Annotated in this window: 50 protein-coding genes and 1 pseudogene; 25 read left to right on the top strand and 26 right to left on the bottom strand. The window is 59.9% G+C overall.

What is annotated here, in order from left to right; all coding sequences use genetic code 11:
• The first annotated feature begins 701 nt into the window (after positions 1-701).
• Together AACY02_RS22300 and AACY02_RS22295 are read left to right on the top strand one after the other, a co-directional pair.
• The gene (locus AACY02_RS22300) at positions 702-1,085 is read left to right on the top strand and encodes a helicase (RefSeq protein WP_339433801.1); all 384 of its coding nucleotides are present in this window, start codon (positions 702-704) and stop codon (positions 1,083-1,085) included.
• Between the two features lie 192 nt (positions 1,086-1,277).
• A complete protein-coding gene (locus AACY02_RS22295; protein ID WP_339433800.1) occupies positions 1,278-3,893 on the top strand; it encodes a hypothetical protein in 2,616 nt (871 codons plus the stop codon).
• A 64-nt stretch (positions 3,894-3,957) separates the two neighbouring features.
• On the opposite strand, the gene AACY02_RS22290 is transcribed toward AACY02_RS22295, so the two are convergent.
• The 6 genes from AACY02_RS22290 to exbB form a co-directional block, all read right to left on the bottom strand.
• Positions 3,958-5,358, bottom strand: a complete 1,401-nt coding sequence (locus AACY02_RS22290) for an aminoacyl-tRNA deacylase and HDOD domain-containing protein (protein ID WP_339433799.1) — start codon at positions 5,356-5,358, stop codon at positions 3,958-3,960.
• 79 nt (positions 5,359-5,437) lie between these two features.
• Positions 5,438-7,513, bottom strand: coding sequence for an ATP-dependent DNA helicase RecG (recG, locus tag AACY02_RS22285; RefSeq protein ID WP_339433798.1), 2,076 nt, complete (start codon positions 7,511-7,513; stop codon positions 5,438-5,440).
• A 9-nt stretch (positions 7,514-7,522) separates the two neighbouring features.
• The gene (locus tag AACY02_RS22280) at positions 7,523-8,452 is read right to left on the bottom strand and encodes a hydrogen peroxide-inducible genes activator (protein WP_339433797.1); all 930 of its coding nucleotides are present in this window, start codon (positions 8,450-8,452) and stop codon (positions 7,523-7,525) included.
• Positions 8,453-8,719: 267 nt separating this feature from the next.
• Positions 8,720-9,466 carry an energy transducer TonB family protein gene (locus AACY02_RS22275; RefSeq protein WP_339433796.1) on the bottom strand — a complete coding sequence of 249 codons (747 nt, stop codon included), beginning with the start codon at positions 9,464-9,466 and terminating at the stop codon, positions 8,720-8,722.
• On the bottom strand, positions 9,463-9,891 hold the full coding sequence (gene exbD / locus AACY02_RS22270) for a TonB system transport protein ExbD (RefSeq protein WP_339433795.1): 429 nt from the start codon (positions 9,889-9,891) through the stop codon (positions 9,463-9,465). The genes AACY02_RS22275 and exbD overlap by 4 nt, the downstream gene beginning before the upstream one ends.
• Positions 9,892-9,897: 6 nt before the next feature.
• Entirely contained in the window at positions 9,898-10,851 is a 954-nt protein-coding gene (exbB, locus tag AACY02_RS22265; protein ID WP_339433794.1) for a tonB-system energizer ExbB, read from the bottom strand.
• A 188-nt stretch (positions 10,852-11,039) separates the two neighbouring features.
• Between exbB and AACY02_RS22260 the strand changes: the two genes are divergently transcribed.
• Positions 11,040-11,897: an SDR family oxidoreductase gene (locus tag AACY02_RS22260; RefSeq protein ID WP_339433793.1), complete on the top strand. Its 858-nt coding sequence runs from the start codon at positions 11,040-11,042 to the stop codon at positions 11,895-11,897.
• Positions 11,898-12,038: 141 nt separating this feature from the next.
• Here the strand turns inward: AACY02_RS22260 and AACY02_RS22255 are convergent, their stop codons facing one another.
• From AACY02_RS22255 to AACY02_RS22230, 6 genes are all read right to left on the bottom strand, one after another.
• A complete protein-coding gene (locus tag AACY02_RS22255) occupies positions 12,039-12,779 on the bottom strand; it encodes a hypothetical protein (protein ID WP_339433792.1) in 741 nt (246 codons plus the stop codon).
• Positions 12,780-12,848: 69 nt separating this feature from the next.
• Positions 12,849-13,229 (bottom strand): RidA family protein, encoded by a 381-nt coding sequence (locus AACY02_RS22250; protein WP_003229509.1) that lies wholly within the window; start codon positions 13,227-13,229, stop codon positions 12,849-12,851.
• Positions 13,230-13,253: 24 nt separating this feature from the next.
• Complete coding sequence (gene spoT / locus AACY02_RS22245) at positions 13,254-15,359, bottom strand: bifunctional GTP diphosphokinase/guanosine-3',5'-bis pyrophosphate 3'-pyrophosphohydrolase (RefSeq protein ID WP_007920338.1); 2,106 nt, start codon at positions 15,357-15,359, stop codon at positions 13,254-13,256.
• Between the two features lie 57 nt (positions 15,360-15,416).
• Positions 15,417-15,680, bottom strand: coding sequence for a DNA-directed RNA polymerase subunit omega (rpoZ, locus tag AACY02_RS22240; protein ID WP_003177259.1), 264 nt, complete (start codon positions 15,678-15,680; stop codon positions 15,417-15,419).
• A gap of 167 nt (positions 15,681-15,847) precedes the next feature.
• Entirely contained in the window at positions 15,848-16,468 is a 621-nt protein-coding gene (gmk, locus tag AACY02_RS22235) for a guanylate kinase (RefSeq protein ID WP_221730899.1), read from the bottom strand.
• 12 nt (positions 16,469-16,480) lie between these two features.
• On the bottom strand, positions 16,481-17,344 hold the full coding sequence (locus AACY02_RS22230; RefSeq protein WP_339433791.1) for a YicC/YloC family endoribonuclease: 864 nt from the start codon (positions 17,342-17,344) through the stop codon (positions 16,481-16,483).
• Positions 17,345-17,614: 270 nt separating this feature from the next.
• Here AACY02_RS22230 and rph point away from each other — a divergent pair, with 270 nt between their 5' ends.
• The 3 genes from rph (at position 17,615) to gltS (ending at position 20,346) form a co-directional block, all read left to right on the top strand.
• A complete protein-coding gene (gene rph / locus AACY02_RS22225; RefSeq protein ID WP_095187917.1) occupies positions 17,615-18,337 on the top strand; it encodes a ribonuclease PH in 723 nt (240 codons plus the stop codon).
• Between the two features lie 28 nt (positions 18,338-18,365).
• Positions 18,366-18,734: a DUF4870 domain-containing protein gene (locus tag AACY02_RS22220; protein ID WP_221730897.1), complete on the top strand. Its 369-nt coding sequence runs from the start codon at positions 18,366-18,368 to the stop codon at positions 18,732-18,734.
• Positions 18,735-19,137: 403 nt separating this feature from the next.
• Positions 19,138-20,346: a sodium/glutamate symporter gene (gene gltS / locus AACY02_RS22215; RefSeq protein ID WP_339433790.1), complete on the top strand. Its 1,209-nt coding sequence runs from the start codon at positions 19,138-19,140 to the stop codon at positions 20,344-20,346.
• Positions 20,347-20,426: 80 nt separating this feature from the next.
• Here the strand turns inward: gltS and AACY02_RS22210 are convergent, their stop codons facing one another.
• Positions 20,427-21,206: an exodeoxyribonuclease III gene (locus tag AACY02_RS22210; protein ID WP_339433789.1), complete on the bottom strand. Its 780-nt coding sequence runs from the start codon at positions 21,204-21,206 to the stop codon at positions 20,427-20,429.
• A gap of 82 nt (positions 21,207-21,288) precedes the next feature.
• Between AACY02_RS22210 and pyrE the strand changes: the two genes are divergently transcribed.
• A complete protein-coding gene (pyrE, locus tag AACY02_RS22205; RefSeq protein ID WP_041071932.1) occupies positions 21,289-21,933 on the top strand; it encodes an orotate phosphoribosyltransferase in 645 nt (214 codons plus the stop codon).
• A gap of 70 nt (positions 21,934-22,003) precedes the next feature.
• Here pyrE and argB read toward each other — a convergent pair whose 3' ends face one another.
• The 4 genes and pseudogenes from argB to coaBC form a co-directional block, all read right to left on the bottom strand.
• On the bottom strand, positions 22,004-22,909 hold the full coding sequence (gene argB, locus AACY02_RS22200) for an acetylglutamate kinase (RefSeq protein ID WP_221730894.1): 906 nt from the start codon (positions 22,907-22,909) through the stop codon (positions 22,004-22,006).
• 17 nt (positions 22,910-22,926) lie between these two features.
• A pseudogene (locus AACY02_RS22195) lies at positions 22,927-24,330 on the bottom strand (phosphomannomutase/phosphoglucomutase); the annotation flags it as partial.
• Between the two features lie 245 nt (positions 24,331-24,575).
• Complete coding sequence (gene dut, locus AACY02_RS22190; protein WP_016985816.1) at positions 24,576-25,031, bottom strand: dUTP diphosphatase; 456 nt, start codon at positions 25,029-25,031, stop codon at positions 24,576-24,578.
• Positions 25,032-25,036: 5 nt separating this feature from the next.
• Positions 25,037-26,245 (bottom strand): bifunctional phosphopantothenoylcysteine decarboxylase/phosphopantothenate--cysteine ligase CoaBC, encoded by a 1,209-nt coding sequence (gene coaBC, locus AACY02_RS22185; RefSeq protein WP_339433788.1) that lies wholly within the window; start codon positions 26,243-26,245, stop codon positions 25,037-25,039.
• Positions 26,246-26,380: 135 nt separating this feature from the next.
• Here coaBC and radC point away from each other — a divergent pair, with 135 nt between their 5' ends.
• Positions 26,381-27,055 (top strand): RadC family protein, encoded by a 675-nt coding sequence (gene radC / locus AACY02_RS22180; protein ID WP_339433787.1) that lies wholly within the window; start codon positions 26,381-26,383, stop codon positions 27,053-27,055.
• A 133-nt stretch (positions 27,056-27,188) separates the two neighbouring features.
• Here radC and AACY02_RS22175 read toward each other — a convergent pair whose 3' ends face one another.
• A complete protein-coding gene (locus tag AACY02_RS22175) occupies positions 27,189-28,775 on the bottom strand; it encodes an ABC transporter substrate-binding protein (RefSeq protein ID WP_339433786.1) in 1,587 nt (528 codons plus the stop codon).
• 448 nt (positions 28,776-29,223) lie between these two features.
• On the opposite strand from AACY02_RS22175, the gene rpmB reads away from it, so the two are divergent.
• On the top strand, positions 29,224-29,457 hold the full coding sequence (gene rpmB / locus AACY02_RS22170; protein ID WP_007920377.1) for a 50S ribosomal protein L28: 234 nt from the start codon (positions 29,224-29,226) through the stop codon (positions 29,455-29,457).
• A gap of 11 nt (positions 29,458-29,468) precedes the next feature.
• Entirely contained in the window at positions 29,469-29,624 is a 156-nt protein-coding gene (rpmG, locus tag AACY02_RS22165) for a 50S ribosomal protein L33 (protein WP_016772554.1), read from the top strand.
• A 109-nt stretch (positions 29,625-29,733) separates the two neighbouring features.
• Here rpmG and AACY02_RS22160 read toward each other — a convergent pair whose 3' ends face one another.
• Together AACY02_RS22160 and AACY02_RS22155 are read right to left on the bottom strand one after the other, a co-directional pair.
• Complete coding sequence (locus AACY02_RS22160; RefSeq protein WP_339433785.1) at positions 29,734-29,934, bottom strand: hypothetical protein; 201 nt, start codon at positions 29,932-29,934, stop codon at positions 29,734-29,736.
• 85 nt (positions 29,935-30,019) lie between these two features.
• Positions 30,020-30,382: a cupin domain-containing protein gene (locus AACY02_RS22155; protein WP_339433784.1), complete on the bottom strand. Its 363-nt coding sequence runs from the start codon at positions 30,380-30,382 to the stop codon at positions 30,020-30,022.
• Positions 30,383-30,619: 237 nt separating this feature from the next.
• Here AACY02_RS22155 and AACY02_RS22150 point away from each other — a divergent pair, with 237 nt between their 5' ends.
• Together AACY02_RS22150 and AACY02_RS22145 are read left to right on the top strand one after the other, a co-directional pair.
• Positions 30,620-32,113: an aldehyde dehydrogenase gene (locus tag AACY02_RS22150; RefSeq protein WP_339433783.1), complete on the top strand. Its 1,494-nt coding sequence runs from the start codon at positions 30,620-30,622 to the stop codon at positions 32,111-32,113.
• A gap of 185 nt (positions 32,114-32,298) precedes the next feature.
• Positions 32,299-33,444 (top strand): MFS transporter, encoded by a 1,146-nt coding sequence (locus AACY02_RS22145; RefSeq protein WP_339433782.1) that lies wholly within the window; start codon positions 32,299-32,301, stop codon positions 33,442-33,444.
• A 29-nt stretch (positions 33,445-33,473) separates the two neighbouring features.
• Here the strand turns inward: AACY02_RS22145 and AACY02_RS22140 are convergent, their stop codons facing one another.
• Complete coding sequence (locus AACY02_RS22140) at positions 33,474-35,042, bottom strand: phospholipase D family protein (protein WP_339433781.1); 1,569 nt, start codon at positions 35,040-35,042, stop codon at positions 33,474-33,476.
• Between the two features lie 331 nt (positions 35,043-35,373).
• Between AACY02_RS22140 and AACY02_RS22135 the strand changes: the two genes are divergently transcribed.
• The 4 genes from AACY02_RS22135 to AACY02_RS22120 all read left to right on the top strand — a co-directional run bounded on the left by AACY02_RS22135 (position 35,374) and on the right by AACY02_RS22120 (position 39,899).
• Entirely contained in the window at positions 35,374-36,033 is a 660-nt protein-coding gene (locus tag AACY02_RS22135; RefSeq protein WP_339433780.1) for a DUF1120 domain-containing protein, read from the top strand.
• A gap of 163 nt (positions 36,034-36,196) precedes the next feature.
• Positions 36,197-36,904: a fimbria/pilus chaperone family protein gene (locus AACY02_RS22130; protein WP_339433779.1), complete on the top strand. Its 708-nt coding sequence runs from the start codon at positions 36,197-36,199 to the stop codon at positions 36,902-36,904.
• Positions 36,904-39,345 (top strand): fimbria/pilus outer membrane usher protein, encoded by a 2,442-nt coding sequence (locus tag AACY02_RS22125; protein WP_339433778.1) that lies wholly within the window; start codon positions 36,904-36,906, stop codon positions 39,343-39,345. Before AACY02_RS22130 ends, AACY02_RS22125 begins: the two co-directional genes overlap by 1 nt.
• A gap of 14 nt (positions 39,346-39,359) precedes the next feature.
• On the top strand, positions 39,360-39,899 hold the full coding sequence (locus tag AACY02_RS22120) for a hypothetical protein (RefSeq protein ID WP_339433777.1): 540 nt from the start codon (positions 39,360-39,362) through the stop codon (positions 39,897-39,899).
• 126 nt (positions 39,900-40,025) lie between these two features.
• Here the strand turns inward: AACY02_RS22120 and AACY02_RS22115 are convergent, their stop codons facing one another.
• The gene (locus tag AACY02_RS22115) at positions 40,026-41,450 is read right to left on the bottom strand and encodes an aminotransferase-like domain-containing protein (RefSeq protein WP_339433776.1); all 1,425 of its coding nucleotides are present in this window, start codon (positions 41,448-41,450) and stop codon (positions 40,026-40,028) included.
• Positions 41,451-41,629: 179 nt separating this feature from the next.
• Between AACY02_RS22115 and AACY02_RS22110 the strand changes: the two genes are divergently transcribed.
• Complete coding sequence (locus tag AACY02_RS22110; RefSeq protein ID WP_339433775.1) at positions 41,630-41,875, top strand: DUF1127 domain-containing protein; 246 nt, start codon at positions 41,630-41,632, stop codon at positions 41,873-41,875.
• Between the two features lie 104 nt (positions 41,876-41,979).
• On the opposite strand, the gene AACY02_RS22105 is transcribed toward AACY02_RS22110, so the two are convergent.
• On the bottom strand, positions 41,980-43,290 hold the full coding sequence (locus tag AACY02_RS22105) for an NAD(P)/FAD-dependent oxidoreductase (protein ID WP_339433774.1): 1,311 nt from the start codon (positions 43,288-43,290) through the stop codon (positions 41,980-41,982).
• A gap of 147 nt (positions 43,291-43,437) precedes the next feature.
• Here AACY02_RS22105 and AACY02_RS22100 point away from each other — a divergent pair, with 147 nt between their 5' ends.
• Complete coding sequence (locus AACY02_RS22100; protein WP_221730875.1) at positions 43,438-43,791, top strand: YkgJ family cysteine cluster protein; 354 nt, start codon at positions 43,438-43,440, stop codon at positions 43,789-43,791.
• A 101-nt stretch (positions 43,792-43,892) separates the two neighbouring features.
• Here AACY02_RS22100 and AACY02_RS22095 read toward each other — a convergent pair whose 3' ends face one another.
• A complete protein-coding gene (locus tag AACY02_RS22095; protein WP_221730874.1) occupies positions 43,893-44,381 on the bottom strand; it encodes an Lrp/AsnC ligand binding domain-containing protein in 489 nt (162 codons plus the stop codon).
• 153 nt (positions 44,382-44,534) lie between these two features.
• On the opposite strand from AACY02_RS22095, the gene dadA reads away from it, so the two are divergent.
• The 6 genes from dadA (at position 44,535) to AACY02_RS22065 (ending at position 50,626) form a co-directional block, all read left to right on the top strand.
• Complete coding sequence (gene dadA / locus AACY02_RS22090; RefSeq protein WP_339433773.1) at positions 44,535-45,839, top strand: D-amino acid dehydrogenase; 1,305 nt, start codon at positions 44,535-44,537, stop codon at positions 45,837-45,839.
• Positions 45,811-46,164: a RidA family protein gene (locus AACY02_RS22085; RefSeq protein ID WP_339433772.1), complete on the top strand. Its 354-nt coding sequence runs from the start codon at positions 45,811-45,813 to the stop codon at positions 46,162-46,164. The genes dadA and AACY02_RS22085 overlap by 29 nt, the downstream gene beginning before the upstream one ends.
• Before the next feature lie 94 nt (positions 46,165-46,258).
• Complete coding sequence (gene alr / locus AACY02_RS22080) at positions 46,259-47,332, top strand: alanine racemase (RefSeq protein WP_339433771.1); 1,074 nt, start codon at positions 46,259-46,261, stop codon at positions 47,330-47,332.
• A gap of 88 nt (positions 47,333-47,420) precedes the next feature.
• A complete protein-coding gene (locus AACY02_RS22075) occupies positions 47,421-47,969 on the top strand; it encodes a cupin domain-containing protein (RefSeq protein ID WP_221730870.1) in 549 nt (182 codons plus the stop codon).
• 182 nt (positions 47,970-48,151) lie between these two features.
• Positions 48,152-48,568 carry a c-type cytochrome gene (locus AACY02_RS22070; protein ID WP_221730929.1) on the top strand — a complete coding sequence of 139 codons (417 nt, stop codon included), beginning with the start codon at positions 48,152-48,154 and terminating at the stop codon, positions 48,566-48,568.
• 135 nt (positions 48,569-48,703) lie between these two features.
• Positions 48,704-50,626, top strand: a complete 1,923-nt coding sequence (locus AACY02_RS22065; RefSeq protein WP_339433770.1) for an acetyl-CoA hydrolase/transferase C-terminal domain-containing protein — start codon at positions 48,704-48,706, stop codon at positions 50,624-50,626.
• A 125-nt stretch (positions 50,627-50,751) separates the two neighbouring features.
• Here AACY02_RS22065 and AACY02_RS22060 read toward each other — a convergent pair whose 3' ends face one another.
• Positions 50,752-51,324, bottom strand: coding sequence for a xanthine phosphoribosyltransferase (locus AACY02_RS22060; protein ID WP_003229440.1), 573 nt, complete (start codon positions 51,322-51,324; stop codon positions 50,752-50,754).
• A gap of 59 nt (positions 51,325-51,383) precedes the next feature.
• The gene (gene rep, locus AACY02_RS22055) at positions 51,384-53,393 is read right to left on the bottom strand and encodes a DNA helicase Rep (RefSeq protein WP_339433769.1); all 2,010 of its coding nucleotides are present in this window, start codon (positions 53,391-53,393) and stop codon (positions 51,384-51,386) included.
• A gap of 262 nt (positions 53,394-53,655) precedes the next feature.
• Here rep and AACY02_RS22050 point away from each other — a divergent pair, with 262 nt between their 5' ends.
• Positions 53,656-55,329, top strand: coding sequence for a putative bifunctional diguanylate cyclase/phosphodiesterase (locus AACY02_RS22050; RefSeq protein WP_339433768.1), 1,674 nt, complete (start codon positions 53,656-53,658; stop codon positions 55,327-55,329).
• The last annotated feature ends 183 nt before the right edge of the window (positions 55,330-55,512 follow it).

Here is a 55,512-nt window from a genome sequence, read left to right as displayed (position 1 = left end):
CTTGATCATCTTCACGACTTGCAGCTTGAAGCTGTCGTCGAATGTTCTGCGTTTGTCGGTCATGAAAAACTCCTCGATAGATGCATTTTCCACCTATCGGGGTGTCCGGGGAAATTAGACCACTACACTTTGATTCCAGAGATTCGTAGGGCGAAACATCTGGGTTTTCTGGGGGATTGGGTGTTGGCTTGAACATAGGAATTTCACCGAGTTATGGAGCCAGCACTACTTCGCTTGCTTCGAAGAGGTGGCAGCTGTGTATAGGTGTGCAAGACCGGACTCGGTTACCGGCAGACCCGAAGGCCTCCCACACACAGCCGCCATAACGATTCGCGAGCATAAGAAAACGCTCGGTGAATAGCTATAACCGAATGCATGACGAGTTCGAACTTGCACGTCCGAGTCACCGATTTTGCGGCGACACACAGAGCCTATCGTTAGCAACCCAACTCGCCTAGTTCATGAACAGCCCGGCGTTTTGCAGGAAATTTCCCATAGGTTTGCAGGGTGGAAGATCAGAAGATCGCAGCCTTCGGCAGCTCCTACAGAAATGTGTGTAGGCGTATGTAGGAGGTGTGTGACTTGGTAGTCATCGTGCGAGAAAACTACAGCATCCTCTTCCAACATTACCGAACAGTGGTGTTATCGTCCGAATCCCTTACACTGCCCCGGCCGTTCATTTTCCTTTTGAGGCTGTGCGCATGAAATTTCGTTTTCTTCTGTGGATGCTGGGTCTGTTGATGGGTAAGGCCAGTCGGACAAATCCTGCGTTCCAGCAGCAGTTGGGTGACAAGGAATTGGTGTTTCAGCTACAGACCCTGGACGGGAAAGTGGCGCGGCATTTCGTGGTGAAGGATCAGCGGATCACCAGCAAGTCTGGCGTGGTGGCGGAGCCGGCGTTTGCGATTGCATTTAAAGATGCCGGTTATGGCTTTGCGACGATGCAGGCAAAGAACAAGCAGTTGGCCTTTATGCAGGGCATTCAGGACAAGTCGATCCAGCTCAAAGGTAACCCGGCACTGGTGATGTGGTTCCAAGGGTTGATGAAGTATTTGAAACCAAGAAAGGCGAAGGCTAAAGCTTAGGAAGTCGCTGGCTAGAACACACCCATGCAAGCGCACTGAATAACGGTGCGCTTGTCTTGTAAGGCCATCATTGTGGCTCGCAAAGACGGCCGGACTGTCATTTCTATCAGGTGTTTCGTGCACAGTCGCGATGTTCTACTCAAGTTCCAGTTCCGGCATTAAGGGACTTAACTGACTTGATGGAGCAAGCTCATGACGCAGACACACAGTATTTCGATCCCTAGGTCTCTCGATCCGACGTTTGCTCAGGATGGTGTGTTGACCTTACCGATACCTGGTATCGTGGGCGACGAAGCGGCGGCGGTCCTGGCGCTCCCCGATGCAAAATTACTCGTTGCGATACCTTTAACGGGAGCGAATGCCCCGGTTGCCATTGCGATGCTGAATGACGACGGTTCGCTGGACGAAACCTTTGGTCCCGCGCGCAGAGGTTTTGTTGAAATAGCGTTGGAAGGTGCTCGGATCAGCTATGTATCCTGTCTCGATGCGCTTGAGGATGATGGTTGGCTGATACACCTTCAATATTCCTCGACTACCTCCAATGACATTGGCCTTGCACTGGTCCGCCTGAAAAATACCGGTGAACTGAACGAAGCGTTCGGTACCAACGGCATGCGGTTTATCTCCCATTACGGCAACCCTCATCCCGCTAGAGTGCCGCGTGAGGCAAGTCACCCGAACACCGGATCCTTACAGACTGCCCGCGTCCCATCACGATCAACGGCCCGCCAGGTGGATGGCAAAATCGTCCTGCTCCATTTAGTGTTTTTTGATGATGCACCACTGCCAGCGGGTGTTGTGATTCGTCTGCTAGCGGATGGCTCACTCGATCAATCATTCAACGGTTCGGGCTATGTGGTTGTGGATGTCGCCACATCGAATAACGTCTACGGCATCGCCATTCAAGCCGATGGCAAGGTGCTGGTCTGCGGTTCATACCAGGACGGATCGGGAGGTCGTGGAGTTTTTCTGGCGCGTCTGGACGCCAGTGGCGCGCCGGACAGTCAATTCAACAACGGTGTGGCCGTGTTGATGCCCGATGATGAAGGCGAGAGTTTTCTGCAATCGATTTCGGTACGTGAAGGCGATGGCAGGATTATCGTCGCGGGCCAAGCCCAGCGTGGTGGTCTCGACGGTGGGTTGATCGCTGCATTCACGACCAGCGGCGCGGCCAACCTTGTGTTCAATGGTGGCAAGCCGCTGTTTTCGCCGTTACTAAAAGGGTTGGCGTGGACGCATACCTCGCAGGTGGGTGGTTCGATCGCTGTTGTCGGTCAGGGTGAATCAGCCATGGTGACGGCGCGTTTCCTTGCTGATGGAAAACCGGATACGGCTTTCAACGGTACGGGTCATGCGTTGTTTGAAGACAGCGCAGGGGCTGCCTTTGCGCGAGGTGTCACCGTTATGACGGAAGGCCGGATCGTGGTGTGTATCGAGCTCTCCGTCCATTCTGATCTTCCCAACGTCCCTGGGCGTTTCGTGCGCTATGTGGCGGGCACGCCATCCTTGAATAACGATCCGACCTTCGGCGACGGTGGCATCCTCAGATTTCCATTCCCCGGATTCTCGGGATATGACGTCAGGGCGCTGCTGGCGCTGCCGCAAAACAAATTGCTGGTTGCCGTTCGCCTTTCAACGCCCGGTGCACCTACGCGGATCGTTCGTCTGCTTGAAGACGGTGCTCTCGACTCAGCTTTCGGTGGAGACGGCTCCGGCTACGTCGAGATCAGGCTGAAAGAAAATTTTTACATGAGACGGATTCTCGGGTTTACACCGCTGAGCGATGGCGGCTGGCTGGTTCGTGCTCAGTACACGGAAGAGGGCGCGAATAACTCGACGGGCCTGGTGCTGGTCAGACAGCGCGAGGACGGGCAACTGCAGACGTCTTTCGGGGAACAAGGTGTGCTCTATCTTCCCTACGCGAAGATGGGCGGCGGCGGATATACCGGGGTGGTGCAAGCGTCTGCCAGCGGTGCCCCAGGGGCTGGCGCAGCAGGGATGGTCGCTCAACAACAACTGGACGAAAAAATCGTCGTGGTCAGTAACGTTGAGGATGCTTCCGGCCGGACAAAAGGTATCGTTCTGAGGTTCGAGCCGAATGGCTCACCCGATACGACCTTCAACGGCACGGGCTTTGCGTTCGTAGAGCTTGCAGATATTTCGTCTTTGGACATCGTTGCGCAAGCGGCGGCAACCCAGGCTGACGGCGCCGTGGTGATCTGCGGCAATTATTTTGCGGTGAGTGCGCATGGCGCCTTCGTTACTCGTTTCGACGCTACGGGTAAGGTTGACACAGGTTTTGGAATCAAAGGCGCGGTGGACGTGCCCCACGATCAATGGATAAGCTTGGACGTTGCGGCAATCGTCGACGACAAGATTGTTGTGGCCGGCGGTGCGGCGGTGGAGGGCGTCTCTCAGGGCTTGATTGCGGTGCTCAATCTCAGCGGCTCCTACAATCGGGTGTTCAATGATGGTCAACCACTGATTTCGTCACCTGTGTCCCAAGGCGTCAGATGGTTGCATTGCGTGCCGCGTACGGACGGTTCAGTCATCGTTTGCGGTAACAGTGGCACTGGCGCGCTTGATGAGAATCTCAGCGCGGTCACCGCACGCTTTCTGGCGGATGGTTCTCCAGACTCCTCTTTCTTTGGTACAGGATTTACCGTTTTCAATGAAAGCGCGGGTTTCGAATACCCTCACGGCATGGCGGTAATGGACGATGGGCGCATCGTGGTGGGCGGAGTGTATTTCACCGACTCTGGGTACGATAAAGGCTGGGTGATCCGTTACCTGGACAAGTCGGCTTAAGCCGCAGGTTGGCCCATCGCGGGCAAGCGTCGCTCCAACTGGAGGTCGCTTGCCCGCTTTGCATTCAGGCTTGGCTGAACTGCGAGGCCAGTTCGCGCAGCAGCACTTCGGCTTCGAGGACTTTGCTGACGACGTCGTTGGCTTTGTCGCGAGTCAGGCCCACACGTTCAAGCAACGCATCCGGAATATCTTCATCCGGGCCGGACCCAATACCACGGCTGCGCAGCAGGCGCACAGCCAGGCAAACGAGGTTCGGGTATTCAGCATAAGCGCCGTCGTAGCTTGGGTCGTGCTGGAAGCGCAGGGCAGTGGCCAACTCATCGGGCATGTCCCAGTAGCGCATCAGCCACGAGCCGATCTGTTCGCGGCTGATACCCAGCAGGTGTTGCTCGATGTAGCTGTGGCACAGGTGCGGGTTGACCTCCAGGTGGCGGCAGATCAGTGAGAAGTGCGGCGGAAACACGTGGGCCAGCAACAGGTAGCCGAAGTTGTGCAGCAGGCCGGCCAGGTAGGTCAGGCCGGCTTCCGGGCGCTGGGCGCGCGGCATGGCGCGGGTCAGGCCTTCGATGACGGCGGCGGTGTAGATCGATTGCTGCCAGTACGGCGTGGTGTGTTGCGGGTGGTCTTTGGGCAGGCTCAGGGTCTTGCCGAGGGCCAGGCCCAGCGCCAGGTTGATCACCAGATCGAACCCGAGCACGCGAACGATCGCGTCTTCCACCGAGCGAATCTTGCCCGGCGAGGCGTAGTACGGCGACGCCGCCCAGCTCACCACTTGCGCGGCCAGCGCCGGGTCGGTTTCAACCACGCCGGTGATGTCGTCGATGGTGGCGTTGGGGTCGACGCGCAGTTTGATGATTTTTTGTGCGGTTTCGGCCAGCGGTGGAATCTCGATGGTCGCTTCCAGACGCTGCTGAATGCGCCGCGCGGTGAACGCTTGCACGGCCTGGGTGATTTCCTCGCGGTCATCGTCCGGGCGGTCGAGGTTGGGGCGGATGCTGCTCAGGGCTTCGCCGAAATTGGCGGCGCTGGCCTTGGTCAGCATGGTCTTGAAGGCTTCGCTGGTTATTTCCAGCAGCAGGCCCGGCTCGCCGGAGTTGATCAGCAGCTTCGGCTCACGCAGCAGGCTTTCTTCGTAGAGGCACGGCGAACTGGTCAGCGCCGGCAGGCCTGGCAGCAGGCTCAGACTGTGTTTGCCGAGCATCTTTTCCAGGCGCTCGGTGGACACGGCAGTCAGGCGCCGGCCAGTCAGTTCGGCGAGGCGATTGAGATCCAGCAACTGGCTCTGTGGAAACAGCACCATCAGCGCGCCGACGGTGTCGTCCAGCAACACGGCTTGTACCTTGCGCGATGCATTGAGGCCGTGGTGGTCGAGCACTTCTTCGTAGGCGATGCCCAGCTTGCCTAGCAGCAGCCGAATGACAGACGGCGCGTGCGGGGGTTCGGGGGCGAGAGCGGCTTCGGTCATGGTCTGTATCCGTTTTTGAAACAATGGCAGGAGTATAACCAGCTTGATCAGAACGATCTGTCAGAAACTGCGACGGTGCTCACACTTGGCCGTATTGCTGCCCGTGGCGCAGCCAGCGGTCGAGCAATGGGCTGACGTGAGTCGGCCAGCGTTCCAGCAAGGCTTGTGCGGCGTCGCGCACGGCAGGCAGCAGGTCGGCGTCGCGCATCAGGTCGGCGACCTTGAATTGCAGCAGGCCGGTTTGGCGGGTGCCGAGCATTTCGCCGGGGCCGCGCAGTTCGAGGTCTTTTTCGGCGATGACGAAACCGTCGTTGGTCTCGCGCATGATGCCCAGGCGCTGGCGACCGATCTGTGACAGCGGCGGATGATAGAGCAGCACGCAATGGCTGACGGCGCTGCCTCGGCCAACGCGGCCGCGCAACTGGTGGAGCTGCGCAAGGCCCAGGCGCTCGGGGTTTTCGATGATCATCAGGCTGGCGTTGGGCACGTCGACGCCGACTTCGATCACCGTGGTGGCGACCAGCAGTTGCAGGTTGCCGGCCTTGAATTCAGCCATGACGGCGGCTTTCTCGGCGGGTTTCATGCGCCCGTGAATCAGCCCGACTTTCAGTTCGCCGAGGGCAAGAGTGAGGTCTTCAAACGTGGTCTCGGCGGCCTGACAGGTCAGTTCTTCCGACTCTTCAATCAGCGTGCACACCCAGTAGGCCTGACGCCCTTCGGCGCAAGCGCCGCGAACCCGTTCGATGACTTCGACGCGGCGGGTGTCGGTGACCAGCACGGTGTTGACCGGGGTGCGCCCCGGCGGCAGTTCATCGAGGATCGAAGTGTCGAGGTCGGCGTAGGCGCTCATTGCCAGCGTCCGGGGAATCGGTGTGGCGGTCATGATCAGTTGGTGCGGGCACATGCGCCCGCCGACGCCTTTTTGCCGCAGCGCCAGCCGTTGCTGCACGCCGAATCGGTGCTGTTCGTCGATGATCACCAGCGCGAGGTTCTTGAACTGCACTTCGTCCTGGAACAACGCGTGGGTGCCGACCACCATTGGCGTGCCGCTGGCGATCTGCTCCAGCGCGGCGACGCGGTTCTTGCCTTTGAGCTTGCCGGCCAGCCATGCGACGTCGATGCCCAACGGTTCGAGCCAGCGCTTGAAGGTGATGAAGTGTTGCTCGGCGAGGATCTCGGTCGGCGCCATCAGTGCGACTTGATAACCGGCCTCCAGCGCTTGCAACGCGGCGAGGGCAGCGACCACGGTTTTGCCCGCGCCCACGTCGCCCTGAATCAGCCGCAGCATCGGTTCGTGCTGACTGAGGTCGTAGGCGATTTCGTTGCCGACGCGCTGTTGGGCACCGGTCGGGTTGAAGCCGAGGTTGGCCAGGTATTTCGGCGGCAGCTTGGTCGCTTTCGGCATGGCCGGCGCGCGCAACGAACGCATGCTTTCGCGCAGACGTTGCTGCGACAGTTGATGGGTCAGCAGTTCTTCGAAGGCGAGGCGATGCTGGGCCCAGTGATGACCGAGGGCGAGTTCGTCGACGTCGGCATCGGCCGGTGGGTTGTGCAGGTAGCGGATCGCATCGGCCAACGGTGCCAGTTGATAGTCGCGAGCGAGTTCGGTCGGCAGCCAGTCGGGCAGGGTGCTGGGCTTGAGCAGGGTCAGGGTCTGCATGCACAACTGGCGCAGACGTGCCTGGGTCAGGCCTTCGGTGAGCGGGTAGACCGGGGTCAGGGTTTCATCCACGGGCGGCGGTTCGTCGCCGGTGATGGCGCGGTATTCCGGGTGGTAGATTTCCAGCCCCGACGCACCGGGCCGGGCTTCGCCGTAGCAGCGAACCCGCGTGCCGCGCTTGAGGCCTTCTTTCTGTGCGTTGCTGAAATGGTAGAAGCGCAGGCTGAGACCGCCGGTGCCGTCCTGCAGACGCACGACAAGGCTGCGCCGGCGACCCATGACCACATCGGCGCCGCTGACGGTGCCTTCGACCACGGCGTCCTGTCCCGGCCGCAACGCGCCGATCGGCACCACACGGGTGCGATCCTGATAGCGCAGCGGCAGGTGAAACAGCACGTCCTGAAGATTCTCCAGGCCGACCTTGGCCAGTTTCTCGGCCATGGCTTCGCCGACACCCTTGAGTGCCGTCACCGACACTTGCGACAGCTCCGTCATGACGCTCGCTTAACCGGCGGTGACCGGTGCCGCTGGCTTGGCCACCGAGCACAGGCGAATGGAGTCGGCGAGGATCTCGATGGCTTTGGGCCGCGGGAAGCTCGCGCGCCACGCAATCGCCACGGTGCGGAACGGGACCGGCGCCGACAGCGGCCGCACTTCGATCACGCCCGGGGCGTAGTGGTGGCTGTCGACTGCCGACAGCGGCAGGATCGAGATGCCCAGGCCGGACGCGACCATGTGCCGAATGGTTTCCAGCGAGCTGGATTCGACCGTGGTGTGCTTGGCGCCGTCGTTGCCCTTGGTCAGGGTCGGGCAGGCTTCCAGCACTTGATCGCGGAAGCAGTGGCCTTCGCCGAGCAGCAGCAGGCTCTTGTCGTTGAGCAGGCCGGCGTCGATGGTTTCTTTTTGCGTCCACGGGTGCTGGGCTGGCATCAAGACGTAGAACGGCTCGTCGTAGAGTTGCAGGGTCAGCACGTCGGCTTCGTTGAACGGCAGGGCGATGATGATCGCGTCGAGCTCGCCGTTGCGCAGTTTGTCGCGCAGCACGTGGGTGAAGTTTTCTTCGATGTACAACGGCATCTGCGGGGCGACCCGGTGCAGTTGTGGAATCAGGTGCGGGAACAGGTACGGCCCGACGGTATAGATCGCGCCGACTTTCAGCGGCGCGGTCAGCTGGTTCTTGCCGGCCTGGGCCAGTTCGCGAATGCCTTGGGCCTGCTCAAGGACTTTCTGCGCCTGGGCGACGATGCCTTCGCCGACCGGGGTCAGGCGCACGGCGCTTTTGCTGCGCTCGAAAATCAGCACACCGAGTTCGTCTTCAAGCTTTTTCACGCCCACCGAAAGGGTCGGCTGGCTGACGTGGCAACGCTCGGCCGCGTGGCCGAAGTGCTGCTCTTGGGCGAGGGTAACGATGTAGCGTAATTCTGTGAGGGTCATAGCAAGCGTCCATGAAGATGCGGGCCAAGCATACCGGCTGCGATCGATAGACGCACGTTATCAGACTGAGGGCGGCGCGCGACACCGGGCAATGTGGGGTTTGCCGCGGGCAGATAGGCAAAAGGCACCTTTGGGTGCCTTTGTTTCGGATCCAGGGGGCGACGCATAACCCTTGTGGGAGCGGGCTTGCTCGCGAATACGGTGTGTCAGATAGGTTTATATCGACTGACACGACGCCTTCGCGAGCAAGCTTGCTCGCGCACTGGATCAGCGACGTTTCTCAAGCGAGTACACAAACGGCGCGACAATTTCGATCGAGCCATTGGTCAACATGTCGGCCGGTGGCTTGGGCAACGGTTGGGCGCGGCGGATCATTTCCAGGGTGGCCCGGTCCAGATCGGCGTTGCCGGAACGGCCCACCAGTTCGAACGACAGCACGTTGCCTTCGCCATCGACCACAAAACGCAGACGGTTGGTCCCGGTCTTGTTTCGTGCCCGGGCGCTGTCCGGGTACTTTTTGTACTTGGCCAAATGCGCGAGCAGAGAGCTTTGCCAACTGGCCTTGGCGGCCATTTGCGCGGGCGACGGGCCCGGAGCCGGCTGGGCGGATTTCTCCGTCGGTGCGGGGGGCGGTGGCGTGTCGGCCGGTTTTTCCTCGGAAGGCTTTTCCTTGGGTGGATCGGGCAGCTTCTTCTCGACCGGCTTCGGCGGTTTAGGCTTTGGCTTCGGTTTGGGCTTTTGCACCGCAATTTCGGCTTTTGGCGCTTCAGCCAGTTTCGGAATCGGCAACTCTTCAACCGGAGCCGGTGGCGGCGGCGGTGTGACGACTTTCGGCGGAGCCGGCGGTGGCGGGGCCGGGAGCGGTGCCAGCTCGACCATCATTGCCTGCGGTGGCAATTCGATGGGCGGGCGGGCCGTCCAGTTCAGTGCCAGCGCGATGGCCAGCGCATGAACGCCCAGCACCACGGCGAGGCTGGCGCCGTAACGCGTCAGCTTATGGCGCGTCGTGATCATTTCTTGACTGCACTCTCGAGGCCGACCAGACCCACCTTCAGGTAGCCGGCGGCGCGCAGGTTATCCATCACGCTCATCAGGTCACCGTAATCCACGCCTTTGTCAGCCTGGAAGAAGATGGTGGTGTCTTTTTTGCCTTTGGTCCGGGCGTCGAGAGTGGCGCCGAGGGATTCGGGCGTCACTTCGTCTTCGCCGAGGAACAGGCGCTGGTCAGCTTTTACGCTGAGGAACACCGGTTTCTCGGGCCGCGGCGCCGGTTTGGCAGTCGAGACAGGCAGGTCGACTTTGATGTCCACGGTGGCCAGCGGGGCAGCCACCATGAAGATGATCAACAGCACCAGCATCACGTCGATGAACGGCGTGACGTTGATTTCGTGGTTCTCGGCCAGATCGTCGTCTGCGCCTTCTTTCAAATGCAGGCCCATGGCCGATTACCCCACTTTCACCATGTGCGGTTGCGAGCTGCGCTCAGGCTGGTGATCGAGGTCACGGCTGACCAGCAGCAGCACCTGAGCCGACGCATCGGACACCTGCGCCTTGTAACCGGCGATGGAGCGGGCGAACACGTTATAGATGACGACCGCTGGAATCGCGGCAACCAGACCCAATGCGGTGGCCAGCAGTGCTTCAGCGATACCGGGTGCCACGACGGCGAGGTTGGTGGTCTGGGTTTTGGCGATGCCAATGAAGGAGTTCATGATGCCCCACACGGTACCGAACAGGCCGACGAACGGCGCGGTGGAACCGATCGTTGCGAGGACGCCGGTGCCGCTGCTCATGTTGCGACCACAGGCTGCAACCAGACGTTCGAGACGGAAGCTGACGCGTTCCTTGATGCCTTCTTTCTCGCGGCTGTTGACCGACAGGCGCATCTCTTCGAGTGCGTCGTGAACCAGCAGATTGGCGAGGGTGCCTTCCTTCGCCGCAGTGGCGCTGGCTTCTTTAAGGGTGGCGGATTTTTTCAGTTGAGCGATTTCACCACGCAGACGACGCTTGGCGCCCATCAGCTCAAAGCCTTTGGCGATCCAGATGGTCCAGGTGATGATCGAGGCGATGGCCAGACCGATCATCACGATTTTCACGATAATGTCGGCGTTCTGGTACATGCCCCATGGCGACAGGTCGTGGGCCATGCCCAGGGAGTTGTCGGCTTCGAGGACTTCAGGCGCTTCGGCCGGTGTGGCGTCGAGGGCTTGAGCAGGAGCAGTCGCGTCAGGTGCGGCAGCCGCGGGCGCAGTCTGCTCGGTGGCGGCTGGGGTCGCTGGCGCTTGTGTGTCGGCGAAAGCGGCAGTCGGTGCCAGCATCAGGCTGAGCAGCAGAGCTGCAACCGCCCTCCAGGCGCGAGGTCGGATGGTTGGCGAAGCGGGGATTTGATTACGTGTCATGCTGGCCGGACCTGAGATAGAAAAACGTTGTTGCTCTTCCAGGCCTCGTGAGGCCGAGAACAAAAGTGGCGTGCATTATTGCAATTAATTCTTGTTAACAAAAGTAATAGAGTAACTTTTTTTCCTTGATGGCTAGCCGCTTGTCCCGTGCCACGGCTAGTCTGTCCCTTTCCGATGGGAGTTTTTTGATGTCCGCGCCTTCTGTTTTGATTGCCGGTTGTGGTGATGTCGGCAGTCGTCTTGCCTCGCAACTGTTGACCGCAGGGTGGGAGGTTCATGGTCTGCGCCGTGATGTCTCGCGTTTGCCGGACGGTGTGATCGGTGTTGCCGGCGACTTGTTCAATGAAGACTGCCCGGCGACCTGGCCAGTGGGCGCTGTGGATTACCTGGTGTATTGCGCGGCAGCCACTGCTCACGACGAGGCCGGTTATCGCGCGGCGTACGTGCAGGGCTTGCAGAACGTGCTGAGCTGGCTGGACGACTACGGGCAGGTGCCCGAGCGGCTGATATTCGTATCCAGCAGCAGTGTTTATGGGCAGCAAGGTGGCGAATGGGTCGACGAAAACTGCGAGACAATCGCTGCGGGTTATTCAGGTCGGTTGATGCTGGAGGCCGAACAGGTGGCACTCAACAGTGGCATCCCGGCGAGCGTCTTGCGCTTGACCGGCATCTATGGACCGGGCCGTGAATGGCTGCTGACCCAAGTGCGGCGCGGTTATCGTGTGGCCGTCGAGCCGCCGCTGTATGGCAATCGCATTCATGCCGATGATGCGGCGGGGTTGCTGGCGTTTTTGCTGGAGGCGGATCGCCGTGGTGTGGCGCTGGATCCTGTCTACATCGGTGTCGATGATGCGCCGGCGCCGCTGGCCGAAGTGGTGGGCTGGTTGCGCGAGTATCTGGGGGTTACCGAATGGGCGGAGGATGCCAGCGTGCGGCGCACGGGCAGCAAGCGTTGCAGCAATGCCCGGGCGAAAGCGTTGGGCTGGACGCCAAAGTATTCAACTTATCGCGAAGGCTACGCAGCGATCCTTGAAGGTAAATGCTGACCCCCAGACACCCCTGAAAACAACTGTGGGAGCGGGCTTGCTCGCGAAGAGGGAGTGTCAGGCAACTTTAATGTCGACTGATCCACCGCTTTGGCGAGCAAGCCCGCTCCCACAGGTTTATGTGCTGTTCTCAGCGCGTGCTTACTGCTTCTCGAGCAACCACTTGCGCTCACCCGGGGTGAACTGCGGTTGTTCGTCCGCCAGGGCGGTATTCACCGCTTGGAGGATCTCCAGCTCATTACCCTTGCGCACGAATAGCCAGTTGTTGCCTTGGCCATTGTGTTGCAGCCACATGCTGTCGTTGCCATTGCTCATCGACGCGCAGTCACCTGCCAGGCACAAGGCGTAGCGGTCGGCGCCAGGCAGGCCCGAGACCTGGCCGTCAGCCTGGAACTGCACCGTGCTGCCTTCGCCCTGGCCACTGACGATTTTCCAGCTGCCGCCCATGTAGGCTGAGTACAGCGCACGTTCGAAGCTGGCACCGATCGGCGCGCCTTCCGGCACGGGAATCTGTGCGCGGTCGAAAACCTGTTCCGGTTCGTTTTCGCTCGCGGCCTGCTCCAGTTGGCTGCCGTCGCGTTTCAGCTCACTGGCGGAGCTGCCATAGAAGTCGACTTTCCAGGCGCCGGACTGTTCGCCCAGCAGCCGTCCTTCGACATTCTCAAAACCGTTGGTGTAGCGGGCCTGACTGGCCTTGGTGTTGACGTCCCATTCCAGGTTCGGGCCGTAAGCCTGAAGCGCTTCGCGCAGGGGGCCGCCCTTGGCTGCGGCATCGATCGCCACCTGATTGATCCAGGTACCGCTGATGTCACGGTCGGCAGGGTTGCTGGCGCAGCCGCCGAGGAGGATGGCGAGCAGCGAGAGAGCTAGCGCTTTGCGCATGGTGGAATCCTTTCAAAACCTTTTCTTGCTGAGCAGTCGGCGCGGCGTTTGAAGGTCGCGCCGTGCGCATCACTCGATGACCAGAATGGCATCCATTTCAACCTGCGAGCCTTTCGGCAGGGCAGCAACGCCGATGGCGGCGCGGGCTGGGTATGGCTGGTCGAAGTACTTGCCCATGATCTCGTTGACCTTGGCGAAGTGGCTCAGGTCGGTGAGGAAGATGTTCAGCTTGACGATGTCCTTGAACGAACCGCCGGCGGCTTCGGCAACGGCTTTGAGGTTCTCGAACACCTGAACGGTCTGGGCTTCGAAGCCTTCAACCAGTTCCATGGTTTTTGGGTCCAGAGGAATCTGGCCCGACATGTAGACCGTGTTGCCAGCCTTGATCGCCTGGGAGTAAGTGCCGATGGCGGCCGGGGCCTTGTCGCTGGTGATAACAGTCTTGGTCATGTATGACTCCTTGTAATGGTTGAGTTATGCACGCATGCGGGTGATGCGGATCACCCCGGTCAAGGCGCGCAGTTTCTTGATCACGCGGGCCAGGTGCACACGGTCGTGGACGCTGACCACCAACTGGACGACGCTGATGCGACCATCGCGTTCGTCCATGCTGATTTTCTCGATATTGCCGTCGGCCGCGTTGACGCTGCTGGCGAGCAGGGCGATCAGGCCGCGCTGGTGTTCCAGTTCGACGCGCAGTTCGACGTTGAATTCGCCGGTGACATCCTTGGCCCACGAGAGCTGGATGCATTTTTCCGGGTTGTGCCTGATTTCGCTGATGTTGCGGCAGTTGTCCAGGTGCACGACCATGCCTTTGCCCGCCGACAGGTGCCCGACAATCGGGTCGCCCGGGATCGGCGTGCAGCATTTGGCGTAGCTGAGCACCAGGCCTTCGGTGCCGCGAATCGCCAGCGGGCCTTCCGGACTAGGCAGTTGTTCGCCTTCGCCGAGCAGGCGGCGGGCGACCACATAGGCCATGCGGTTGCCCAGGCCAATGTCTTCAAGCAGGTCTTCGATCAGTTCGAGGCGGTACTCGGTGAGCATCGCCTTGACGCGTTCGGCCGGGATCTTCTCCAGCGAACTGTCGAAACCGTTGAGGACTTTGTTCAGCAGGCGTTCGCCGAGGCTGATGGATTCGGAGCGGCGTTGCAGTTTCAACGCGTGACGAATGTGCGTGCGCGCCTTGCCGGTGACCACGAAGTTGAGCCACGCCGGGTTCGGACGCGCGCCGGGAGCGCTGACGATCTCGACCGTGGAGCCGCTTTGCAGCGGTTCGGACAGCGGTGCGAGACGGCGGTTGATCCGGCAAGCGATGCAGCTGTTGCCGACGTCGGTGTGCACTGCGTAAGCGAAGTCGACCGCCGTGGAGCCTTTGGGCAGCTCCATGATTCGGCCTTTTGGCGTGAACACGTAGACCTCGTCCGGGAACAGGTCGATCTTCACGCTCTCGATGAATTCCAGCGAGTTGCCGGCACGTTGCTGCATTTCCAGCACGCCTTTGACCCACTGACGGGCGCGGGCGTGAGTGCCTTTCGGTTGTTCGTCACCGCTGGATTTGTACAGCCAATGGGCGGCGATGCCGTTGTTGGCCATCTCTTCCATTTCGCGGGTACGGATCTGAATCTCGATCGGTACGCCGTGCATGCCGAACAGCGTGGTGTGCAGCGACTGGTAGCCATTGGCCTTGGGGATCGCGATGTAATCCTTGAAACGACCCGGCAACGGTTTGTACAAATTATGTACAGCGCCTAGCACGCGGTAGCAGGTATCGACCTTGTCGACGATGATCCGGAACGCATAGACGTCCATGATTTCGTTGAAGGCCCGACGCTTGCCGCGCATTTTCTTGTAGATGCCGTAGAGGTGTTTCTGGCGACCGCTGACTTCGCCCTGGATGCCATCGATAGCGAGGCAATGACCAAGGGACTCTTCGATCTTGTTGACGATTTCCTTGCGGTTGCCCCGGGCGCGTTTGACCGCCTGGTAGATCCGCGCGGAACGCATCGGGTGCATGGCTTTGAAACCAAGGTCTTCGAATTCGATGCGGATCGCATGCATGCCCAGCCGGTTGGCGATGGGCGCGTAGATTTCCAGGGTTTCCTTGGCGATGCGGCGGCGTTTTTCCCCGGACAGCACTTCCAGCGTGCGCATGTTGTGCAGGCGGTCGGCGAGTTTGACCAGGATCACGCGAATGTCGCGCGCCATGGCCATGGCCATTTTCTGGAAGTTTTCCGCTTGGGCTTCGGCCTTGGTCTCGAAATTCATCTGGGTCAGTTTGCTGACCCCGTCGACCAGTTCGGCCACGGTTTCACCGAACTGCGCTTGCAGCGCTTCTTTGGCGATACCGGTGTCTTCGATCACGTCATGCAGCATCGCGGCCATCAAACTCTGATGGTCCATGTGCATGTCGGCAAGAATGTTCGCCACCGCAAGAGGATGCGTGACGTACGCCTCGCCGCTACGACGGCGCTGGCCGTCATGGGCTTGTTCGGCGTAGAAATACGCTCGGCGGACCAGGTTGACCTGGTCATTGCCGAGGTAGGTCGATAAGCGATCGGCGAGGGCGTCTATGCTCGGCATGATGACTCCTGCCGTAAGCTGTGACCCCGCGCCGTGCTACGTCGACCAGGCATAGGCTTAGACGGCCTCGTTGGACTCGTCCTCGAACGCTGCGAACAGCGGTTCGTCTTCAACGATTTCAGCGTTGGCGATGAACTCGTAGCTCATCAGGCCTTCAGCGATTTCACGCAGGGCTACAACGGTAGGCTTGTCGTTTTCCCACTGGACCAGAGGCTCTTTGCCGCCGGTGGCCAGTTGACGGGCACGCTTGGTAGAGAGCATGACCAGCTCAAAGCGGTTTTCCACGTGTTCTAGGCAGTCTTCAACGGTTACGCGGGCCATGGTATTCCTCGGAGCGAATGCAATATGCGCGCTGCCCGGTTGGGCGAGCGGACTGAACAGTTTAAAAAATCACCAGCGATTAGGGAAGCGCTGATTTTTTGACCAAGCCCTTCAACGCGCTGCAAGTGCCAATGTAAAGCCCTTGCAGCGGTTTTGGGAAGTGCTGTTTAGCCGAGCAATTCGGCCAGCAATTTACCGTTACGCTGCTGCTGACGCTTCTGGATCAACTGATTGGCACGGAAAATCGCCTTCAGATCGTCCAGAGCATGGGCAAAATCGTCGTTGATGATCAGGTAGTCGTAGTCGACGTAGTGGCTCATCTCGCTAACGGCTTCGCGCATGCGGCCGTCAATGATTTCGTCGCTGTCCTGACCACGATTGGTCAAGCGCTGGTGCAGGGCCTGCAGCGATGGCGGCAAAATGAAGATCGAACGTGCCTGCGGCATCAACTTGCGCACTTGCTCGGCGCCTTGCCAGTCGATTTCCAGAATCAGGTCGTGGCCTTCATCCAGTGTCTGTTGCAGGTGACTTTGCGAGGTGCCGTAGAGATTGCCGAAGACTTCGGCGCGCTCGAGAAAATCACCGTGCTCGATCATCTTCACGAACTCGTTGCGTTCGACGAAGTGGTAGTTCACGCCATTCACTTCACCCGGGCGCATGGCGCGAGTGGTGTGGGAGATTGATACGCGAATCTCCGGATTGGCATCGGTCAACGCCTTGACCAGGCTGCTCTTGCCCGCACCCGAGGGCGCGGAAATGATGTAAAGGGTGCCAGTGCTGTGGGTCATGTCGGGGTAGCCTTACTCAATATTCTGCACTTGTTCGCGCATCTGCTCGATCAACACCTTGAGGTTGACGGCGGCTTGGGTGCTGCGCGGGTCGAAGGCCTTGGAGCCCAGTGTGTTGGCTTCGCGGTTGAGTTCCTGCATCAGGAAGTCCAGGCGACGCCCGGCCGCCCCGCCGGACTTGAGGACCCGGCGAACTTCGATGATGTGAGTGCTCAGGCGATCCAGTTCTTCGGCCACGTCGCTTTTTTGCGCGAGCATGACCATTTCCTGTTCGAGGCGCTGCGGATCCATCTCGGCTTTCATGTCGGTGAAGCGATCGAGGACCTTCTGGCGCTGGGTGGCAAGCATCTGCGGCACGAGTTCACGCAGGGTCACGACGTCCTCTTCAATGGACGTCAGGCGCTCGTTGATCAGTCGCGCCAGTTCCGCGCCTTCACGCTCGCGGCCGGCCTTGAGCTCTTTCAAGCCTTGATTGAACAGCGCCAGCGCATCGGCGTTCAGGGCTTGCGGATCCGTCGCGTCAGCAACCAAAACGCCCGGCCAGGCCAGCACTTCCAGAGGATTGAGTGCGGCAGGGTTCTTGATCAGGCCCGCCACGGTTTCGGCGGCGGCGACCAGTTGCGCGGCGCGTTCGCGATCGACTTGCAGCGGTTTGCCGGTGCTTTCTTCGGTGAAGCGCAGGGTGCATTCCAGTTTGCCCCGCGACAGGCCTTGGCGCAGCGCCTCACGCACGGCGCCTTCGAGGTCGCGAAAGGACTCAGGCAAACGCAGGTGCGGTTCCAGATAGCGGCTGTTGACCGAGCGCAATTCCCAGCTCAGGGTCCCCTGGACGCCGGCTTTTTCGACGCGGGCGAAGGCGGTCATGCTGTGCACCATGGCGGTGACCTCGCAATGCAGATCGGCGCGGAACGTGAGCTCCGCAGGCGCGATATCAATGAATTTAAGCCGACTGGCAGCAAAGGCGCAGGATTGTAGCGCAGTGCGGCGAAGGCGCCCAAACACACGGTGTGACAAAGGGCTGCAGCCCGTCGGTAATGCGTGTTTCAGGGCCTTCGATCGTCGGCCCGATTTTTTAACCCGTGCCCAGTGGCGGTGCACCGCTCTATAATGCTCGGCAGTTTTCCGTCCCCAGTACAGGTATCTCCTATGAAACGTCCAAGTGGTCGCGCTGCCGATCAGCTCCGCTCGATCCGCATTACCCGCAACTACACCAAACACGCCGAGGGATCGGTACTGGTCGAATTCGGTGATACCAAAGTCATCTGTACCGTGAGTGTTGAAAACGGTGTGCCGCGTTTTCTCAAAGGTCAGGGCCAGGGTTGGTTGACCGCCGAATACGGCATGCTGCCGCGTGCCACTGGCGAGCGTAACCAGCGAGAAGCCAGCCGTGGCAAGCAGGGCGGCCGCACACTGGAAATCCAGCGCTTGATCGGCCGTTCCCTGCGCGCTGCGCTGGACATGTCCAAGCTGGGCGACGTGACGCTGTACGTCGACTGCGACGTGATCCAGGCTGACGGCGGCACCCGCACTGCTTCCATCACGGGCGCCATGGTTGCGCTGGTCGATGCACTGAAAGTGATCAAGAAGCGTGGCGGCCTGAAGGGCGGCGACCCGCTCAAGCAGATGATCGGCGCTGTGTCTGTGGGCATGTATCAGGGCGAGCCAGTGCTGGATCTTGACTATCTTGAAGATTCCGCGGCCGAGACGGACCTCAATGTAGTGATGACCAGCTCCGGTGGCTTCATCGAGGTGCAAGGTACTGCTGAAGGCGCGCCGTTCCAGCCTGAAGACCTGAACGCCATGCTGGAACTGGCCAAGAAAGGCATGAACGAAATCTTCGAACTGCAAAAGGCTGCACTGGCCGACTGAGCAGGTTCGAACCCGCAAGGAGAACGCGATGAGTGACGAGCAAGAGTTGCTGCCCAAACCGAGCCAGGAGGTTCGCCAATGGGCCATGTTTTGTCACTTGTCCGCCTTGCTGGGGTTCTGGATTCCGTTTGGGAGCCTGATTGGGCCGCTGATCTTGTGGCAGATGAAGCGCGAGACGGATCCGTTCATCGATGCCCAAGGCAAGGAAGCGCTTAATTTCCAGATTACCGTCGCGATTGCCTCGGCGATCTGCCTGTTGCTGATGTTGCTGGTGATCGGCTTCTTCCTGTTTGGTTTGTTGGCCATTGGTGCGCTGGTACTGACGATCATTGGGGGCGTGAAGGCCAATGAGGGCTTCCCGTACCGCTATCCGTTCACTTGGCGATTGATCAAATAACGATCAATGCGCACCCCTCGTGTGAGCGACGGATGACGTTCGCAATGCGTTAAAACAAATGCCCTGACTTGTCAGGGCATTTGTATTTTTGCAACTGAATTAACGTCTCTGGTGTGTAGGAAAAGTCTGTCTGCGATCAGCGGTAGTATGGATTTATATATAACTATCGTTTCTACACTTCTAGTCACAACTGCACTGGTTTAGTGTCGTTCATGTACTTGGCAATAAGACTGGCCGATTGTTAAAGTTGCCGCACGTCATACTTCGTCAGAAATATTTCGATATATTCAAGCCATCGAAGGTCCTTGAATCAAAAGCAATCAGTGTTGAGACAATCAGCCGATTCAATAGGCGTGCCCAGGTAAAAAGTTCGCCTCTGAATATATAACCAAGAATAATCCCAATGATTCAGCTCGATTTTTATGGAACGCTCGTGGCCGCCTCTTTAGTGTTGCTGCTGGGGTGCGGACTTGTTACTCGTGTTGGTTTTTTGCGCAACTACAATATTCCCGAACCCGTAGCCGGTGGCCTGGTAGTTGCCTTGGCGCTTCTGTTGATGCGCACGCTTGATATTGAAGTGCGCTTTGACACTTCGCTGCAAACGCCCTTGATGCTGGCGTTTTTTGCCACCATTGGCCTGAGTGCGGATTTCGCCAGCCTGAAGAGGGGCGGTCGCGTCGTTGGGATATTTCTACTCGCGGTTGCCGGGCTTCTGGTCGTGCAGAACGCCATGGGAATCGCAATGGCCACAATGCTCGGACTCGATCCGCTGATGGGCCTGCTGACAGGTTCCATCACCCTGGCGGGCGGTCACGGTACTGGAGCCGCGTGGGGAACGGTATTCAGTGAGAAGTACGGTCTGGCTTCCGCCTCGGAGTTGGCGATTGCCGCTGCGACTTTTGGCTTGGTGCTGGGTGGTTTGATTGGAGGCCCGGTTGCTCGTCTGCTGATCAAGCGTGTGCAAGTGCCCGGTTGCAAAAGTCAGGACGCGCCTCGGCTGCCCAAAGGCTTTGAGCAGCCAAACAAGGAGCGCTCGATTACGCCGTTTTCATTTATCGAAACGCTCGCGCTGATCGCGGTCAGTCTGTTGGCTGGCAATCTGTTGAATGGCTGGTTGCAAGGGACCGCATTCGAGTTGCCGACATTTGTTTGTGTCCTGTTCGTGGGGGTGGTTTTGCGCAACGGGCTGTCGGCGCTTGGCCTGTATGAGGTATTCGAGCGTGAGGTCTCGGTCCTGGGCAATGTCAGCCTGTCGCTGTTTTTGGCTATTGCCCTGATGTCGCTCAAGTTGTGGGATCTGGCGGCGCTGGCGTTGCCGATCTTCATCATCCTGGCGGTACAAGCCTTGGTCATGGCGCTATTTGCGATTTTCGTAACGTTCCGAATGATGGGCAGCAATTACGATGCGGCCGTGCTGGCGTCAGGGCATTGCGGTTTTGGTCTCGGTGCGACGCCAACGGCCATTGCCAACATGCAGGCGGTAACGCAGCGCTACGGACCTTCGCAGATAGCGTTTTTGGTGGTGCCCATGGTGGGGGCGTTCTTCATCGACATCATCAATGTCATCGTGATCAAGCTGTACCTGGTCTTGCCGTTTTTTGCCGTGATTTGAGGTTCGGACTGCTTGAATCCGAGACATAAAAAATGCCCGTACCTTGCGATACGGGCATTTTTTCAACTGTGAATCGACGCTTAGATGGTCAGCGTCCAATCGTAGTCGACGATCAGCGGTGCATGCTGCGAGAACCGTGGCTGACGCGGCAGGCGTGCACTGCGAACAAAGCGCCGTAGGCCTGGGGTCAGGATCTGGTAATCGAAGCGCCAGCCCAGATTGAGCATCTCGGCCTGTTCGTTGTCCGGCCACCAGCTGTACTGGTCGCCTTCACGGCTGACTTCACGCAGGGCATCGACATAGCCCATGTTGCCGACAATCTCGTCCATCCAGGCGCGCTCTGGCGCCAGGAAGCCCGGGGATTGCTGGCTGTCGCGCCAGTTCTTGATGTCTAGCTTCTGCTGCGCAACATACAGCGAGCCACAATAAATGTACTCGCGACGTTTGCGCCGCTGTTTGTCCAGGTACTTGCCGAAGTCGTCCATGAGCTTGAACTTCTGGTTCAAGTCCTCATCGCCGTTCATCCCCGAAGGAAGCAGCAAGGTGGAAATACTGACTTTGTCGAAATCTGCTTGCAGGTAGCGCCCGTAGCGGTCGGCCGTCTCGAAACCGAGACCGCTGATGACAGCCTTCGGTTGCAACCGCGAATACAAAGCCACGCCACCTTGGGCAGGGACTTCAGCATCGCAGGCATAAAGGAAGTAGCCATCCAGTTGGAAGGCTGGGTCATCCAGTTCAAAGGCGGAGGCACGGGTGTCCTGCAGGCAGATGACGTCGGCATTCTGTGCTTGCAGCCAACTGAGCAAACCACGCTCGACTGCAGCCTGAATACCATTGACGTTCACACTGATGATCCGCATAAATGGCCCCAAAAATCGCGTGCGTGTATGATACACGGCGTCAAGCTAATTAGCTAAATCCGTGGTATTTGGGGTTTTTTTCATGCAAGCGTATCAGCGCGATTTCATTCGTTTTGCCATCGATCGCGGCGTTTTGCGCTTCGGTGAGTTCACCCTGAAGTCCGGGCGCACCAGTCCTTACTTCTTCAACGCCGGCCTGTTCAACACGGGCTCGGCCTTGGCCCAGCTAGGGCGCTTCTATGCCGCAGCCATTGCCGAAAGCGGTATTTCCTTCGACGTTTTGTTTGGCCCCGCCTACAAAGGCATCCCGCTGGCGGCGACCACTGCTGTCGCACTGGCCGAGCATCACGACCGTGACCTGCCATGGTGCTTCAACCGCAAAGAAGCCAAGGCCCACGGCGAAGGCGGCAGTCTGGTCGGCGCTCCGCTGACGGGCGACGTGCTGATCATCGACGACGTGATCACCGCTGGCACCGCGATCCGCGAAGTGATGCAGATCATCGCTTCCCAGGACGGCGCCAAGGCCGCCGGCGTGCTGATCGCCCTGAACCGTCAGGAGCGTGGCAACGGTGAGTTGTCGGCAATCCAGGAAGTGGAGCGCGATTTCGGCATTCCGGTGATCAGCATTGTTTCGTTGAACCAGGTGCTGGAGTTCCTCGCTGACGATCCGCAGCTCAAGCAGCATTTGCCAGCCGTGGAAGCGTACCGCGCCCAGTTCGGCGTCTGATCGCTGAAAGCAGGCAAAAAAAGACCCCGCTCAGTCTGGCTGAGCGGGGTCTTTTCGTTTGCGCGACTGCTTACGGACGCTTGCGATTGCTGATCAGCGTACCCACACCGGTGTCGGTGAAGATTTCCAGCAGGATCGCGTTCGGTACGCGACCGTCGATGATCAGCGAGCTGCCCACGCCACCCTGAACCGCTTCCAGTGCACAGCGGATCTTCGGCAGCATGCCGCCGTAGATGGTGCCATCGGCGATCAGGTCGTCGACCTGTTGGGTGCTCAGGCCGGTCAATACCTGGCCAGACTTATCCATCAGGCCGGCGATGTTGGTCAACAGCATCAGTTTCTCGGCCTTCAGCGCTTCGGCGACTTTGCCGGCCACCAGATCTGCGTTGATGTTGTACGACTCGCCGTTTTCACCCACGCCGATTGGTGCGATCACCGGGATGAAGTTGCCTTTGACCAGCAGGTTCAGCAGTTCGGTGTTGATCCCGACCACTTCGCCCACCTGACCGATGTCGATGATTTCCGGCTGGGTCATCTCCGGGGTCTGGCGGGTGACGGTCAGCTTCTTCGCGCGAATCAGCCCGGCGTCTTTACCGGTCAGGCCGATGGCGCTGCCGCCATGACGGTTGATCAGGTTGACGATGCTTTTGTTGACTTGGCCGCCGAGGACCATTTCCACCACGTCCATGGTCGCGGCGTCGGTGACGCGCATGCCATCGACGAAATGGCTTTCGATCGACAGGCGCTTGAGCAGATCACCGATCTGCGGGCCGCCGCCGTGCACGACCACCGGGTTGATGCCCACGGCTTTCATCAAGACGATGTCGCGGGCAAAGCCGGTTTTCAGCTCCTCGCTTTCCATCGCGTTGCCGCCGTATTTGATCACCAGGGTCTTGCCGACATAACGTCGGATGTAAGGCAGCGCTTCGGACAGGACCTGGGCGGTGTGGGCGGCGGCTTCGCGTTCGAGGGTCATTCAGGGCTCCGGGTGGATCAGAACGGTAGTTGGAGATCAGGTGCAACGCGTTTCAGTTGGGCGTGGAACACATCTTTGATGCGCTGCAATTCAGCCTCGTCATCGGCCTCGAAGCGCAGCACCAGCACCGGTGTGGTGTTGGACGCGCGCACCAGGCCCCAGCCTTTGGCGTAATCGACCCGCACGCCGTCGATGGTGGTCAGGTCAGCGCCTGCGCCCCACTGTGCGTCGTGCAGAGCATCAATGATGCTGAATTTGCTCTCTTCGGTCACATGGATATTGATTTCAGGCGTAGAAATATCGTTCGGGAAGGTCGCAAACAGCTCTTCGGCGGTGGATTTTTCCTTGCTGAGGATTTCCAGCAGCCGTGCGGCGCTGTAAATGCCGTCATCGAAACCGAACCAGCGCTCCTTGAAGAAGATGTGTCCACTCATCTCACCGGCCAATAGAGCGCCGGATTGTTTCATTTTCTTTTTGATCAATGAATGACCGGTCTTCCACATGAGCGGTCGACCGCCGTATTCCTTGATCAGCGGTACGAGGCGGCGGGTGCATTTGACGTCGAAGATGATTTGCGCGTCAGGGTTGCGTGCCACCACGTCACGGGCGAACAGCATCAGCAAGCGATCGGGATAAACGATGCTGCCGGTGTTGGTCACCACGCCGACACGGTCACCGTCGCCGTCGAAGGCCAGACCGATGTCGGCGTTGGTTTCCTTGACCTTGGCGATCAGGTCGACGAGGTTCTCAGGCTTGCCCGGATCCGGGTGATGGTTGGGGAAATTGCCGTCGACTTCACAGAACAGCGGGATGACTTCGCAGTTCAGCGCTTCGATCAGTTGCGGAGCGATCACGCCGGCCGCGCCGTTGCCGCAGTCGACCACGACCTTCATGCGGCGGGCCAGTTTGATGTCCTGGACGATTTCGGTGTTGTAACGGTCGAGGATTTCGACCTCGGTGACGCTACCCGGGCCGCTGCTCAGATTGTTGGTCTTGAGGCGTTCGTGCAAGGCCTGGATCTGTTCGTTGGCGAGGGTGTCGCCGGCGATCACGATCTTGAAGCCGTTGTAGTTCGACGGGTTGTGGCTGCCGGTGAGCATCACCCCGGATTTGCCGGCCAGGACGTTGGCGGCATAGTAAAGCGCGGGGGTCGGCACCAGGCCAACATCACTGACGTGGCAGCCGCTTTCGGCGATACCGCGGATCAGTTCTGCAACCAGCTCCGGACCGGACAGGCGGCCATCGCGACCGACGCAAACGTTCGGCTCGCCTTGGGCCAGGCTCTGCGAACCGATAGCGCGGCCGATCCAGTAAGCGGTTTCGGCATTGAGGAATTGCGGTACGGTGCCGCGAATGTCATAGGCGCGAAAGATGCTGTCGGGTAGTTTCGGGGCAAGCTTGGCGGGGGTGCTCATCTGCGGAAGTGCTCCATCTCGAAAGTGGCAGGACAGACCGACGATTCACTCGGCGGCAGGCTCAAACTGAAGGGTATGACGGCGTTTTTCACAGAGAGTTCGTGGTGTGAAAGGGCCATGACACCTCGGCGGGCGTGGCTTTCGGCCGGCAAAACCTTGATTTACGCTGTTAAAACCTGTCGTTGAAAATGCACAAATTCCCCCTGTAGGAGCCGCCTGCGGCAGCTCCTGCAGAGGCGTATCAGTGCTGGTTACTTGGTGCCGGTGTGGCCAAACCCGCCAGTGCCGCGCTCGGTTTCGACGAACTCTTCAACCATTTCGAAATGCGCCTGCACCACCGGCACCAGCACCAGTTGCGCCAGACGTTCGCCGACGGTCATGGTGAAGTCGGTCTGGCCACGGTTCCAGCAGGACACCATCAGCGGGCCCTGGTAATCGGAGTCGATCAGCCCGACCAGGTTGCCGAGAACGATGCCGTGCTTATGGCCCATGCCCGAGCGCGGCAGGATCAGCGCGGCGAGATTGGGATCACCGATGTAAACCGACAGACCGGTAGGGATCAGCACGGTTTCACCCGGTTTGATCACGATGTCCTGTTCCAGCATGGCGCGCAGGTCGAGGCCGGCGGAGCCCGGGGTGGCGTATTGCGGCAGCGGGAATTCGGTACCGATGCGTGGGTCGAGAATCTTGGCTTGCAAAGCGTGCATGTAAATTAAACCTGGTTCAGACGTTCGGCGATAAAAGTGACCAGTTGGCGAGCGATCTTGCTCTTGCTGGTCTGGGCGAAAACCGTGGCGTGCAGCTCACGGTCAATCACGCTGCAGGCGTTTTCTTCGCTGTTGAAACCGATGCTCGGGTTGGCGACGTCGTTGGCGACGATCAGGTCGAGGTTCTTGTCCTTCAGCTTGCGTGCAGCGTAGTCGAGCAGGTGTTCGGTTTCGGCGGCGAAGCCGACACTGAACGGACGATCGGGGCGGGTCGCGATGGTGGCGAGGATATCCGGGTTACGCACCATTTGCAGGACGAAGCCGTCACCGCTCGTAGGATCTTTCTTGAGTTTTTGCGGGGCGACGACTTCCGGACGGTAGTCGGCCACCGCTGCAGAGGCGATGAACACGTCGCAAGGGATTGCGGCTTCGCACGCGGCGAGCATGTCGCGGGCGCTGACCACGTCGATGCGCGTGACGCGATCCGGGGTCGGCAGATGCACCGGGCCGCTGATCAGCGTGACGCGGGCGCCGGCTTCCACCGCCGCTTCGGCCAGGGCAAAGCCCATTTTTCCGGAGCTGTGGTTGGTGATGTAGCGCACCGGGTCGATGTTTTCCTGAGTCGGACCGGCGGTGATCACCACATGTTTGCCGGTCAGCGCCTGGCGCTGGAAGCAGTCCGCGGCGCATTGGGCCAGATCGGTGGCTTCCATCATGCGGCCCATGCCGACATCGCCGCAGGCCTGGCTTCCGGAGGCCGGGCCGAAAGTCTTCAGGCCACGGCTCTCCAGCCGTTGCAGGTTGGCCTGGGTCGCCGGGTCGCGCCACATCGCTTGATTCATTGCCGGAGCGACAGCCACGACGGCGTCGGTGGCCAGCACCAACGTGGTCAGCAAATCATTGGCAATACCTTGAGCCAGGCGCGCGATCAGGTCGGCGGTGGCCGGGGCGATCAACACCAGATCAGCCCATTTCGCCAGCTCGATGTGGCCCATCGCCGCTTCGGCGGCCGGGTCGAGCAAATCCAGATGAACCGGGTGCCCGGACAAGGCTTGCATGGTCAGCGGGGTGATGAACTCGGCGCCGCCGTGGGTCATGACTACGCGCACTTCGGCGCCCTGGTCGATCAGGCGACGAACCAGATCAGCGCTCTTGTAGGCCGCAATACCGCCGCCGACGCCCAGAACGATGCGTTTCCGATACAGCCGCTGCATAGGTCTGCCTTTCATATCGTGGGTGACATACGTGGCGAAACCCCCTCCCCAGGGTGAATTCGCCCGCAAAAAAGATGGGCTACGATATCACAGCGACCGCTATGGAACAGCGGCGCCCACAGACAAGGAAGCGCTATGAGTATTCGTGATTGGCCTGCGGCGGAACGGCCGCGGGAAAGGTTGTTGGAGCATGGGGCGGCGAATCTTTCGGACGCTGAGTTGTTGGCCATTTTTCTGCGGACCGGATTGCCCGGAATAAGCGCGGTGGATCTGGCACGACAACTGTTGACTCGGTTCGGCAGCCTGCGTTTGCTGCTTGAGGCCGATCAGGAAGCATTCAGCAAACAATTAGGCCTGGGGCCTGCGAAGTTTGCTCAGTTGCAAGCGGCTCAAGAAATGAGCAAGCGTCATCTGGCCGAGCGATCACGGCAGAAACCGGCACTGGAAAACCCTCAAATCGTTCGTGATTACCTCAAATCCATGTTGCGCCACGAGCCTCACGAAGTGTTTGGTTGTCTGTTTCTCGACTCCAAACATCAAGTGCTGACATTCGAGGCGCTGTTTCGCGGCTCGATCGACAACACCAGCGTGCATCCCCGGGAAGTGGTGAAACGGGCCCTAGCAAACAATGCTGCGGCCGTGATCCTGTGCCACAACCACCCGTCAGGAAACTCTGATCCCAGTCAGGCGGATCGGCTGCTGACCAAGCGCTTGCAAAAGGCATTGGAGCTGATTGATGTGCGGGTGCTGGATCACTTCATCGTCGGCGACGGGGAGCCGTTGTCGATGGCGGAGAGTGGCTGGATGTAAATCTGGCGGGGCGATGCAAGCCCCTGTGTGCGGGCTTGCTCGCGAAGGGGGTGTATCAGTCAATAAATGTGTTGGCTGATCCGGCGCCTTCGCGAGCAAGCACGCTCCCACAGTGGGGGTGTGCTGTGTCAGGCTACTTGAACGTAACCCTGGAGTAGTCCTGCCGTCCAAACGGGCTGACGGAGTAGCCCTGGACATCCTTGCGCGTCAACGCGAAGGCCGTCGGGTGCGCCAGCGGCAGCCACAGCGCCTGCTGCTGGATCTGCGCCTGCGCCTGCTCATAAAGCTTGCTGCGCACGCCTTGCTCGCTGGTGGTCTTGCCCGCGCTGATCAGCTTGTCCAGATCGGCATTGCAGTAGCGGGCGAAGTTGGTACCAGACTTGACCGCCGCGCAGGAAAACTGCGGCGTGAGGAAGTTGTCCGGGTCGCCGTTGTCGCCCGCCCAGCCCATGAACAGCAAGTCATGCTCGCCGGCCTTGGCGCGGCGAATCAATTCGCCCCATTCGATCACGCGGATTTCCGCCTGAATGCCGATTTCCGCCAGGTCCGATTGCAACATCTGCGCGCCGAGGCTTGGGTTGGGGTTGAGCAGGCTGCCGGACGGACGCGTCCAGATGGTGGTCTGGAAGCCGTCCTTCAAGCCGGCCTTGGCCATCAGATCCTTGGCTTTCGCCACGTCGTGCGGATACCCCGGCAGGTTTTTCGCATAGCTCCAGGTGTTCGGCGGGTAAGGGCCGTTAGCCGCTTCGGCGGTGTCTTCGAACACGGCTTTGATGTAGTGGGCCTTATCGAAGGCTAGATTGATTGCCTGACGCACTTGCGGCTTGTCCAGCGGCGGATGCTGGCTGTTGATGCCAACGAAAGCAGTCATGAACGCGTCAGTCTTTTCGACTTTCAGCGTCGGCTCTTTCAGCGCTGCCTGTACGTCCAATGGCTTCGGCGACAACGCGATCTGGCACTCGTTGCGCCGCAGTTTTTGCAGGCGCACGTTGGCGTCCGAGGTAATGGCGAAAATCAGTGGATCAACCGATGGCTTGCCAGCGAAATAATCCGGGTTGGCCTTGTAGCGGATCGAGGCGTCTTTCTGGAAACGTGTGAACACGAACGGGCCGGTGCCGATCGGTTGGCTGTTGAGCTTTTCCGTCGCGTAGGTCTTTAGCAGCTTGTCAGCGTATTCAGCGGAATAGATCGAGGCGAAACCCATACTCAGGGTCGCCAGAAAGGTCGAGTCCGGGTGATCGAGGGTGAAGCGCACGGTCAGCGGATCCAGTGCGTCGATTTTCTTGATCAGCGCTGGCAACTGCATCGACTGCGCATGCGGGAAGCCGCTCTGGGCGACTTTGTGCCACGGATTGGCAGGGTCGAGCATGCGGTCAAAGCTGAATTTGACGTCCTCTGCTGTCAGTTCGCGGGTCGGCTTGAAGTAATCGGTTGTATGAAACTTCACCTGCGGGTGTAGCTTGAACACATAAGTCAGGCCATCGGTGCTGACTTCCCAGCTGTCGGCCAGGCTCGGGACGACTTTGCCGCTGGCTGTGTCGAAGTCCACCAGGCGGTTCATCAGCACGTCGGCCGAGGCGTTGGTGGTGGTCAGCGAGTTGTACTGCACCACGTCGAACCCTTCAGGGCTGGCCTCGGTACAAACGCTCAGCGCGGCGGCCTGGGCCAGGGGGCTCAGCAGGAGCGGTGCGAGCAGCAGGGGTAGGGCAGCGAGGCGCATGGTCGGTTTCCTTTTACAGATCGAAGGCCCATCTGCAAGTGCAGTCTGGAAAAGGCCTACCCTAGAGGTCTGGATTACAAATGACTATCCCCATTTTGCATTTTCAGGGCACAGTGCTATCCGTTTTTCAGACTGCGTGGCTTCGTAAAAAGTCCGAAACGCCCGCGCAGGCGTTTTTCTGCGACGAGCGGTAAAAATCAATGCCGGCCTTTATCCAAGGCGTTCGCAGCCTGAAAAATCGCCTTTTTACCGATTGATTGCACACCGATTGTTGTTGCTTCCCGGTCTTTCTGGTATAAAGCAGCGCTCTTTTCTAGGGGCCCGGTTCCTTCACTGTAGGTGTAGCCGGTAAGACCTCTAAAGAAACGCGGCGCCTGGCGCCAAATGACTGAGAGATTAAGCGGCCAACCCATGCCGGGTTGGGCATGTGGTTTTAGAGGGCTGAGGCATGTCGAGAGTATGTCAAGTTACCGGTAAGGGTCCGGTGACTGGGAATAACATTTCCCACGCAAACAACAAAACCCGTCGTCGTTTCCTGCCGAACCTGCAGCATCACCGCTTCTGGGTTGAAGAAGAGAAACGTTTTGTGCGTCTGCGCGTATCTGCCAAAGGCATGCGTATCATCGACAAGCGTGGCATCACTGTCGTGCTCGCCGAACTTCGCCGCGATGGCAAGATTTAAGGGAGCTAATCATGCGTGAATTGATTCGTTTGATCTCGAGCGCCGGTACTGGTCACTTCTACACTACCGACAAGAACAAGCGTACTACCCCGGACAAAATCGAGATCAAGAAATATGATCCGGTTGTTCGCAAGCACGTGATGTACAAGGAAGGCAAAATCAAGTAATTGATTTTTCCCGACTTACAAAAAAGGCCCGTATCTCACGATACGGGCCTTTTTTGTTGCCCCGAAACGACCCGGGATTTACTCCCCATGCCGCCCGTCTGAGCCGTACTCAGTAGAAGCTGAACGACTCGATGTTGCCTGCTGAATCCTGCTGGATGTTCAGGCGTTCGGGGTGCAGATCAGTCGTGCCCACCAGTCCGCTGCGGATATTTTCACGGCCGGTCAGCTCGCTGATGTAGGTCTCGACGCTCGGCACATAGCGGCTGCCGATCAAGTGGCGAATCTGTTGCAAGACTTCATCATTGGTCATATTGCATTTCCTTATGCATGGATGAGGTGCCCGTTTTGGGCCTCTGCATCGTCCGACCAATTCAGTAAGGCTGTGCGGTATATAGTTATTTTTTCTGTTCAAAGATCACATAGATCTTGCGGCAAGCCTCCAGCACTTCCCAAGTGCCACGGAACCCCGCCGGAATCACAAAGCGATCACCCACGCGCAACGTCTTGGCATTGCCATCGCTGTCACGCAGTACGGAAACGCCCTGCAAAATCTCGCAGTATTCATGCTCGGTGTAATTTACCGTCCATTGGCCCTCCGCACCTTCCCACACGCCGACGTTCATTTGCCCACAAGGGCTGTCGTATTGATTGAACACCGCTTGCTCGGGATCGCCCTTGAGCACTTTGGCCGGGTCCGGCCGGTAGCGTTCGGCCGAGGCGGTAGTCAGGCTGATGTCGACGACGTTCTGGATGTTCATTGTTGTTTTCTCCCGTGATGACGGCGCGATGGCTGGAAAGGGCCAAAGTCTATGTTTATTAAATTGAACACCGCAAGGCCGTATAGCGCGCTTATGTCAAATATATTGAAACAACCCCGGCCGCTGGTTTAGGGTGGCGGGTGCCTTGGGCCGAAATGCAGGCTGGCCGGGCAGAATTCCTGAGGGCGCTGGCGATGATCGTGCGGCGTTCGTATTGAACAAGAGGAGGACACTTAAATGACCACCCTGACTCGTGCCGACTGGGAACAACGTGCTCGCGACCTGAAGATCGAAGGCCGCGCTTACCTTAATGGCGAATACACTGATGCCGTCTCCGGCGAGACCTTCGAGTGCATCAGCCCGGTCGATGGCCGTCTGCTGGGCAAGATTGCCAGCTGTGACGCCGCCGATGCCCAGCGCGCGGTGGAAAACGCCCGCGCCACTTTCAATTCCGGCGTTTGGTCGCGCCTGGCGCCGACCAAGCGTAAAGCCACCATGATCCGCTTCGCCGGCCTGCTGAAACAGCACGCCGAAGAACTGGCCCTGCTCGAAACCCTCGATATGGGCAAGCCGATCAGTGATTCGCTGTACATCGACGTTCCGGGCGCGGCGCAAGCGCTGAGCTGGAGCGGTGAAGCGATCGACAAGATTTACGACGAAGTCGCGGCTACCCCGCACGATCAACTGGGTCTGGTAACCCGCGAGCCGGTGGGCGTTGTCGGCGCCATCGTGCCGTGGAACTTCCCGCTGATGATGGCTTGCTGGAAGCTCGGCCCGGCGCTGTCGACGGGTAACTCGGTGATCCTCAAGCCGTCGGAAAAATCCCCGCTGACCGCCATCCGTATCGCGGCATTGGCTGTTGAAGCCGGTATCCCGAAAGGCGTGCTCAACGTACTACCGGGCTACGGCCACACCGTTGGCAAGGCGCTGGCTCTGCACAACGACGTCGATACGCTGGTGTTCACCGGGTCGACCAAGATCGCCAAGCAACTGATGATCTATTCCGGCGAATCGAACATGAAGCGTGTTTGGCTGGAGGCCGGTGGCAAGAGCCCGAACATTGTCTTCGCCGATGCCCCGGATCTGCAAGCCGCCGCCGAATCCGCCGCCAGCGCGATTGCCTTCAACCAGGGCGAAGTCTGCACCGCCGGTTCGCGTCTGTTGGTCGAGCGTTCGATCAAGGACAAATTCCTGCCGATGGTGATTGAGGCGCTCAAAGCCTGGAAGCCGGGCAACCCGCTGGATCCTTCGACGAACGTCGGCGCGCTGGTGGATACCCAGCAGATGAATACTGTGCTGTCGTACATCGAGTCCGGCCATACCGATGGCGCCAAACTGGTCGCGGGCGGCAAGCGCATCCTCCAGGAAACCGGTGGCACCTACGTTGAGCCAACGATTTTCGACGGTGTGAGCAATGCAATGAAGATCGCTCAGGAAGAGATCTTTGGCCCGGTGCTGTCGGTCATCGCTTTCGATACCGCTGAAGAGGCGATCCAGATTGCCAACGACACGCCGTACGGCCTGGCTGCTGCGGTGTGGACGCAGGACATCTCCAAGGCGCACCTGACCGCCAAGGCGTTGCGTGCCGGTAGCGTGTGGGTCAATCAGTACGACGGCGGCGACATGACCGCACCGTTCGGTGGCTTCAAGCAGTCGGGCAACGGCCGCGACAAATCGCTGCACGCGTTCGACAAGTACACCGAGCTGAAATCGACCTGGATCAAGCTGTAAAGCCTTGAGGGAGCCCGGTTGTCCTGGGCTCTCTGACGAAGCGCGGATCCCTGTGGGAGCGGGCTTGCTCGCGAAAGCGGTGTATCACTCAGCACATCTGCTGAATGTGAAACCGTCTTCGCGAGCAAGCCCGCTCCCACATTGGTTTTGTGGTGAAAACAAGAATATCCACAGGAGCGTGGAACATGCGTTGGGCGACGTATTTCGCCGTGTTGGCGTCTGTCTTGAGTGTCGGTCTGGCCTTGGGGGTCAGCATGCCGCTGGTGTCGTTGCGTCTGGAGGGGTGGGGTTATGGCGCCTTCGCCATCGGCGTGATGGCGGCGATGCCGGCGATTGGCGTGCTGTTGGGGGCGAAGATCTCCAGTCATCTGGCGGCGCGCTTCGGTACGGCCAATCTCATGCGCCTGTGTCTGTGGGCCGGGGCGCTGTCGATCGGTTTGCTGGCGTTGTTGCCCAGCTATCCGATCTGGCTGGTGTTGCGGCTGATGATCGGCGTGATCCTGACCATCGTTTTCATCCTCGGCGAGAGCTGGATCAACCAACTGGTGGTCGAGCAATGGCGCGGACGGCTGGTGGCGCTGTATGGCAGCAGCTATGCGCTGAGCCAATTGTCTGGCCCTTTGCTGCTGGGAGCGCTCGGCACCGATCACGATTACGGTTTCTGGGTCGGTGTGGCGTTACTGACGATTTCGCCCTTGCTGTTGCTGGGCCGCAGTGGTGCGCCGAGCAGTGAAGCAAGCAGCGTGACGTTCAGTGACCTGTGGCGCTTCGCCCGTGAGCTGCCGGCGATTGCCTGGGCGGTGTCGTTGTTTGCGGCGTTCGAGGCGATGATCCTGACACTGCTGCCTGTTTACTGTCTGCGCCAAGGCTTCACCGCAGAAATCGCCCTGGCGATGGTCAGTACTGTGGTGGTTGGCGATGCGTTACTGCAATTGCCGATTGGTGCGTTGGCCGACCGTTTATCCCGCAGGACGCTGTTTACCGGGTGCGCCGTGGTGTTGCTGCTGTCGAGCCTGGCAATTCCGTTGCTGATCGATACGCTGCTGATCTGGCCGTTGTGGGTGCTGTTCGGCGCCAGTGCTGGCGGACTGTTCACGCTGTCGCTGATCCTCATCGGTGAACGTTATCGCGACGATGCGCTGGTGCGTGCCAATGCGCACATCGCGCAACTGTGGGGCGTTGGCTGCCTGGTCGGGCCATTGGCGGCGGGGGCGGGCAGTCAGTGGATCAGTGGTCATGCGCTGCCGTTGTTGATGGCGGCAGGGGCGTTTGGCCTGGTGATTCTGGTGTCGCGCCAAGGCGCGTTTGGCGCGGTGGCCGAGCCTGCCTGAATGCGTGCGGGGGAATACCTCTGGCCGGGCTACAGCATTCGCTCAAGACCGACGGTGGTGCTGAACCACGCATTGAACCGTCGCCACCAACTCCCCGGTTCTTTGGTCAGGGTGTGCATCTGGCCGTTGTCCTCGGTCACCCAGACAATCTGCCCGTTCTCAAGCGTTGCCTCGTAACTCAGTGCCGGTGCCATGCCTTGCAGGGCCAGTTCGCGCACATGCCCGGCGAGTTCGGGGCTGTCCACCAACACCCCGACTTCGGTGTTCCAAAGCACTGAGCGCGGGTCGAAGTTGAATGAGCCGATGAACGACTTCTGTCGGTCGAAGATCATCGCTTTGCTGTGCAGGCTGGAGTCCGAGCCGCGAAACGATTTGCTGTAAAAAATATGCGGGCCGCTGCCGCCGCCATCACCGGGCTGGCGACGCAGCTCGAACAGTTTCACGCCATGCTCCAGCAGCGCTTTGCGATAGGGGGCATAGCCGCCGTGCACGGCCGGCACATCGGTGGCTTCCAGCGAATTGGTCAGCAGGGTCACTGAAACGCCCGCGTCGGCGCGTCCGGTCAGGTACACCAGCCCCGGCTGGCCGGGTACGAAGTACGCCGAAACCATGATCAGTTCTTTGCTGACGCCCTTCAGCTCCGGCGCCAGTTGCGTGGTCAGCAACAATTGTGGATCAGGCTCAGCTTTGGCCAGCACCTTGCTCGGCGCATCCCACAGCGCCTGGTTCCAGGCCCAGATCAGCTCTGTGCGCCAGATGTCCATGCGTGGTTCGGTCTTGAACTTCATCAACTGCTGATACAGCGCGTGATTCTGCTTGCGGGTGTCCTCCAGCGATTCTTCCAGGCGTGTGCGGGTGTTCTGCAGATCCTTGGCTGAGGGTTTGCTGGTTAGAAATGCTTCGATCGGTTTGCTCAGCGCGCTGTTCCAGTACTGATCGAAGCTGTGCCCGAGTTGCTCGGCCACGGGCCCCATGCTGAGCATGTCGATGTCGGTGAAATTCAGGTTTGGCTCGGCATCGAAATACTCGTCGCCCAGATTGCGCCCACCCACGATGGCCGCGCTGTTGTCCGCCAGCCACAGCTTGTTGTGCATTCGCCGGTGTTGCAGCGACAGATTGAACAGGCGCCCGGCCGCCCGGGTCACGCCCGTGCTGCGCCCCAGATTCAGCGGGTTGAACAAGCGAATCTGGATCTGCGGATGCGCCGCCAGCGTGGCGATGATCTGGTCCAGGCCGTCGCTGGTGGTGTCGTCAAGCAGGATTCGTACGCGCACGCCACGGTCGGCAGCCTTGAGCAGTTCCTCAACCAGCATCCGCGTGCTGATGCCGTCGTGGACGATGTAGTACTGCAAGTCGAGACTGGTTTGCGCGTGGCGGATCAGTTCGGCGCGTGCGGTGAACGCTTCGGTGCTGTTGGACAACAGGCGGAAACCGGACTGTCCCTGATGGGGCGCTGCCTGCGCCTGAATTGAACGACCGAACGCAGACTCCTTCGCCGGCAGGGCCTGGCTTGGCGTCCGGGGAACATCGAGCGTGGTGCACCCGCTCAGCGGCAGGACGACCAGCAGTGCAAGCGTAAGGGCGTGTCTGGAACTCAAGTCAGATGTTTCCGAATGTGGGCGGGCCTGGAGTATGGCACGGCGGGCGTGACGGGTTATTCGGCGGAGCCGACGCGCCGACTAGAGCGGCTTGTAGTCTATGACTGTCGGCAGGAGGGAAGTTCTTCAACAGATTGAGGAATTTTCCGGCTCACATCAGCTACGTCTTGTAGCGAATTTTCCGGTGTCGATTGTTACTTCGCCTTACATCACTCCTATACAGCAATCGGAATAATGACGGCGCTGATTCTGATGCAGGATCTTTCCTGTTTTTACTCAGAAAAAGCGCAGATGAATGTCATCTTTCGATTCTTATGGAGTGAGAATTTTCATGCGTAATACCTTTCGTGCAATGGCTGTTGCAAGCGCGCTCTGTCCAGCGCTGGTCATGGCTGACTCAACAGATCTGACCATTACCGGGACGATCATCCCGACCTCCTGCACCCCCGCTTTTTCCGGCGGCAACTTGGTAGACCTGGGCAACATCTCTGCCGCATCGCTGAACCGCGATTATCAGACCGAACTGACCAACCGCAATATCACCTTGAGCGTCAGTTGCTCGGCGTCCGCGCCGATGGCCATCAAGGTGCATGACAACCAGGCCCATACTCAACGGCCGGGCATCGTTGTCGATGGCACCGATTGGAAAATGTACATCTTCGGAATCGGTGAGGTGGGCGGCAACAAGATCGGCGGCTATGGCTTGCGATTCGGCAAACCCTCTGTCGATGGCGAGTTGTCGAGTGTGATGTACAAGCAAGGTACCAGCGCCAATTGGAGCGAGCCGGATACTGCCACGCTCCTGGGTAAAAACTATGAGGGCAACCTGCGTTATTCCTGGGGGCGCAGTACGGCCGCAGGCCCTCTGCCCGGAATGGTGCATACCTTCCCCATAACGCTGGTGCCCGTCATAGGCCCGACGTCGAGTTTGCCGATTACCTCTGACATTTCACTCAACGGTTCGGCGACGTTCGAACTGCTCTACCTCTGAGGACAAGGCACTGCCGCGAACCGTGGTCGGGCAGTGCCGCATGAGCCGCAGAACCCCTCGACGGGTTTGGGTGGCGTCCAGGCTTGTCATTTCCAATCAACACAATCGGCTGGCTCGTTGTCCGGCGCTGATGGCGTCTGCGCGCTTGCCTGTGGAGCCTTACATGAACGCCTTTGTGCGCAACACCATCGCCAGCATGCTGCTGGTTTCTTTGTGGGGGCCCGATCCTGTTCGGGCGGCGGGGATGGTTCCCGAAACGCCCGTCGTCGTGCTCGATGAAGGCGTCGGTGAAGCAGGGATCAATGTGCTCAACAGCGAGTCACATCCGGCGCTGCTGCACACTTCCATCGAAGACGTGCCGCAAGACACTGAGTCACTGTTATTACTGACGCCGCCGGTGGCGCGCGTCGAACCCGGGACCACGCAGCGTGTGCGGTTCATCCTGCGCAGCGCCGAACCGCTGCAAACCGAGCGCCTCAAGCGTGTGGTGTTCGAGGGCATCGCGCCGCAAGACTCGACCGGCAAAGCCCAGGTAAGCCTGAGCGTGCGGCAGAACATTCCCGTCATCCTGCGTCCGGCCAAATTACCGGTCGACCGCGAACCCTGGAAACATCTGGTCTGGACGCGCCAGGGCAGCGTGGTCCAGGTGCGTAACCCCAGTCCGTATGTCGTGCGTCTTGGCCACGCGGTGAATTTGCTGCCGGGAGAGCAGGAGATCGATCTGGGGCGCACGTACGTGTTGCCCGGTGAGCAACTGACGTTGAGCGGTGCCGTCGACCCGGGCCGTCGGCCGACACAAGTGCGATTGTTCCCGGTGACCACTTACGGATTTGCCATCGGGCACGTTGACGCGCCGTTGGTGCCGGACTGATGCACGGGAGGCGCTGGGCTGGCGTTTTGCTGGTCATCACTTGGGTTTGTCCGCCGATGCACAGTCATGCCGTTTCAAGTGACACCCGGGCAGTGCCGGCCGCGGTGCAGTTCAATCAGGATGTGCTCAGGTCTCGCGGGCTGGATCCGCATCTGGCCGAGTATTTCAGCCAGGTACCGCGTTTTCGCGAGGGTGCGCAAACCGTAACGCTGGCGGTCAATGGTGTGCCCAAGGGGCGGTTGGGGGTGACGTTCGATGCTGCAGGTGATCTGTGTTTCGCGCCGCCTTTGCTGGAGCGTGGCGGCATCAGGGCAGATCACGTCGAGTCGGAGCCCGGTTCGGGATGCGAACTGTTTGCCCGACGGTTTCCGCAAGCCGTGGTGCAAGCCGATCCTTCTCGGCAACACATCGATCTGCTGATGCCGACCGATACGCTGCTGCCCGATCATCCGGCGCAACGGCGTTTCTTCAACGGCGGTACGGCGGGGCTGTTCAACTACGATGCCTTGCTGCTCGGCAGTCGGTTCGCCGGGCAATCCAGCCAGTACCGCAGCCTCAACAGTGAACTGGGTTTGAACACGGCTGACTGGTCCTTTCGCAGCCGCCAGGCTTACAGCGAATTCGCCGGACAGGGCAGCCTCGAACACCTGTATGCCTACGCTTCACACACCTCGGAACGCTATCAGGCCAACCTTCAATTGGGGCAATTGAACATGGTCTCGCCGCTGTTTTCCGGTGAGGCATTCAACGGTTTTCAGTTGCAGCCCGAAATGGCACTGATGGAACTGGACGAGGACAGCGCCGGTGCCAGAGTCGAGGGCATTGCCTACTCCGCCGCGAGAATCGAGGTCAACCAGAACGGTGCGCTGATCTATACCACCCTAGTGCCCAGCGGCCCCTTCACCCTGGTGGGTTTGCCGCTGCTCAGTCAGAGCGTGGATCTTGAGGTCACGGTGCACGAAGAGGACGGTCAGCAGCGGCGCTTTATTGTCCCGGCGACGCAACTGCTTAGCACGTTGCCGGGCAGGGTGGCGGGCTATGGACTGGCCGCGGGAAAGGTGCGGCGTTACGCCGGCGACGAGCGTGATGCACCGTCGTTTGCTGCCGCCAGCAAGGACTGGCGCCTGAGCCCGCGCTGGCAAGCCACGGCCGGTGCGATGTTCGGCAACGGCTATCAATCGTTGGGCTGGGCGATGCAGGGCGTGGTCGGTGAGCGCCTCGTACTGAGCGGTCGGCAGGTGATGTCGCGGGCCCAGGATCAAGCACTGTCCGGCACCCAGGTACAGTGGGCGGCGAATGGTTTGTTAGGCGAAAGGCTATCGGCCAGTCTGGCGCTGACTCAGCAGACCCGGGATTTCCGCACGCTGTCGGACACCGCGTGGAATCCGCGCGATGACCAGCCGTTCCAGCGCGTGCGCAATCAACTGAGTGCGAGCCTCAGTGCGGGCAGTCTGACTCTGGGTGGTTTCTCTGGGAGTTACTCGCGGTTCTCAATGTTCGACGGGACGGTGACCTCACGGGTCGCCGTTGCCTGGTCGCAGATGATTCGTCGGGCCAATGTTTCTTTCACCCTGGAGCGGGATATCGCCGGGGTAGCGGACGATGCCCGAGGTACGGCGGCTTATCTGAGCGTGAGTGTGCCGCTGGGATCGCAGCGGACGTTGCGCGGTTACGTGCGCAATGACTCGGTCGGCGGCACGCGCAGCGGCCTGCGATTCAACGAACAAGTCAGCGATACCCTGGCCTACAGCCTCGGTGCGGAGCGGCCGGATAGTGGCCAATCGGGTTTCAACGGGCGGGTCAATCTGTTGCCCCGATACAGTCAACTGGATGCGGGTTACTCGCGCAGCGGTAGCGGCGACGAGAGCTATGACGTCGGCCTGCGCGGCGGTGCGCTGGTGCATGACGCCGGCGTGACGCTGTCGCCTTATCCGCTGCGCGAGACCTTCGCATTGCTCAAGGCGGGCGACAGCGCCGGGGTGCGCCTGATCACCCCGCGAGGCCCGGTCTGGACCGACCGTTCCGGCCATGCGGTGGCAGCCAGCCTGCCGGCCTACAGCAAGGGCCGGGTGGAGATCGACACCGCCAGCCTGGGACACAACGTCGATGTGCATAACGCCTATCAGGAGGTCGAGGCTGGACGCGGCGCGGTGCCGCGCCTGGCGTTCGACATGGTCACGGCTCGGCGGGTGCTGTTAGAGGTGCGCACGGTGGATAACGTGTTGGTCGACAAGGGGCTCGGCGTGTTCGACGCACAGGAGCAATACATCACCAGCGTGCTGGGTGCCGGACAGATTTTCCTGTCCGACGTACAGCCTGACCTCGAACTGTATCTGCGGCTTGCGGGCGGTCAGCGCTGTCGACTGGAGTTCGCCATGAGCGAGGCGCGTGACCCTTATGCGCTGTACGAAACCGCGCAGGCCCTCTGCCGGACTGTCTGAAAAAGGAAAGCACCATGCACGGCATCAAAAATCGGGTGGCAGGCGTTGTATGGCTGTGCCTGTTGACGCACATGGGCTGGGCGCAGGCCCGGCCCGACTGCAGCGTCAGACTGGGCCCGGCCGTCGTCGATTTTGGCCGCACGACACGCGGGCAATTGCTGGCGCAGTCACCGCCGGGTGATCCATTGAGTTTCGGATTGCGTCGTGCTCAGGCCAACGTCCAATGCGAACAACCAGGCCCGTTGCGCCTGACGCTGGTCGCGCCAGCGGCTTATGCCGGGCAATACCGCTTTGGTGCGGGCACGCTCAGCGTGCGGGTGCTGACCGTGCGGGTGGACGGTAAAGCGGTCGACTGGATCAGTGACGGGCAGGCTCCCGCGGCGGATGCGCGCACTCTGCAACCTGGCGCCAGCCTGATACCGGCGGTCGCGGGAATGGGTATTGAAGGCAGAAGCCTGGAAGTCGAACTGGAACTGGAAGCGCACGTCACCTCGGCAGCCACCCGGGTCAGCGACCTGACCCGATTTGAAACCCGGCTGAGTTTTCGTCAGTAAGGCCATGCTGTCAGGTTGAAAAGTGGGGGGAAGTGAAACGTCAGGTGTGGTGAGGGGGCGTGCTCGCGCTTTTACGGAGAACCAAAGGGCCCAGTGGGCGCAAGGTCCCTCGCCACAGCCTGTGTGTCAGTTGCCGTCCTCGGCGAGCAGCCTGGTGGCCGCTGCGCCGACCTTGCGAACCGCCTCTTCGATCTGCGGTGTCGGTTTGGCAGCGTAGTTCATTCGCAGGCAATTGCGGTACTTGCCCGAGGCGGAAAAAATGCTGCCGACCGCAATCTGCACGTTCTGATCATGCAAGGCACGATTGAGTTTCAGCGTGTCAAAACCTTCCGGCAATTCGACCCAAAGAATGAAGCTGCCTTGCGGGCGACTGGCGCGAGTACCTGCGGGAAAGTAGCGCGTGACCCAGTCAATCATTACGTCGCGACTGCGCTGGTATTGTGCACGCATCCTGCGCAAATGCGGTTCGAAGTGGCCTGCTTTGAGAAATTCGGCAATGGCAATCTGTGGTTGCGTCGCGGTGGAGCCAGTGCTGATGTATTTCATGTGCAGCACCCGTTCCAGATAACGACCGGGCGCCACCCAGCCAATACGCAGCCCGGGTGCCAGTGTCTTGGAAAATGAACTGCACAACAGTACGCGGCCGTCTTCGTCGAAGGATTTGATGGTGCGCGGACGCGGGTAGGTATAGGCCAGTTCGCCATATACATCGTCCTCGATGATCGCCACGTCAAAGCGTTGCGCCAGCGTCAACAACGCACGTTTGCGCGACTCCGGCATGATGTAGCCCAGCGGGTTGTTGCAGTTTGGGGTGATCTGGATGGCTTTGATCGGCCATTGCTCCAGCGCCAGTTCCAGGGCTTGGAGGCTGATGCCGGTGAGCGGGTCGGTGGGGATTTCCAGGGCTTTCATGCCCAGGCCTTTGAGGGTCTGCATGGCGCCGTGAAAGCTCGGCGAATCCACCGCGACGATGTCTGCGGGTTCACAGATCGCGCGGATGCTGGTGGACAGCGCTTCGTGACAACCGGTCGTGATGACGAGGTCGCTGGCGTTCAACTGGCAACCCGAGTCGAGCATCAGCCGAGCGATCTGTTCACGCAGTTCGAGGGTGCCGTGGATGTTGTCGTAATACAGACCGGGCATGTCCTGGCGGCGACTGATCTGCGCCAGTCCGCGCAGTAGCGGTTTCATGGTCGGCGTTGTGACGTCGGGCATCCCGCGTCCGAGTTGCACCACATCCTTGCGCGGCACCGCGCGAATCAATTCCAGCACCTGATCCCACTGCGAGATCTCCACCGGGCGCTGCGCCGGACGCCCGACGGCGGGCAGCTCCGGCAACTCGCGACCGACCGGCACGAAATACCCGGACTTGGGTTTTGGTGTGGCCAGGCCACTGTCCTCGAGCACGCGATAAGCCTGCTGCACCGTGCTGAGACTCACGCCATGTTCTACGCTCAAGGCGCGTACCGACGGCAGGCGATCACCCGGACGGTAGAAGCCTTGTTCGATGCGCGTGCCGAGCAGTTCGGCGAGATTCACATATAGCGTCATGACACTGCCTCGATGCAGATGATTCGATAAACCAGTACAGATGCGGCGTAAATCGACAATTCAGTGGCAGAAACAGCAAATCTGTATGGATTTAATGCAGGTTGTTTGGATCTGTAATGCTTTTGCCGGCCCGCGCATCATGGAATCTCTGGCGACCCAAGTAAACAGGAGCGACAAAAATGAACGGCTTGAGCGATGTGCGGCTGACGTTACACAGTCAGGAACTGGTGGCTGGGCAGGAGGACAGTACGTGGAATGCGGCCATGCGCAACGCGCCGTCAGGCCTGAGTCGCTGGGGTCTGTTCTGGCATCGTCTGCACACGCGCAAGGTGTTGCTCGGCCTGACGCCGGAGCAACTCAAGGATGTGGGGCTGACCCGCGAGCAGGCGCAGGAGGAAGGGTTGAAGCCGTTCTGGCGAATCTGAAATCTGTATTGTTTTTGCGGACCTCTTCGCGAGCAAGCCCGCTCCCACAGGGAATTGCAGTCCTGGTGTGGGAGCGGGCTTGCTCGCGAAGGCTTATAAAAAGATCAGACCAGCTCTTTAAGCCGATGCCACAACATCCCCAGCGCCAGCAGCGGCGAACGCAGATGCTTGCCGCCCGGGAAAGTGATGTGCGGCACCTTGGCAAACAGATCGAAGCCATCGCTGTGCTGCCCGCTGATCGCCTCTGCCAGCAGTTTGCCCGCCAGGTGCGTGGCATTCACCCCGTGGCCGGAATAGGCCTGGGCGTAATACACATTCGGCTGGTCATTGAGCCGGCCAATCTGCGGCAGACGGTTGGCACCGATGCCGATCATCCCGCCCCACTGATAATCGATCTTCACCCCGGCCAGTTGCGGAAAGACGTCGAGCATCTTCGGCTGCATGTAGGCGGTGATGTCCTTCGGATCGCGCCCCGAGTAATGGCAGGCGCCGCCGAACAGTAGACGGCGATCGGCCGAGAGGCGGTAGTAATCCAGCGCTACCCGCTGATCACAGACCGCCATGTTCTGCGGCAGCAAGTTGTGCGCCTGCTCCTCAGTCAAAGGCTCGGTAGCGATGATGTAGCTGCCGGCGGGCAAAACTTTGCCGCTCAGTTGTGGGTTGAGGTTGTTGAGGTAGGCGTTGCAACCGAGCACCAGCGTTTTCGCGCGTACCGAACCCTGCGCTGTGTGCACCTTCACTTCAGAGCCGTAGTCGATGCGGGTCACCGCCGAATGCTCGAACAGTTGCACCCCCAGTTGCTGCGCCGCTGCCGCTTCACCCAACGCCAGATTCAATGGGTGAAGATGCCCGGAACCCATGTCGATCAGCCCGCCAACGTAGCGTTTGGAACCGACCACGGTGTGCATTTCATTGGCTTGCAGCAAACGGGTTTCGTAGCGATAGCCCAGACCGCGCAGTTCTTCGGCGTCTTGGGCAAAGCCTTCGAGGTCGGCGGGTTTGTTGGCGAGGTCGCAGTAGCCCCAGGTCAGGTCGCACTGGATCTGGAAACGCTCGACGCGCTGGCGGACGATTTCCACCGCTTCCAGGCCCATGAGCTTCATCTGCCGCACGCCGTCGGCGCCGATGACATTGGCAAATTGATCGAGACCGTGGCCGACCCCGCGAATCAACTGCCCGCCGTTACGACCACTGGCGCCCCAGCCAATCCTGTGCGCCTCCAGCAACACCACGCGCAGACCGCGTTCGGCCAGTTCCAGCGCCGTGTTCAGCCCGGAAAACCCGCCGCCCACCACGCACACGTCGGCAATCACTTCGCCTTGCAGTCTTGGGTGATCGGGCTGCGGCAGGCTGCTGGCGGCATAGTAGGAGGCAACGTGGGGTTGGCTCGCGAGGTTTCGGGCGCGGGCATTCATGGGCATCATCCAACGGCTAAGTGTCGAGAAAATTTGACGGAGCATAAGCCGCCCGCCCGAAGACGGGCAACACGGGTCGCCCGTTGCTGTCTGGATCACGGCTTTTGCGGCACAATTGCCGCCTATTCTCCGTAGGTCACTGTTTCGATGAGTTGCAACAGCCAGAAAATCCGCACCCTGCGTCAGCAGATCCCCACGTTCGAGTGCGTGCCGGGCTGCCATGACTGCTGCGGGCCAGTGACCACGTCACCCGAAGAGATGGCCCGGCTGCCGCGCAAGACCCGCGCCGAGCAGGATGCGGCGATGGAAGAACTGAACTGTGTGCACCTGGGGCCGAATGGCTGCACGGTGTATGGCGAGCGGCCGCTGATTTGTCGGTTGTTTGGGACGACGAAGACCTTGCCATGCCCGAATGGACGGGGGCCGGTCGAGTTGATTCATCCGCGCGCTGAAAAGCAAATCTTCGAGTACATGGCGGCGAATCGGCAGGTCCTGGTTTAACGGGTTCACTGTTGACCTGGTCGAGCAAGCCCGCCCGCACATTTGGAGTGCATTCCAGCGCGGGCTTGCTCGCGAAGAGGCCGGTACAGGCACCGTCAAATTCAGTCCGGAACCGGCAGGCTCAAACTCTCCTTCACCTCTTCCATCACGATATAGCTCTTCGACTCCCGCACATGCGGCAGCTTGAGCAGGATGTCGCCGAGCAACTTGCGATACGAGGCCATCTCGGAAATTCGCGCTTTCACCAGATAATCGAAATCCCCTGATACCAAATGACATTCCAGCACATGGGGCAATTTCAGCACCGCACGTCGGAACTCTTCGAAAGTATCGCCGGATTTGTAGTCGAGGCTGATCTCGACGAAGACCAAAAGACTACCCTTCAAGTGCTGAGGATTGAGCCGGGCGTTGTAGCTCATGATGATCCCTTCGCGCTCCAGACGTCGTACCCGTTCGGTGCACGGCGTGGTGGAGAGGCCGACTTTTTCCCCGAGTTCGGTAAAGGAAATCCGCCCATCCGCCTGCAGGATCCGCAAGATGTTGCGGTCGATCTTGTCCAGCTCACGTTTGGTCTGAGTGTTGGTACGCATAGGGGATGCGCCTCCGTGAAAAGGGTTTTTGCCGAGAATTGTCGCCAAATATAGGCGCTTATATAGTGAAAAGCACTGGCATTTATTTTTTACACTGCGCTCATCATTGCTCTAACAACACGTCGGCGGTCAGCCGCGATGAGGGATACAAAAATGCGCGTCATGGTCTTGGGTAGCGGCGTCATCGGTACCGCCAGTGCTTATTATCTGGCCCGTGCCGGGTTTGAAGTGGTGGTGGTCGACCGGCAGCCCGCCGCGGCCATGGAGACCAGTTTCGCCAACGCCGGCCAGGTGTCGCCGGGTTATGCCTCGCCGTGGGCCGCGCCGGGTGTGCCGCTCAAGGCCATCAAATGGCTGCTGCAACGCCACGCACCGCTGGCGATCAAGGCCACCGCCGACATCGACCAATACCTGTGGATGGCGCAAATGCTGCGCAACTGCACCGCCAGCCGATACGCGGTGAACAAAGAGCGCATGGTGCGTCTGTCCGAGTACAGCCGCGATTGCCTCGACGAATTACGCGCTGAAACCGGCATCGCTTACGAAGGCCGAAGCCTCGGCACCACCCAATTGTTCCGCACCCAGGCGCAACTCGACGGCGCCGCCAAAGACATCGCCGTGCTGAAAGAGTCCGGTGTGCCGTTCGAAGTCCTGGATCGCGCCGGCATCGCCCGGGTCGAGCCAGCGCTGGCTGGCGTTACCGACATCCTCGCCGGCGCGCTGCGCCTGCCGAACGACCAGACCGGCGACTGCCAGATGTTCACCACCCGTCTCGCCGAAATGGCTGTGAAGCTGGGTGTTGAATTCCGTTTCGGCCAAGACATCCAGAAGCTCGACTACGCCGGTGATCGCATCAACGGCGTGTGGATCGACGGCAAGCTGGAAACCGCCGACCGCTACGTTCTGGCGCTCGGCAGCTACTCGCCGCAGTTGCTCAAGCCGTTGGGCATCAAGGCGCCTGTTTACCCGCTCAAGGGTTACTCGCTGACCGTGCCGATCACCAACCCGGCGATGGCCCCGACCTCGACCATTCTCGACGAGACCTACAAGGTCGCAATCACCCGTTTCGACAACCGCATCCGCGTCGGCGGCATGGCCGAGATTGCCGGTTTTGACCTGTCGCTGAACCCGCGTCGACGCGAAACCCTGGAGATGATCGTCAACGACCTTTATCCTCAGGGCGGCAATCTGGCCGAGGCGAGTTTCTGGACCGGCCTGCGTCCGACCACGCCGGACGGCACGCCGATTGTGGGCGCCACGCCGTTCAAGAACCTGTTCCTCAACACCGGTCACGGCACGCTCGGCTGGACCATGGCGTGCGGTTCCGGTCGTCTGTTGGCCGACCTGATGGCGAAGAAAAAGCCGCAGATCAGTGCCGAAGGCCTCGATATTTCCCGTTATGGCAACAAATCCCAGGAGTCGACCCAGCATGTCAATCCATCGCCAGCTCACCAATGAGCGCATGAGTCAGATCGTCAGCCACAACGGCACCGTGTTTTTGGCCGGGCAGGTCGGCGACGATTTCGATGCCGGGATTGAACAACAGACCCGCGATGTCCTCGCCAACATCGAGCGCTTGCTGGATCTGGCCGGGACCGACAAACGGCATCTGCTGTCGGCGACGATCTACCTGAACGACATCGAAGCACACTTTGCCGCAATGAACTCCGTGTGGGATCAGTGGTTGCCCAAAGGCGCCGCCCCGGCCCGTGCCACTGTCGAGGCGAAGATGGCCAAGCCGAGCATCCTGGTCGAGATATCCATCGTCGCTGCGTTGCCGTAATCGTTTCAAAGATCCCTCTCCCGGTGTTGTTGGCGGTTCACGCCGTCAGCCAGCGCCGGTTTTTATTCCCATGACCGCCTAGAAGTCTGCCGCCATGCGTCCTGCCCGTGCCCTGATCGACCTTCAAGCCCTGCGTCACAACTACCGAATTGCCCGCGAAGTCACCGGCGCCAAGGCGCTCGCGGTGATCAAGGCAGATGCTTACGGCCACGGCGCGGTTCGTTGCGCCCAGGCGCTGGAAGCTGAGGCTGACGGTTTTGCCGTCGCGTGCATCGAAGAGGCTTTGGAACTGCGCGCCGCCGGCATTCGTGCCCCGGTGTTGTTGCTTGAAGGGATTTTCGAGGCCGATGAGCTGGCGCTGATCGTTGAGCATGATTTCTGGTGCGTGGTGCATTCGCTGTGGCAGCTCGAAGCGATCGAGCAGGCCGCGTTGAGCAAACCGATCACCGTGTGGCTGAAGCTCGACTCGGGCATGCACCGTGTCGGTCTGCATCCCAAGGATTACCCGGCGGCCTACCAGCGACTGCTGGCCAGCGGCAAAGTCGCGAAGATCGTGCTGATGAGCCACTTCGCCCGTGCCGATGAACTGCACGCGCAGACCAGTGCTGATCAGATGGCGGTCTTCGAGGCCGCGCGCCAGGGCCTTGCCGCCGAAGTCAGCCTGCGCAATTCGCCCGCTGTACTCGGTTGGCCGCAGATCCACAGCGACTGGGTACGCCCGGGCATCATGCTTTACGGCGCCACGCCGTTCGAAGAAGCCAACGCTGTGGCCGAGCGCCTGCAACCGGTGATGACTCTCGAATCAAAAGTTATCTGCGTACGCGAATTGCCGGTCGGCGAACCCATTGGCTACGGCGCCAAATTCGTCACGGATAAACCGATGCGCATCGGCGTGGTCGCCATGGGTTACGCCGATGGCTACCCGCGTCAGGCACCGACCGGCACACCTGTGCTGGTGGCCGGCAAACACAGTCGCCTACTCGGTCGGGTATCGATGGACATGCTGTGCATCGACCTGACGGATGTGCCGGAAGCCGGGCTGGGTTCAACTGTCGAGTTGTGGGGCAAAAACATCCTCGCCAGCGACGTCGCGAAGTGGGCCGACACCATTCCTTACCAGATCTTCTGCAACCTGCGTCGGGTGCCAAGGCTCTATTCCGAGGGTTGAGGCAGCTGCGGGGCCCAAGTGTTGTAAATACTGAACGCTGTCGCCATGATAACGCTCAATATTCTTACAACATCAGGAGGCTCCAGCCTTGGACGTCGGTGAACGACTGCAATCGATCCGCAAGCTCAAAGGGCTTTCCCAGCGTGAACTCGCCAAGCGCGCGGGCGTCACCAACAGCACCATTTCGATGATCGAAAAGAACAGCGTCAGCCCTTCGATCAGTTCGCTGAGGAAGGTTCTGGGCGGCATTCCCATGTCGATGGTCGAATTCTTCTCCGAAGAAATCCTGCAGGAACAACCGACTCAGATCGTCTACAAGGCCAACGAGCTGATCGACATTTCCGACGGCGCCGTGACCATGAAACTGGTCGGCCGTGCACACCCGAGCCGGGCCATCGCATTCCTCAACGAAATCTACCCACCGGGCGCCGACACCGGCGAAGAAATGCTCACCCACGAGGGTGAGGAAACCGGGATTCTGGTGGAAGGTCGTCTGGAACTGGTGGTGGGCCTCGAAACTTTTATTCTCGAAGCTGGCGACAGCTACTATTTTGAAAGTACCAAGCCCCATCGTTTCCGCAATCCGTTCGACTTGCCCGCGCGACTAATCAGCGCAGCCACGCCGGCGAATTTTTAAATAAAGAGGCGCCAGGCCACTATGGCGAAGGCACCCGAACCGTTTTAGCGATGTGCAACAAGACCCCTTTAACTTTGGGGTTGTTTCAGTGTGGCGGGCTACCCGCTATACTTGCGCCCGCCTGCGAACCGTGGCCGCAGGCGTGAATAGCCACCATTGAGGGTGAACGCGTGAACCTAATTATGAAAATGCTGGCTGCACCAGCAACCGTACTGGCCCTCTGGGCTGTCAGCGCTCAAGCTGCGACGAATGACGACATTGCCAAGCGCCTGGAGCCCGTAGGCCAGGTGTGTGTACAAGGTCAGGAATGCAAAGGGATGGAAGTGGCAGCGACCGCCGGCGGTGGCGGCGGGGCGAAAACCCCGGACGAAGTGATTGCCAAACATTGCAACGCTTGCCATGGCACAGGTCTGCTGGGCGCACCGAAAATCGGTGACACCGCCGCCTGGAAAGAACGCGCCGATCACCAGGGCGGCCTCGACGGCATCCTGGCCAAAGCCATCACGGGCATTAACTCGATGCCGCCGAAAGGCACCTGCGCCGACTGCACGGATGACGAGCTCAAGGGCGCTATCCAGAAGATGTCCGGCCTGAAGTAAGGCGCTCTTTTGATGAAAAAAACCGTCTTCGGACGGTTTTTTTGTGCCCGCGATTCTGACCCTGGGCTGTTCATTGCAGCAAAGTAGCGGCAAGCTCGGTCTACCTCTATTCACGCAAAGGGCGGGAGGCTTCAGATGGTGCAGTTGTGTTCAATCGAACAGGCAGTGGACGACGTGCTCACGCGGTTGCCGGCGCATATTCAAATGGGTTTGCCGCTGGGGCTGGGCAAACCCAATCATTTCGTCAACGCGCTATACCGGCGAATCAAAGGGCTGCCCGAGCGGCAACTGACGATCTACACCGCCCTGTGCCTGGGGCGGCCGAGCCTTGGCGATGGCTTGCAGAAACGCTTCATCGAGCCCTTCGTAGACCGCGTCTTCGGCGATTACCCGGAATTCGATTTCCTCGCTGACCTGCACCGCGACAGCCTGCCCGCCAACATCCGCATCGAACAGTTTTTCATGCAGCCCGGCAGCCTGCTCAATAGTCCCCCGGCCCAGCAGGACTACGTCAGCAGTAATTACAGCCACGCCGCCCGCGACATCAACGCCGCCGGCCTGAACCTGGTCGCGCAGTTGCTCGCCAGCAGCAGTGAGCATCCCGACCGCTTGAGCCTGAGTTGCAACCCGGACATCACCCTCGACCTGTTGCCGATGATCGCCAAGCGTCGCGCGGCGGGGGAGACGATTTTGCTGGTCGGCCAAGTGCATACCGATTTGCCGTACATGCCCGGCGATGCCGAGGTTGATATCGATACCTTCGACTTTTTGATTGACGAGAAGGACAGCACCACGTTGTTTTCCACGCCGAACATGCCGGTTGGCTTTCAGGATCATTTCATCGGCCTGCATGCCAGTACGCTGGTGCGTGACGGCGGTACGTTGCAGGTAGGCATTGGTTCTATGGGCGATGCACTGACGGCTGCGTTGCTGGCACGCCAGGCGGATAACGCCGGATATCGGGCATTGCTGGCAGACGTGAATGTCAGCCAGTGGGCGCAATTGATCGAACGTGAGGGCGGCACCGCACCGTTCGCCAAAGGCCTTTACGGTTGCAGCGAAATGTTCGTCAACGGCTTGCTGGTGCTAGCGGATGCGGGGATTATCCGGCGCAAGGTCTACCCCGATGTCCACACGCAAGAGCAGGCCAACGCCGGCACCCTCGATGAGGCCGCGCAGCCTGACGGCATCTCGGTGCACGGCGGCTTCTTCCTTGGCCCGCGCAGTTTTTACCAGCGTCTGCGCGAGTTGCCGCAGAGCAAGCGCCTCGAATTCAACATGACCCGCATCAGCTACATCAACGAGTTGTATGGGCAGGAAGAACTCAAGCGTTTGCAGCGTCTTGATGCACGGTTTATCAACACCGTCTTCACCATGACCCTGCTTGGCGCCGGCGTGTCGGATCAGCTCGAAGACGGACGGGTGCTCAGCGGGGTCGGCGGGCAATACAATTTTGTCGCCCAGGCCCACGCGTTGCACGATGCACGCTCGATTCTGATCCTGCGCAGTTGGCGCGAATCCGGGGGCGACGTCAGCTCCAACATCGTCTGGGAATACGGCCACTGCACGATTCCACGGCATCTGCGCGATATCGTCGTCACCGAGTACGGCATTGCCGATCTGCGCGGCAAGACCGACGCAGCGGTGATCGAGGCGTTGCTCAATATCAGCGATTCGCGCTTCCAGGCGGGGCTGATCGAACAGGCGCAGACAGTCGGCAAACTGCCGAAGGATTTCCGCATTGATCCACGATTTGCCGATAACACGCCGCAACGCTTGCAGGCGATTGCCGCGCGACACCCGAACCTGTTTCCGGAGTATCCGTTGGGCTGTGATTTCACGATGATCGAGCGGGATCTGTTGCGGGCGCTGAACTGGTTGAAGAGCAAGTTCAAGCTGACTGAGATTCTGGAACTGGGCAAGGCCGCGCTGGATGCGCCAGACGCTTCAACATTCCCTGAACACCTGGAGCGGATGCAGCTCAAGAATCCGGAAGGGTTAAAGGATGACCTGTTCCAGCGCCTGCTGCTCACGGGCCTCAAAGCCACTGCGAACTAACGGCCTGCTGCAAAACCAACTGTGGGAGCGGGCTTGCTCGCGAAAGCGGTAAATCAGTCAACCAGGATCTCGACTGACACTACTCATTCGCGAGCAAGCCCGCTCCCACAGGGGGCGGTGTGGCTTTATTCGATGAAGGTTACAACGCCGTCCTTCAGCGATTTAACGCGAGCCAGCGACTCAACGCGATAGCCCTGCGAATCCAGCTCGGCACGGCCGCCCTGGAACGACTTCTCGATGACGATGCCCAGGCCGGCGACGGTGGCGCCTGCCTGCTTGATGATCGAGATCAGCGCTTGCGACGCCTTACCGTTGGCCAAAAAGTCGTCGATGATCAGCACGCGGTCGCTGCTGGTCAGGTGACGCGGGGAGATGGCCACGGTGCTTTCGGTCTTTTTGGTGAACGAGTAAACGGTCGCCGACAGCAGGTTTTCGGTCAGGGTCAGGGACTGTTGCTTGCGGGCGAAGATCACCGGCACGCCGAGGTTCAGACCGGTCATGATCGCCGGGGCAATGCCCGAGGCTTCGATGGTGACGATTTTGGTGATGCCCGAATCCTTGAACAGCGTGGCGAACTCGTCGCCAATCAGCTTCATCAGGGCCGGGTCGATCTGGTGGTTCAGGAAGGCGTCGACCTTCAGGACCTGGTCGGAAAGCACGATGCCTTGTTCGCGGATTTTCTGGTGCAATGCTTCCATGAAGCTGTCCTCATTTGGCGTTTTGTGCGCCGAAGGTCTAGTAAAAAAAGTGGTCAATTCTAGCGCTTTAGCATCGCGCGTATATCGGCCAATGCGTTGTTGCCCCGCACGGCTTTGACTTCGGTCGGTGTGTCGTCGTTGCCTTCCCACGCCAGATCGTCCGGTGGCAGCTCATCGAGGAAGCGGCTGGGCGCACAATCGATGATTTCGCCGTACTGCTTGCGCTTGGCGGCGAAGGTGAAGGCCAGGGTCTGACGAGCACGAGTGATACCCACGTAGGCCAGACGGCGTTCTTCTTCGATGGTGTCGGCTTCGATGCTGGAGCGGTGCGGGAGGATTTCCTCTTCCATGCCCATGATGAACACGTAAGGGAATTCCAGACCCTTGGACGCATGCAGCGTCATCATCTGCACGCCTTCGGCGCCATCCTCCTCTTCCTGCTGACGTTCGAGCATGTCGCGCAGGACCAGTTTGCCGATGGCGTCCTCGACGGTCATTTCGCCTTCTTCGTCCTTCTCGAGGGTGTTTTTCAACGCCTCGATCAGGAACCAGACGTTGCCCATCCGGTAGTCGGCCGCCTTGTCGCTGGAGCTGTTGGTGCGCAGCCAGTTCTCGTAGTCGATGTCCATGACCATGCTGCGCAGGGCTGAGATCGGGTCTTCGCCGGCGCACTGCTCGCGCACCTTGTCCATGAAACGCTTGAAACGCGACAGGCGATCGGTGAAGCGGCTGTCGAGATGTTCGCCCAGACCGATTTCGTCGGTGGCCGCGTACATCGAGATCTTGCGTTCGGTGGCGTAGTTGCCGAGTTTTTCCAGGGTGGTCGAGCCGATTTCGCGGCGCGGCACGTTGATCACCCTCAGGAAGGCGTTGTCGTCATCCGGGTTCACGATCAGCCGGAAGTAGGCCATCAGGTCTTTCACTTCCTGGCGGCCGAAGAAGCTGTTGCCGCCGCTCAAGCGGTAAGGCACCTGATGGTGCTGCAACTTCAGTTCGATCAGTTTGGCCTGATAGTTACCGCGATAGAGGATCGCGAAATCGCTGTAGGGCCGGTCGGTGCGCAAGTGCAGGCTGAGGATTTCCATGGCCACGCGCTCGGCCTCGGCGTCCTCGTTGCGGCAGCGGATTACGCGGATCTCGTCGCCGTGGCCCATCTCACTCCACAGTTGTTTTTCGAATTCGTGCGGGTTGTTCGAGATCAGCACGTTGGCGCAACGCAGAATGCGGCTGGTGGAGCGGTAGTTCTGCTCCAGCATCACCACTTTCAGGGACGGATAGTCGTCCTTGAGCAGCATCAGGTTTTCCGGGCGCGCACCGCGCCAGGCGTAGATCGACTGGTCGTCGTCGCCCACCACGGTGAACTGGTTACGCTTGCCGATGAGCATTTTCACCAGCAGGTACTGGCTGGCGTTGGTGTCCTGGTATTCGTCGACCAGCAGGTAACGCACCTTGTTCTGCCACTTTTCGAGAATGTCGGCGTGCTCTTCGAAGAGCTTCACCGGCAGCAGAATCAGGTCGTCGAAGTCCACCGCGTTGAACGCCTTGAGCGTGCGCTGATAGTGGGTGTAGACGATGGCGGCGGTCTGCTCCTTGGGATTACGTGCGTTCTCCAGCGCCTGGGGCGGCAGGATCAGGTCGTTTTTCCAGGCGCCGATCATGTTCTTGATCTCGTCGACGCCGTCGTCGCCTGCGTATTCCTTCTGCATGATGTCGGTCATCAGGGCTTTGACGTCGGTCTCGTCGAAAATCGAGAAACCGGGTTTGTAGCCCAGCCGCGCATGTTCCTTGCGGATGATATTCAGGCCCAGGTTGTGGAAGGTGCAGACCGTCAGGCCGCGACCTTCACCGGCACGCAGCAGGGTGCCGACCCGTTCCTTCATCTCGCGCGCGGCCTTGTTGGTAAAGGTCATGGCGACGATGTACTGGGCGCGGATGCCGCAGTTCTGGATCAGGTGCGCAATTTTGCGCGTGATCACGCTGGTCTTGCCGGAGCCAGCACCGGCGAGCACCAATAGAGGGCCGCCGACGTAGTTCACGGCTTCTTGCTGCCGGGGATTGAGTCGGGACATACGAAAATTCGGGAGTCGTTGACGAAATGGGCCGGCATTTTAACAGGCTCAGCGATTTGTGCTGCTCTGTCCGACTTGTGACGCACCACGCGATTCGAATTTGCCGGTTTTGTTACTTTCACGCAGGATGCGCGGAGATTTTGCGGCTAATGTTCTCATTCGTGACAAAAAATAACGTTCTGATAACCGTTGTCATTTGGTCATTGAACGGCGCAACGGCATAATGCCCCGCCCACATCATTGCAGAGTCTAGGGAGCTAGCTTGTCTACGCCTGTCGAACCCTTGCGTTTGCTGCTACTGGCCGAAGAGCCAGCGTGGACAGCGTTATTGCGTGAGTGTCTGGCTCCGATGGGGAGCGCGGCGGTGCTGATCAGCGCGCCGAGCTGGGAGTCGGTCCGCCGTTTGTTCGAAGACAACCGCCACGCGGTGCTGTTGACCGTTCCCGCGTTGCAACCGCTCCCCGGTCGTTGCTGCCTGCCGACGGTATTGTTGCTGGACCAAGAGCCAGCCACCGCGCCCGTTGGCGTCAGCGACTGGCTGGTGTTCGATGCCCTTGACGCCGGCATGCTGCGTCGTTGCCTGCGCCATGTGCGCGAACGCGGCCTGCTGGAAAACACCCTGCAACGCCTCGCCGAACAGGATCCGCTGACCGGTATCGCCAATCGTCAGGGTTTTCAGACCTTGCTCGCGGCGCGCCTCGCGGAAAACGACGGCCGTGGTCTGGCGCTCGGGCATCTCGATCTCGACAACTTCCGCCACGCCAACGACGCCCTCGGCCATCAGGCCGGCGACCGCTTGATCCTGCAAGTGGTGTCGCGGCTGAAGAATCAGCTGGAGGCCGGCGATCAGTTGGCGCGGTTGGGCAGCGACGAATTTGCCTTATTGATCGACACCCGCCGGGCCCCGCAACGCGCCGAGTGGATGGCCGAACGGATCACCGAAGCCTTGGCCGAACCGTATTGGGTCGATGGCGAAAGCCTGCTGATCGGCTCCAGCCTTGGTATTGCACATGCCCGCGCCCAGGGCGGCGCCGATCCGCTGATGTGGCACGCGCACATCGCCATGCAGCAAGCCAAGAGTACCCAGGGCTGCACCTTTCATATCTTCAACGAGCGCATCAACCGCAACGCGCGAAGCATGGCTGACCTGGAAAGCGAGTTGCGCCGGGCTTTGCGCCGCGATGAACTGGAGCTGCATTACCAGCCACGTTTGAATCTTGCAGACGGGCAGATCGTCGGCCTCGAAGCTCTGGTGCGCTGGCGTCATGGCGAGCGTGGTCTGTTGCCGCCCAGCGAATTCGTGCCGCTGGCTGAGCAGAGCGGTCTGATCGTGCCGCTCGGTTACTGGGTGATTTCCCGGGCGCTGCGGGACATGCAGGCGCTGCGCGAGCGCGGACTGCCAGCGCTGCACATGGCGATCAATCTGTCGTTCCGGCAGTTTCAGGACAGTCAGTTGCTGCCGACCCTCAGCCGTTTGATCGCCGAACGTGGTGTCGAGGCGCAGTGGCTGGAATTCGAACTCACCGAAACGGCCGTCATGCGCCGCAGCGATCTGGTCAAACAGACCATGGACGCCCTCGGTCGCCTCGGCGTGCGCTTCTCGCTGGATGATTTCGGCACCGGTTTTTCGTCGTTTGTGCACCTCAACAGCCTGCCGATCACCTTGCTGAAGATCGATAAAAGTTTTGTCGGCGGCATGGAGCAGCGCGAAGAGAACCGCAAACTGGTGCACGCAATGATCAACCTCGCGCACAACCTGCATCTGGAAGTGGTGGCCGAAGGGGTGGAAACTCCGGAACAGCTGGAGTTGCTGCGCGGCTTTGCTTGCGATCAGGTGCAGGGTTATCTGATCAGCCGGCCGCTGCCGTTGGCGGAGTTGGTTGAGTACCTGACGTTCGGTTCCAGCCAACAGCCAGTAATGGAAATCGTGAGCTGAACACAAAACCCAATGTGGGAGCGAGCAAGCCCGCTCCCACAGGGGAATTTTATTCAGCCTGATGTCTAGTCCTGAAATAGGTTTACACCTATCTCACCCTAACGCCCGATGCACTGCATCGGGCGTTTTGTATTTTAAGGACAGGTGCGGGCGCTCTTGGTTGTAGATCAAGACCGCTTCCCG

Source organism: Pseudomonas sp. EA_65y_Pfl2_P78, assembly GCF_963970495.1.
In the GTDB taxonomy this organism is placed as follows: domain Bacteria; phylum Pseudomonadota; class Gammaproteobacteria; order Pseudomonadales; family Pseudomonadaceae; genus Aquipseudomonas; species Aquipseudomonas baetica_A.
Note: the sequence above shows the minus strand (reverse complement) of the source record. Positions and strands in the feature narration are given on the sequence as shown.

What these genes read in the sequence shown, in the direction of transcription:
- AACY02_RS22255 (WP_339433792.1), bottom strand. Translation starts at nt 12,779, where the DNA reads ATGCGCAAAGCGCTAGCTCTCTCGCTGCTCGCCATCCTCCTCGGCGGC.
- exbD (WP_339433795.1), bottom strand. Translation starts at nt 9,891, where the DNA reads ATGGGCCTGCATTTGAAAGAAGGCGCAGACGACGATCTGGCCGAGAAC.
- exbB (WP_339433794.1), bottom strand. Translation starts at nt 10,851, where the DNA reads ATGACACGTAATCAAATCCCCGCTTCGCCAACCATCCGACCTCGCGCC.
- AACY02_RS22290 (WP_339433799.1), bottom strand. Translation starts at nt 5,358, where the DNA reads ATGACCGAAGCCGCTCTCGCCCCCGAACCCCCGCACGCGCCGTCTGTC.
- spoT (WP_007920338.1), bottom strand. Translation starts at nt 15,359, where the DNA reads ATGCCGAGCATAGACGCCCTCGCCGATCGCTTATCGACCTACCTCGGC.
- AACY02_RS22115 (WP_339433776.1), bottom strand. Translation starts at nt 41,450, where the DNA reads ATGACGCTATATGTGAATCTCGCCGAACTGCTCGGCACGCGCATCGAA.
- gltS (WP_339433790.1), top strand. Translation starts at nt 19,138, where the DNA reads ATGATTCAGCTCGATTTTTATGGAACGCTCGTGGCCGCCTCTTTAGTG.
- AACY02_RS22105 (WP_339433774.1), bottom strand. Translation starts at nt 43,290, where the DNA reads ATGAATGCCCGCGCCCGAAACCTCGCGAGCCAACCCCACGTTGCCTCC.
- rpmG (WP_016772554.1), top strand. Translation starts at nt 29,469, where the DNA reads ATGCGTGAATTGATTCGTTTGATCTCGAGCGCCGGTACTGGTCACTTC.
- recG (WP_339433798.1), bottom strand. Translation starts at nt 7,513, where the DNA reads ATGACGGAGCTGTCGCAAGTGTCGGTGACGGCACTCAAGGGTGTCGGC.
- AACY02_RS22280 (WP_339433797.1), bottom strand. Translation starts at nt 8,452, where the DNA reads ATGACCCTCACAGAATTACGCTACATCGTTACCCTCGCCCAAGAGCAG.
- rpoZ (WP_003177259.1), bottom strand. Translation starts at nt 15,680, where the DNA reads ATGGCCCGCGTAACCGTTGAAGACTGCCTAGAACACGTGGAAAACCGC.
- AACY02_RS22070 (WP_221730929.1), top strand. Translation starts at nt 48,152, where the DNA reads ATGAAAATGCTGGCTGCACCAGCAACCGTACTGGCCCTCTGGGCTGTC.
- AACY02_RS22145 (WP_339433782.1), top strand. Translation starts at nt 32,299, where the DNA reads ATGCGTTGGGCGACGTATTTCGCCGTGTTGGCGTCTGTCTTGAGTGTC.
- AACY02_RS22300 (WP_339433801.1), top strand. Translation starts at nt 702, where the DNA reads ATGAAATTTCGTTTTCTTCTGTGGATGCTGGGTCTGTTGATGGGTAAG.
- coaBC (WP_339433788.1), bottom strand. Translation starts at nt 26,245, where the DNA reads ATGCAGCGGCTGTATCGGAAACGCATCGTTCTGGGCGTCGGCGGCGGT.
- AACY02_RS22060 (WP_003229440.1), bottom strand. Translation starts at nt 51,324, where the DNA reads ATGGAAGCATTGCACCAGAAAATCCGCGAACAAGGCATCGTGCTTTCC.
- AACY02_RS22160 (WP_339433785.1), bottom strand. Translation starts at nt 29,934, where the DNA reads ATGACCAATGATGAAGTCTTGCAACAGATTCGCCACTTGATCGGCAGC.
- AACY02_RS22275 (WP_339433796.1), bottom strand. Translation starts at nt 9,466, where the DNA reads ATGATCACGACGCGCCATAAGCTGACGCGTTACGGCGCCAGCCTCGCC.
- rph (WP_095187917.1), top strand. Translation starts at nt 17,615, where the DNA reads ATGAAACGTCCAAGTGGTCGCGCTGCCGATCAGCTCCGCTCGATCCGC.
- rep (WP_339433769.1), bottom strand. Translation starts at nt 53,393, where the DNA reads ATGTCCCGACTCAATCCCCGGCAGCAAGAAGCCGTGAACTACGTCGGC.
- AACY02_RS22095 (WP_221730874.1), bottom strand. Translation starts at nt 44,381, where the DNA reads ATGCGTACCAACACTCAGACCAAACGTGAGCTGGACAAGATCGACCGC.
- AACY02_RS22220 (WP_221730897.1), top strand. Translation starts at nt 18,366, where the DNA reads ATGAGTGACGAGCAAGAGTTGCTGCCCAAACCGAGCCAGGAGGTTCGC.
- AACY02_RS22120 (WP_339433777.1), top strand. Translation starts at nt 39,360, where the DNA reads ATGCACGGCATCAAAAATCGGGTGGCAGGCGTTGTATGGCTGTGCCTG.
- gmk (WP_221730899.1), bottom strand. Translation starts at nt 16,468, where the DNA reads ATGACCCACAGCACTGGCACCCTTTACATCATTTCCGCGCCCTCGGGT.
- AACY02_RS22125 (WP_339433778.1), top strand. Translation starts at nt 36,904, where the DNA reads ATGCACGGGAGGCGCTGGGCTGGCGTTTTGCTGGTCATCACTTGGGTT.
- AACY02_RS22155 (WP_339433784.1), bottom strand. Translation starts at nt 30,382, where the DNA reads ATGAACATCCAGAACGTCGTCGACATCAGCCTGACTACCGCCTCGGCC.
- AACY02_RS22150 (WP_339433783.1), top strand. Translation starts at nt 30,620, where the DNA reads ATGACCACCCTGACTCGTGCCGACTGGGAACAACGTGCTCGCGACCTG.
- dadA (WP_339433773.1), top strand. Translation starts at nt 44,535, where the DNA reads ATGCGCGTCATGGTCTTGGGTAGCGGCGTCATCGGTACCGCCAGTGCT.
- radC (WP_339433787.1), top strand. Translation starts at nt 26,381, where the DNA reads ATGAGTATTCGTGATTGGCCTGCGGCGGAACGGCCGCGGGAAAGGTTG.
- AACY02_RS22250 (WP_003229509.1), bottom strand. Translation starts at nt 13,229, where the DNA reads ATGACCAAGACTGTTATCACCAGCGACAAGGCCCCGGCCGCCATCGGC.
- dut (WP_016985816.1), bottom strand. Translation starts at nt 25,031, where the DNA reads ATGCACGCTTTGCAAGCCAAGATTCTCGACCCACGCATCGGTACCGAA.
- AACY02_RS22100 (WP_221730875.1), top strand. Translation starts at nt 43,438, where the DNA reads ATGAGTTGCAACAGCCAGAAAATCCGCACCCTGCGTCAGCAGATCCCC.
- alr (WP_339433771.1), top strand. Translation starts at nt 46,259, where the DNA reads ATGCGTCCTGCCCGTGCCCTGATCGACCTTCAAGCCCTGCGTCACAAC.
- AACY02_RS22130 (WP_339433779.1), top strand. Translation starts at nt 36,197, where the DNA reads ATGAACGCCTTTGTGCGCAACACCATCGCCAGCATGCTGCTGGTTTCT.
- AACY02_RS22065 (WP_339433770.1), top strand. Translation starts at nt 48,704, where the DNA reads ATGGTGCAGTTGTGTTCAATCGAACAGGCAGTGGACGACGTGCTCACG.
- rpmB (WP_007920377.1), top strand. Translation starts at nt 29,224, where the DNA reads ATGTCGAGAGTATGTCAAGTTACCGGTAAGGGTCCGGTGACTGGGAAT.
- AACY02_RS22175 (WP_339433786.1), bottom strand. Translation starts at nt 28,775, where the DNA reads ATGCGCCTCGCTGCCCTACCCCTGCTGCTCGCACCGCTCCTGCTGAGC.
- AACY02_RS22230 (WP_339433791.1), bottom strand. Translation starts at nt 17,344, where the DNA reads ATGGTGCACAGCATGACCGCCTTCGCCCGCGTCGAAAAAGCCGGCGTC.
- AACY02_RS22135 (WP_339433780.1), top strand. Translation starts at nt 35,374, where the DNA reads ATGCGTAATACCTTTCGTGCAATGGCTGTTGCAAGCGCGCTCTGTCCA.
- AACY02_RS22260 (WP_339433793.1), top strand. Translation starts at nt 11,040, where the DNA reads ATGTCCGCGCCTTCTGTTTTGATTGCCGGTTGTGGTGATGTCGGCAGT.
- pyrE (WP_041071932.1), top strand. Translation starts at nt 21,289, where the DNA reads ATGCAAGCGTATCAGCGCGATTTCATTCGTTTTGCCATCGATCGCGGC.
- AACY02_RS22295 (WP_339433800.1), top strand. Translation starts at nt 1,278, where the DNA reads ATGACGCAGACACACAGTATTTCGATCCCTAGGTCTCTCGATCCGACG.
- AACY02_RS22110 (WP_339433775.1), top strand. Translation starts at nt 41,630, where the DNA reads ATGAACGGCTTGAGCGATGTGCGGCTGACGTTACACAGTCAGGAACTG.
- AACY02_RS22085 (WP_339433772.1), top strand. Translation starts at nt 45,811, where the DNA reads ATGTCAATCCATCGCCAGCTCACCAATGAGCGCATGAGTCAGATCGTC.
- AACY02_RS22210 (WP_339433789.1), bottom strand. Translation starts at nt 21,206, where the DNA reads ATGCGGATCATCAGTGTGAACGTCAATGGTATTCAGGCTGCAGTCGAG.
- argB (WP_221730894.1), bottom strand. Translation starts at nt 22,909, where the DNA reads ATGACCCTCGAACGCGAAGCCGCCGCCCACACCGCCCAGGTCCTGTCC.